A 40,931-nucleotide genomic window follows, 5' to 3' on the forward strand; every position below is an offset into this window, starting at 1 on the left:
CCCCGCCGGTGCGTCGCGGCACGCGACGACACCTCTCGGTCGTCCGGTCCGGCAGGTCGCGGCCGAGGCCGGTCCCACGCCTCGCGCCGCGTCATGTCGGACGGGGGCCGGTACGGGATCCCGCCCGCGGAATGTGACAGCGTGGGGCCCGCCCCGCAGGAAGATCGAGAAGGAGAACCCATGTCCAAGCCGCCGCTCCCCGAGGCCGCGGTAGCCATGCTGAAGAAGCCCAACCCGGCGGTCGTCGCCACGGTACGGTCCGACGGGCACCCGGTGTCGACGGCCACCTGGTACCTCTGGGACGACGGCCGGGTGCTGCTCAACATGGACGAGGGCCGCAAGCGCCTGGACCATCTGCGCAAGGACCCGCGCATCACGCTGACCGTGCTCGACGACGGCGACTGGTACACCCATGTGACCCTCATGGGACGGGTCGCCGAGATGCACGAGGACCGGGACCTGACCGACATCGACCGGCTGTCGCAGCACTACCTCGGCCAGCCCTATTCCCAGCGCGACCGCGGCCGGGTCAGCGCCTGGATCGAGATCGAGCGCTGGCACGGCTGGGGCAGCTTCCGGGACAGCGACCAGGCGTCCGGCTGATCCCCCGTCGGCTCCGCCCGACCGCGTCTCCCCGGCAGGGCCGGGCCGTGCAGCCGACGGCCCGGCCCTGCCGCGTGTCCGGCGGCGGTACCGGCACCGGCGTTCGTACGGCCTCCTGTGTGAGGCAGGCGGCGGCCCGCGGCACGGATGCGCATTTCCCTACCGGAATTGCGCATTTTGTCTGCTTAGCATGCAGGGGCCGTCGTCGGCGGGCACCGCCCAGCCGGCCCTGTACGAGAGGACATCAGATGGCGCCCTTGGGCCGTCGCGGACCCCTGTCGGAGCACGCCTTCTCCCCGCACGACGCCGTGTTGCGCGACGCGTCCCGGCACGTCGGGCGCCGCCGGTTCCTCAGCGTCTCCGCCGCGGCCGCCGTGCTCGCCTTCGGCACCAACGTGCCGGCCCGGGGCGCGTCGGCCGCCCGGGAACTCCCGCCCGCCCGCATCCCGGAGAACCCCTTCACCCTGGGTGTCGCCTCCGGCGACCCCCTGCCCGACTCGGTGGTGCTGTGGACGCGGCTCGCCCCTGAGCCCTTCGCGGAGGACGGCGGACTGGGCCAGCAGCGCGTCGCCGTCCACTGGGAGATGGCCCTCGACGAATGGTTCATCCTCGTCGTGCGGCGGGGCGTCGCCCAGGCCCACCCGGAGTACGGCCACAGTGTGCACATCGATGCGCAGGGGCTCGATCCGGGCGCCGAGTACTACTACCGGTTCCGGGCCGGCACCTGGTTCAGCCCGGTCGGGCGCACCCGCACCGCGCCCGCCGCGGACAGCGCCCCGTCCGGTCTGCGGCTCGCCGCCGTCTCCTGCCAGGCCTATCACGACGGGTACTACACGGCGTACCGGCATCTCGCCGAGGACGACGTGGACCTGGTCCTGCACCTGGGCGACTACCTGTACGAGTACGCCGTGGACTCGGCGGGCGGGGCCCGGCGCTACACCGATGTGAAGCTGCCGGACGTCTTCGACCGCGAGACCCAGACCCTTGCGGACTACCGGCTGCGGTACGCCCTGTACCAGAGCGACCCCGACCTCCAGGCGGCCCACGCGAGGCATCCCTTCGTCGTCACCTGGGACGACCACGAGACCGAGAACAACTACGCGGGCGCCGTCGACGAGAAGGGCGGCCCCGCGGACGCCTTCCTGGCCCGGCGGGCCGCCGCCTACCGGGCGTACTGGGAGCATCTGCCGCTGCGCACGGCCCAGCAGCCGGCCGGTCACGACGCCCGGCTGTACCGCCGGCTCCACTGGGGAACGCTCGCCCAGTTCGACATCCTCGACACCCGTCAGTACCGCTCCGACCAGGCCTACGGCGACGGCCCGCACGCCCCGGGCCCGGAGTCGGACGACGCCGCCCGCACCATCATCGGGGACGCGCAGGAGCGCTGGCTGGCCGACGGGTGGCGGTCCTCCACCGCCACGTGGAACGTGATGCCGCAGCAGGTGTGCTTCTCCCAGCGCAGGTTCGACTCGGCGGCGGACGCGAGCGTCTCCATGGACGCCTGGGACGGCTACCGCGCCTCCCGCAGGCGGGTGGTGGACGCGGCCAGGTCCGCCGGCCTCGACAACTGGCTGGTCCTCACGGGTGACGTCCACGTGGGGTACGCCTTCGACATCAAGGAGGACTTCGACGACCCGGCGTCCCGGACGCTGGGTACGGAGATCACGACCACGTCGGTCACGAGCGGACGGGACGGCACGGAGCGGCCGCCCAACTGGGAGACGTACATGACGGCGAACCCGCACCTGAAGTGGTGCGACGGACGCCGCGGCTACGCACGCGTCCAACTGGACGCCCAGCAGGCCCGGACCGACTTCCAGGTGGTGTCCGCGGTGACGAAGCCGGGCGCGCCCATCGCGACGGCCGCGTCGTTCGTGACCGAGGCGGGCGCCCCGGGCCTGAAGCCCGCGTGACCCCCGGCCCTCCCTCCGGCCCGTCCGGCCCCTCCCTCCCTCCCTCCCTCCCTCCCGGCCGACTCCCCGGGCCGCCGTCCCCCGTGCGGCGGTACTGCACTCGGTGACCTTTTCGTCTCCCAAGTCGCGGAAGCGCTGGCTGATTGACATGTTTTAAGAGCATTCACAGCTTTCGGAGCTTTATGGCGACAGTTACAGATTCGCGGCCTTCCCACCGCAACCGAAGGAGACGACTCGCATGGTCCACAGACACGCCGTGGCCGGGCACCGTGCCGCCCTCATCGCACTCGGCGCCCTGGTTCTCTCCGCGATGCCCTCGTCCGTCGCGGCCGACCCGCCGCCGACTCCCGCGCTCGTGCCCTCCGCCGCCCAGACGCTCGGCGCCGACAAGCCGTCGGCGGAGGTGCTGCGCGCCCTGCAGCGGGACCTCGGCCTGACCCCGGCTCAGGCGGCGACACGGCTGGTCAACGAGGCGGAGGCGGGCACCCGGGCGGGCCGTCTCCGCAACACGCTGGGCCCGCGCTTCGCCGGCGCCTGGGTGAGCGGTACGACGTCCGCCGAGCTGACCGTCGCGACGACCGATGCCGCCGACGCCCCCGCCATCGAGGCACAGGGCGCGAAGGCCGCGGTCGTCACGACGCCGCTGAGCGAGCTCCAGGCGGTCAAGGAACGGCTGGACGCGGCGGCCGCCCGCGTCGCCACCCTGGACACCCCCGTCTGGTACGTCGACGTGCCGGCTAACCGGGTCATGGTGCAGGCGACGAGCCGTCAGGCCGCGGACGCCTTCGTCCGGACCGCCGGCGTCACGGACCGCAACGTGGGCGTCCGGGTGTCGGAGACACGCCCACGCGCGCTGGAGGACGTCCGCGGCGGCGACGGCTACTACATCGACGGCTCCGTACGCTGCTCCGTCGGCTTCGCCGTCACCGTGACCCAGCAGGAGTCGCCGCCCTCCGACCAGCCTCAGCCACCGCCCGCGGACGAACAGCAGCCTCCGCCCGCGGACCAGCAACAGCCTCCGCCCCCGGACCAACAGCAGCCTCCACCCGCCGACCAGCCTCAGCCTCCGCCCGCCGACCAGCAACAGGACCCCGTCAACGCCCGGCAGCAGCAGAGCCCCGTCGCCGAGGACCAGATGCAGGGCTTCGTCACCGCGGGGCACTGCGGCAAGACGGGTGCGAAGGCCACCGGGTACAACAAGACCGACATGGGGTCGTTCATGGCGTCCACCTTCCCCGGCAAGGACATGTCGTGGGTGGGCGTCAACAGCGCCTGGACGCCGAAGCCCGAGGTCAAGGGGCTGGGCAATGAGATGGTGCAGGTAGCCGGCTCGGCGCAGTCGATCGTCGGGGCGGCGGTCTGCCGCTCGGGCTCCACCACGGGCTGGCACTGCGGCACGATCGAGCAGCACGACATCAGCGTCAGCTACGGCGAGGGCACCGTCGACGGTCTGACCCAGACCAATGTGTGCGCCGAACCCGGCGACTCCGGCGGCTCCTTCATCTCGGGGGCCCAGGCCCAGGGGGTCACCTCCGGCGGCTCGGGCGACTGCACGTCCGGTGGGACCACCTACTTCCAGCCGGTCAACGCGATCCTCCAGGACTTCGGCCTCACCCTGATGACGGCCACCGGATCCGGCGAGACGCCGGGCCCCCAGGAGAACAGCGGGAACGGCGCGGCGGACGCCGACAGCTGGGCCACGAGCCGCGTCTACGCGGTCGGGGAGACGGTGACGTACGGCGGGGTGCGCTACCAGTGCCTGCAGAACCATCAGGCGCAGGGCGCCTGGACGCCCGCCGGCACTCCCGGTCTCTGGCAGCGCGTGTGAGCGGTGCGCGGACGGTGCCTCTCGCGGGGCCGCGGCGACGGACGCGGCCCCGCGGCCTTTTCCCGCTCCCCCGCTGCTCGGTTCCCCCGCCGCTCCGCTACTCCTCCGCGAGCAGCGCGTACGCGGTGGTCACGAACGGGTCGCGGACGCGGAAGCGGCGGGTGCACACCGCGGCCACGGCCGTGCCGGTGTCCGGCCGGAAGCCGAGGAACGCCTGCTGGCCGAGGGTCGCCCCACCGTGGAAGTACATCGGCCCGCCGTCGGCGGGGTGCTGGAACCACGTCATCGTGTGGACCTCCCTGCGCCCCCGGCCGCACCGGAGGACGGGGAGCCGCACCGCCGACAGGGCGCCGGCCAGCGGCGAGCCGGCCGGATCCAGGTGGGCTTCGAGGAAGGTGAGCAGGTCGTGCGGGGTGGCCCGCACGGCGCCGGCCGCCTGGAAGCCCCCGGCGTCCAGGGCGGGTGTGGGAGTGCGCCCGTCCTTGCGGTGCCCGGTGGCGTCGACGCCCGGGCCCGCGGGGTGCGGCGCCGTACCGCTCAGCCCGAGCGGACCCAGGACACGGCCGGTGAGCAGGTCCTCCCACGGGGTGCCGGTCACGGCGGCGAGCGCGTGACCGAGCACGGCGACGCCGAAGTTGGAGTAGCACCACCGGGTGCCGGGCCGGTGCCGCGGCCGGTGGCGGAGGAAGGCGTCGATCACCCGGTCGTCCGGACAGCGCGCGTAGGGGTTGGTGCGCCAGACCGGCAGGGCCCGGACGAGGAAGCCCGCCGGCAGGGCGGGCAGTCCGGACGTGTGGGTGATCAGGTGCGCGAGGGTGATGGGGGGATCCGCGAGCATGACGGGCTGAGGCGCGGGCGTGGCGGGGGCCGCGACGGTCCGGCGTGCCGGGTCCAGGCAGGCGGCGGCCGGTTCGTTCCCGGTCAGCGGGCCCTCGTGGGTCAGCTGCGCCAGCAGCAGTCCGGTGTACGTCTTCGAGGCCGACCCGAGCTCGTAGCGCAGTTCCTCGCGGGGAGCGGGCGGAGGCGGGGCCGTGCCACCGCAGTGGACGGTGCGGCGGCCGTGCCGGGAGACGGCGACGACCACGTCGGGTGCGTCGACGGCGGCCACGGCGGCGGCGAGCCGCTGCCGCAGCCGGGAGCCGCCGGGGCCCGGGGCCGCCGCCGGCGAGCGGACCGATGACGGTGTCGTCGGGTCCGTGCCGCCGGGGTCGAGCCGCTCGACCGGCCAGGGGGCGGTCCTCCCGGTGCCGTTGCCGGTGCCCGTGCCGGTCCCCGTGCCGGTGTCCGTCATGACGCGGTGGGCGCCAGCTGGGACAGGGCGCGCGAGGTGGCCAGTACGGAGGCGAAGGCGGCGACCAGAGTGGAGTGGTAGACCACGTCGAACACCTCCTCGGCGTCGCCCTCGGGCATCGTCCGGACGGCGGGCATGGCCCCGTCGGGCTGCTGGGCGGCGGCGAACCCCTCCCAGGCCCGTTCGTCGAGGGTGGGGCGGGGCAGGCAGGCGTCGACCACGAGCAGTTCACCGAGGAGGTCCCAGCGCTGCAGGTCCAGCCAGTCGTCGAGCCAGACCGGCAGCCAGGCGTCGAGGTAGTCGGCGATCGTCGGCGGCAGGCCGTCCGGGTTCTCACCCCAGTCGGTGAGATGGAAGACGCAGTGGGTGATGTCGTAGCCGATGTGTCCCTCGACCGTCCACGGTTCGGGCCTGCGGCCCAGCCAGGTCGTGCCCACGACGTCCGCCTCCGGCGGCCGGGGCACGAGGCCGAAGCGGCGCTCGAACGCGGACAGCCCGAGGCGCCGGGTCGGTGACAGCTCATGGGCCGCCCAGCTGTCCAGGCGGTGGTTCAGCACGGTGGCCCGTTCCAGCTCGGGCTGGCTGTAGCCCAGTTCCCTGAACGGCAGGTAGACCTCGAACGGGACGGGTGAGAGGGGTTCCGTGCGCTGGCCGCGCACCAGCATGCTGCCGCCGTCCAGGACGTCCCGCCAGGCGTGGTCGAGCAGTTGGCGGGCCAGCTGGGCCTGCTGTGACCCGGCGACTCCCTCGCGGAACAGCACCTTGCAGATCAGGGCCAGTTCACCGACCGGCTTGAAGCGCTCCAGGAAGCCCGTCTCCGGGTCCACGTCGGGCTCCAGCCGGAATCCGTCACGGTGGGTCCACAGCCACTCGATGGCGCCGACGCCGACGCCGTGGATCAGCCCGGTCCGGGTCATACCGGTACTCCTTGTCCGCCGTGCCGCTCCGCGCGGCCGAGGGTGAGTGCGGCGGCGAAGGCCGCCATCAGCGTGGAGTGGTAGGCGCCGGCGAAGTGCTGTTCCGGCCCTTCCGCTCCCGCTCGCTCGGGGAGCGCGCCGGACGTGTGCTGGGCCGCCGCTATCCCGGTCCAGGCGTCCCGGAGCGTCACCGGGTCGAGCGGCCGCGGCAGCGTGGCCGCGACGGCCAGCAGCTCGCAGGTCAGGTCCCAGTCGCGGGCCTCGAGACAGGTGTCGAGCCAGGGCGGCAGCCAGTCCGCCAGATAGGCCGCCACATCGGACGGCAGGCCTTCGGAGGTGCGGCCCCAGTCGGTGAGGTGGAAGACCACGTGGGTGAGCTGGTAACCGGAGGAGCGCTCGAAGGTCCACGGCTCGGAGAGCCCGCCCAGCCAGGTGCGCCGCACCGCCTCCGGCCCCGGCTCGGGCCGGTGGATGCCGCTGCGCCGCTCGGCCTTGCGCACCCCGAGGCGGCGGGTCGGCTGCTGCTCGGTGAGCTGCCAGCCGCGGGTACGGGCCACGGTGGCGGCGGCCGCCTCGTAGCCGAGGTGCCGCAGCCCCGCCGAGGCGAAGGTGGCGTAGACCTCCAGCGGATAGGTCGCGAACGGCTCCAGCCGCTGGAGCTGGAGGAAGAGCGCGCCGTGCCGGGTCTGCCGCCACGCGAAGTCCAGCAGGTCGGACACACACGCGTGGACCGGATCCGTGCGCGCGGTGTGCCGGCGCACGCTCACACACACCTGGGCCAGTTCCCCGAGGGGCTTCCAGGTGCTGTTCACGCGGCCGTCGGGGGCCAGCGCGTCCTCCGGCAGCACGAAGTCGTCCCGGTGCGCGGACAGCCAGGTCACCGCGGCCTCCTCCACCGCCCGGACCTCCCTGGCCTCCCGGACGCCTGCGGCCCTCACACCGGCTCTCCGGTCCGCATCAGCTGTGCCGCCCGCACCTGGAGAGCCACACGGGGGTCGTCGCCGCCCATGAGCGCGACGAAGTCGAGCCCGCTCTCCAGGCCGAGCGTGTCCGGCACGCCCTCCAGCAGGGTGAGCCAGCGTCCCGCTCCCGCGGCCTGCAGCCAGTCCCTGCGGCGCACGGCCCGTACGAAGCCCCGGGCGACGTCGACGGGACGGCGCCGGGCGGCGCGGGCCACCGCGCTGTCCTCCCCGGGCACCGCCAGCGGGGCCAGCACCGCGAGCTGGTGGGTCAGGACCTGCCAGCTCACGTCCTCCAGCCAGCCGGCGTCGGGTTCTGACTCCGGGTGTTCGCGTTCGTGGCGCTCATCGCGCTCGTGGTGCTCGTGGTGCTCGTGGTCCTCCGCGCCCGTTGGCCGGTCGGCCGGGGGCGCGTCGAGTCTTCGCAGCGCACGCAGTGCGCGGGTCATGCCCCAGTGGCTCCACAGCAGGGTCGGCGCGGCGCCGGTGGCGGGCGGGTAGGCCGCCATGGCCTTGCTGAACAGGGCGAGTTGGTCCGCGCCGGGCGGCATGCGCAGCAGGACGTGCGGCAGTACCGCGTCGGCGCCCAGCACCCGCACGGCCGCGAGGGCCAGGTCTCCCGTCCCGTCGTTCGCGGAGACCGAGAACCAGGTGCCGGACTCGCGGGTGTGGTCCCCGCCCCGAAGGGCGGAGACCACACCGGAAGCGAGATCCTGCACCGCGCCCTGCAAAAGGGTCGTAGTGCCTGACTGCTTCATTCAGCTGCTCCCCATTTCGACGTCGATTTCAGGTGGTCAACCCTTCTTCGGACGCGGGGTCGGGGGCGACAGCAGCAGCTTGGTGTCCGCGCTGAGCAGCGCCAGGGCAGCGCATTCACGGCTGTCACGGAAGACGCCGTCCGTTTCCACGGGGTCGAGCGCTGCTTCTATGTCGGCATCCTGGATGCCGGTGACGTTGGTGATCACGTTCTCGGTGGCAGTCATACCATCGCCTCCTTCGGGGGCTTCGCCGAGTACCCTCATGCACCAGTTTGAACGCATACCCGAGGAAGACGCAAAAGCAGCCGGTATGCCCCTTTCATCACGCCTGTCCGGACGCCCGCCCGGACGCCTGCCCGGACGCCTGTCCGACGGCACATGACCTTCACATCCCGCCGCCTTCCGGGCGGTGTGCCCGCAAGTGCCCGGGGCACCCGCAGATGCGGACGTAATGAGGGGTGGGATGACGTGATCATCATCGTTGCCGTCCTGCTGCTGCCCGCGGTGTGGGGACTGCTGCTCGGCATGGCCTGGTGGGAAGAGCACCTCTTCGACGAGGCGGACCGGCCGCGCCACGCCCGTGCCCGCCGTCATCTGCGGCTGATACGCGGCGGACGCGACACACGAGACGCCGTCGCCCCCGTCACAGGACGGGAACGCGACGCGGCCTGAGCGGTCAGCGGCGGCCCGCCGTTTCCGGTGGGCCGCCGCTGAGCCGACGGGGACGAACGCCGAGTGCCGGGCGTGCTGATCGCCTATGCGGGCGGCAGGGGCAGCGCTGCCCTGACCGCCGCGGTCACGGCCCCTCCACCCGGCGCCGGTCCTGTTCGTCCCACGCCCGGGTGTCGCGCGGCTCGGCGTACGGCTCCTCGTCCGCCGGGTGGCCGCCCGCGATCGCCCGCTGCCTGACGGTCTCCGCGTCGAACTCCAGGCCGAGCAGGATCGCCAGATTGCTGATCCAGAGCCAGATCAGGAAGACGATCACGCCGGCCATCGTGCCGTACGTCTTGTTGTACGAGCCGAAGTTGGCGACGTAGAACGCGAATCCGGCCGAGGCGATCAGCCAGATCACCAGGGCCAGGAAGCTGCCCGGCGAGATCCACCGAAAGCCCTTCACCTTGGCGTTCGGGGCGGCCCAGTACAGGATCGCGATCATGAAGGTGACCAGGAGCACGAGGACGGGCCACTTGACGATCGACCACACCGTCAGGGCCGTGTCCCCGACACCCAGCAGAGCCCCCGCCTGCCGGGCGAACCCGCCCGTGAACACCACGATCAGCGCGCTGATCACGGCCATCACCATCAGCAGCACGGTCACTCCGAGGCGCACGGGGAGGATCTTCCACACCGGGCGGCCCTCGGGCATGTCGTAGACGGCGTTCGCGCTGCGGATGAAGGCGGCGACATAACCGGACGCCGACCACACCGCCAGCACGATACCGACGACCGCCATGACGGAACCGATGCCGCCGTTGCCCCGCAACTGCTCGACGGCGTCCGTGATGATGTCCCGCGCCGATCCCGGGGCGAGCTGCTTCATGTTGTCCAGCACCTCGTCGGTGGCGGACTCACCGGCGATCCCCAGCAGGGACACCAGCACGAGCAGCGCCGGGAAGAGCGACAGCACGCCGTAGTAGGTGAGTGCGGCGGCGCGGTCGGTCAGCTCGTCGTCCTGGAACTCCTTCAGCGTTCCCTTCAGCACCGCCAGCCACGACCGTTTCGGCAGGTCGACGGGTGTGTCGGGAGCCCGTTCCTCCACCTCGGGGTCCGGTCCGACGCGTTCCTCGGCGCCGCCGTCCGCCGCGGTGGTGCGCGCTTCCGGATCGGGGTCCGGACGCGCCTGCGGACCGGGCTCCGGTTCCGGTTCCGGTCCGCGTTCGTCCTGCTGCCGCCTGTGTCCTTGTTTCGTCAGCCGAGCCATAGGCGGGCGAGTATCCCCCGATCCCGGGTTCACGCGGTGCGAACAGGACACCGGCGTCCCCCGGCGCGGCACCGGCCGCCGGGGGACGCCCACCCGGTCACGGCAGGATGGAGTCGACGTACCCGCCGTCCACGCGCAGCGCGCCGCCGGTCGTGGCCGAGGCCTGGTCGGAGGCGAGGTAGACGACCATGTTGGCGATCTCCTCCGGCTCGATCAGGCGCTGGAGCAGGGACTGCGGCCGGTGCTCGCGCATGAAGGCACGCTGGGCCTCCTCCCAGGACAGGTCACGGTCGACGAGTTCGTACACGAAGTCCTCGACCCCGCCGGTGTGCGTGGGGCCCGCGATGACGGAGTTGACCGTGACACCGGTACCGGCGGCCTGCTTGGCGAAGCCCCGGCTCACCGCGAGCAGCGCCGTCTTGGACATTCCGTAGTGGATCATCTCGGCGGGGATGACCACCGCCGAGTCGCTGGCGATGTACTGGACGCGGCCCCAGCCCCGCTCCGTCATCCCGGGGAGGAAGAGGCGGGTGAGGCGCACGGCCGCCAGGACGTTGACCTCGAAGTAGCGCCGCCACTCGTCGTCGCTGATCTCCAGGGGGTCCTTCGCGCCGAAGACACCCAGGTTGTTGACGAGGACGTCCACCTCGGGCAGCGCCCGCGCCACCCGGTCCGCGCCCTCCTCCGTGCTCACGTCAGCGGCGACCGGCACGAACTCGCCCCCGGGTACGTCCCGGGCCAGCCCGACGACGGCCTCCTCCACCCGCTCGGGAGTACGGCCGTTGACGGCCACCCGCGCGCCCGAGCGGGCGAGGCCCGCGGCGATCGCGGCGCCGATGCCCTGGGTGGAGCCGGTGACCAGCGCGGTACGGCCCTTCAGATCGATGTGCATGGCGGTGTCACAGCCCTTCCGCGTGTGTGCGTGGTTCTGTCTGCATTCTGTGGGGTGAGGTGGGGTGAGGCGGCGTCGGAGCCGGCCGCGGGCTCAGGCGCGCAGCGCGCCGGCGGCGGCCTCGGCGAAGGAGTGGTCCTGCTCCGGCGCGCCGCCGCCCACACCGACGGCACCGATGAGCCGGCCGTCGCGGTGGACGGGCACTCCCCCCGCGATGAACAGCAGCGGACGGTCGAGCGCGGTCGGCAGGGTGTGGAACGGGCCGCCGGGCCGGACGGCGTCGACCAGGTCGGCGGTGGCCGCGTTCAGCTGGAGGGCGGTGTACGCCTTGCGGGTGCTGGTCTCGCCGGCGATCAGGACCGCCCGGTCGTCCCGCCGGAAGGCCAGCGGATGACCGCCCGCGTCCAGCACGGTGACCGCGACGGCCACACCGGCCGCCTCGGCGGCCCTGCGGGCGGTGTCGACGAGCTGCTCGGCGTCGGTGACGGTGAGCGGGGCGACGGCGGTGGGGGTGGTGGTGCTCATGCGTGAAGCTCCTGGCATGGGTGTGATGCGGAGGCGATCCGGCGGGCGTCGGCCCGCCGATCGGGTGAGCGCGCGGCCGGAGGGCGGGGCCGTCCGGCGTGCCGTTCACCGATCACCACGTTAGTTGCAGGCGCGGGATAAATGCAAGCGCCATCAGTGAGCGCCAGCATGCAATGTCACGGCAGTGAATCCTGCGTCAAGCGATGGGACGGTGAGAGATCTGTGTAAGCTCCAGCTGTTTTCACAGCACTACTGAGGGGGGATTCCTCATGCGCACGTCGCGAAAGTCCTGTGTCATAGCCGCGGTCGCCGCCGTCGGCGCGCTGGGCGCTCTGGCCACGCCCGCGCAGGCCGCCGAGTACTCGTCGGCCCTGAAGGTCCGCGGCGTCCAGTACGACGCGCCCGGCAAGGACTCCAACAAGTGCTCCGGCGGGAACACCGCCCAGGAGTACCTGACGATCAAGAACTACTCGTCCAGGACGAAGGTCAACCTCAAGGGTTACGTCGTGAAGGACGCGGCGGGAAACCGCTTCAAGTTCACCGCCAACCACTACCTCGAGCCGGGTGACTACATCAAGCTCCGCGGCGGCCGCGGTACCGACTCCGACAAGAAGAACGTCGTCTACCGCGACAACTGCAACTTCCTGTGGAACAACGACAAGGACACCATCTACCTGTACAAGCCCTCGGGCAGCCGGGCGGACGTGCACTCCTACACCAAGGCGAAGAACGACCGCGACGGCAACGGGTACATCGGTTACCACAACTGATCGAGCATGACGGAACGACGGTCGGATCTGCGCGGCGGATCCGACCGCCGTTGACGCGGCGGCACCCTGATGTGTTCAGCCGACGGACGATTGCGGGGCACGGACGGGCCGCCTCACCCGCCCGCCGGGGCCTGGTGAGAAGATGGCTGCCGAGGTGAGGCCACTGCCCCGCCGACGAAGCGAGGCACCGACCCGAGGAGCACCCCGACCCGTGCACGAAGCACCGATCTACGCCCAACTGATACGGGAGCGTGGCGACATACCGCTGCAGGCCCGCGAAGAAGCCCGCCGCATCCAGCGGGAGCTCGACCGGGTCCTCAACATGGACGTCGGGTCGGCCGGCCTCGCCCCGAGACCCGCCGCCCCCTCCGCCCCGGCCCTCCCGCCCTCGGGATCCGGCTCCGCCGGCGGCTGGTTCTCCTGACCGGACACGCCGCGCCACGAACACGCTGTGGGCCCCTCACCCCGCCCGGGGATGAGGGGCCCACAGCCACCGTCCGTCAGCCGCCGACGCGGGCGCGCCGACAGCCGTGACGGCGTGTCAGCCGGCAGTCGGAGCCGGTCGCGTACCGACGGCCGGTGTCAGTGCCGGAAGGCGTCCTTCGTCTTCTCCTTGGCCTGACGCGCGTCACCCTTCGTCTGGTCGGCCCGGCCCTCCGCTTCCATCCGCTCGTTGCCCACGGCCCGGCCGACCGCCTCCTTGGCCTTGCCCTTGGCCTGCTCCATCTTGCCCTTGGCCTTCTGGTCACCAGCCACGGTTCTTCACTCCAGCGTGGTCGACTATGCGTTGCCACCGCATCGGGTGACCGTCCTCGCCACGCCCAAACCCGACGGATCACGGAGTGCGCCGCGTCCGGGCCCGTACGGCCCGGCCGTACCCGCCCGTGGCCCGTGCGCCGGCCTCGCGGGCATCGCCTGTCACGCTCATGCCGCCTCTCGCCTACCGCTGCCGGGCAGTGTAGACATGAGCACATGGTCCGACTCCTGGGTCGATCTCGGACTCAGCCGCCCCGCCGGCCCACGGGGCAGCACGCGCAGTCCCCGAAGCGCCCCGCGGCGGGGCTGCGGGCGGCACTGGGCCGGCGCAGCGTGGCCGGGCAGGTGTTCCTGCTGCAACTGGCGATCATGCTGGTGCTGGTCGCGTCGGCCGTCGTGGCGCTGGTCCTCCAGGTGCGCAACGACAGCGACCAGGAGGCCCGTAATCGTTCCCTCGCCGTGGCCGAGGCGTTCGCCAACGCCCCGGGCACCCTGGAGGCGCTGCGCGCCCCCGATCCCACGGCCGTGCTCCAGCCGCGCGCCGAAGCCGCCCGCGAGCGGTCCGGGGTCGACTTCGTCGTCGTGATGAACACCGACGCCGTCCGCTACACCCATCCCGAACGGGACCGCATCGGGAAGAAGTTCGTCGGCACGGTCGGACCGGCGCTGGCGGGCCGCCCTGTCGTCGAGGAGCTCACGGGGACGCTCGGGCCGATGGTGCAGGCGGTGGTGCCGGTGAAGGCGCCCGACGGCACCGTCGAGGGCCTGGTGTCGGCCGGTGTCACCACCGAGAACGCGGGCGGTGCCGCGGACCGCCAGCTGCCGCTGCTGCTGGCCGCCGCGGGGCTGGCGCTCGTCCTCGCCACGGCCGGGACGGCCCTCGTCAGCAAGCGGCTGCTGCGCCAGACCCATGGCCTGGGCCCGTCCGAGATGGCCCGCATGTACGAACACCACGACGCCGTCCTGCACTCCGTCCGCGAAGGCGTGATCATCATCGACGGCGGGGGGCGGCTGCTCCTCGCCAACGACGAGGCGCACCGGCTGCTCGGCCTGCCCGCCGACGCCGAGGGACGGCACGTCCCGGCGCTCGGACTCGGCTCCGGCATGGCCGGACTGCTGACGTCGGGGCGGGTCGCCACGGACGAGGTGCACCGGGTCGGCGACCGTCTGCTGGCGGTCAACCAGCGGCCCACGGACCTGCGCGGCGGACCCTCCGGCAGTGTCGCCACCCTCCGCGACACGACCGAACTGCGGGCGCTGTCCGGCCGGGCCGAGGTGGCGCGCGAACGCCTCGCGCTGCTCTACGACGCCGGGGTCGGCATCGGTACGAGCCTGGACGTGACCCGTACCGCCGAGGAACTGACCGAGGTGACCGTCCCCCGGTTCGCGGACTTCGTGACCGTGGACCTGACCCCCTCCGCGCTCAGCGGTGAGGAGCCCGAGGCCGCCACCACACTGTGCCGTACGGCCTCCGGCGGGATCCGCAAGGACGCCCCGCTGTACCCGGTGGGCGAGGACATCACGTTCGTCGCCTCCTCACCGCAGGCCCGCAGCCTCGTCACCGGCCGGTCCCTGCTGGAACCCGACCTCGCCCGGGCGTCCGGCTGGCTGGCGCAGGACCCCGAACGCACCTCTCGGGTCGTGGAGTACGGCATCCACTCGCTGATCACGGTGCCGCTGCGGGTGGGCCCCGTGAAGCTCGGCGTGGTCAACTTCTGGCGCTCCGACCAGCCCGAGCCGTTCGACCAGGAGGACCTCGCCCTCGCCGAGGAGCTGGTCACGCGGGCCGCGGTCTCCATCGACAACGCCCGCCGCTATGCGCGCGAGCACCTGATGGCGGAGACGCTGCAGCGCAGTCTGCTGCCGCGCAGCCTGCCCGAGCAGGACGCCCTGGACATCGCCTACCGGTATCTGCCCGCCCAGGCGGGCGTGGGCGGGGACTGGTTCGACGTCCTGCCGCTGTCCGGCGCCCGCGTCGCCGTCGTGGTCGGCGACGTGGTCGGCCACGGGCTGCACGCCGCGGCCACGATGGGCCGGCTGCGGACCGCGGTGCACAACTTCTCGGCGCTGGACCTACCGCCCGACGAGATCCTCGCGCTGCTCGACGAACTGGTCGGCCGGATCGACCAGGACGAGGCGGCCGCGGACAGCGGTGCCGCGATCACCGGCGCCACCTGCTTGTACGCGATCCACGACCCGGTCTCGCGGCGCTGCACCGTCGCGCGGGCCGGCCATCCGCCGCCGGCCGTGGTCCGTCCCGACGGCCGCGTCGAGTTCCCCGAGGTGCCGGCCGGCCCGCCGCTCGGACTGGGCGGACTCCCGTACGAGACGGCCGATCTCACGCTGGAGGAGGGCAGCCGGCTGGTGCTCTACACGGACGGGCTCGTCGAGGACCGGGAACGGGACATCGACGCCGGTCTCGAACTGCTGCGGGCCGCGCTCGCCGGGGCCGACCCCGCGCCGGAGGCGACCTGCCGGACCGTACTGGAGGCGCTGCTGCCCGCCCGGCCCGCCGACGACATCGCGCTGATCGTGGCCCGGGCCCGCGCGCTGCCCGCCGACCGGGTCGCCGAGTGGCCGGTGCCGTCCGATCCGGCGGCCGTCGGACAGGTCCGCGCCGCGGTCACCCGGCAGCTGGCCGCGTGGGGGCTCGAGGATCTGGAGTTCGCGACGGAGCTGATCCTCAGCGAGCTGGTCACCAACGCGGTCCGCTACGGCAGTGGCCCGATCGGGGTCCGGCTGCTGTACGACCGCAGCCTGATCTGCGAGGTCTCCGACACCAGCAGCACCTCGCCCCGGATGCGCCACGCCACCGCCACGGACGAGGGCGGACGGGGTCTCTTCCTCGTCGCGCAGCTCGCCGACCGCTGGGGCACCCGCTACACGCGCGGCGGCAAGGTCATCTGGGCGGAGCAGTCCCTGCCCTGAGGCGGCACGGGCCGGCGCGTGTCGGCGCGGGCCGGACGGGAACTCGACCGGCCCGTACACGTCGGCGGCGCACAAGGAGGCCGTGGTGTCCGAGTTCGAGATGGCGAAGGCGGTGGCGGCACCGGCGCAGACGGTGTTCGCGGAGGTCAGCGACCTGGGCGAGATCAGCCGGTGGATGTCGCCGTCGTTCCGCTTCCGGGTGGAGGAACCGCCGGCCGTCACGGTGGTCGAGCCGCCGGAGCACCGGGGTGAACCGGCCCTCGTCCGGGTCGCCCAGGACCAGATGCGTGTCGAGTGGGGGACCCGGGAGACCGGTGACTACGCCGGGTGGCTCCAGGTGGCGGGGACGGGGGAGGCGCCCAGCGAGGTGACCATCCACCTCTCGTTCTTCGGCGAGGAGCCGCCGCGGCAGCAGGTGGAGGACGCCCTGCGGCACAGCCTGGACCGGCTGGGCGAGCTCGTCGAACAGGGAGCACGCGAGGCCTGAGGCACATGAACGCACACGGCCGGCACCGTCGTCCCGACCCCCCGGCGGACCGCCGGGTCGTCGAACGTCTGGTCCCCTCCTGGCTGCGGGAGACCGAGCGGTACGACGCCGAGGCCGCGCGGGAGGCCCGCAGCGGGTGGGAACGCGGAGCGCTGCCGCCGGACGCGGCGCAGGACCTCGCGAACTGGGTCACCGCCCGGGTCACGGACACCGGCTTCAACGAGGACGAGGGACCCTTCGTAGACGGACCCGTCCGTATCACCCCGGCCGACAAGGAGTCCGTCCATCGCTGGCTCGCCGCGCAGGGGCATCCCGTGTGACCGATGACCGTCCGCCCGCGGCGGCCGTCCGCGGCGGCCGTCAGCCGTCCGACGCGGCCTCGGGGTCCCGGTCGGAAGCGGGCCAGAAGTACGGCAGGTCGTCCGGTACGTCGGAGAATGCGGGCCGGTAGAAATCCGGATCCTTGCGCACGAGCGCCGACCGGTGGCTCACATGCAGCGCGGGGTCGCCCAGCCAGGGCGGCAGCTCGCCCGCGGCGGCCAGTTTCTCCTGTGTGCGCACCTGCTGCACTCCCGGCCGGTGCGTCGCGAGGTCGGCCACCAGTTTGGCCGCGCAGCTGTCCTGGTGCCCCTGGTCGCGCCAGACCCGGCACATCTCCAGGCCGTAGCGGACCAGGGCCTCCTCGTAGCCCTTCCACATCCGTACGGCCGGATGACGGCGCCAGCCGTAGCCCGGCACCGTCAGTCCGCGGAGCACCTGGAGGGTCTCCACCCGCTGTTTGCCCAGCCGGCGCCGGTCGAGAGCCCGGGCCGACTCCGTGAAGTCGGCATGGGTGAGGAATGTCTGCATGGTGTTGTCCGTACCGCGCCGTCCGGATCGTGAAGCGTCATCAGGGTGCCGTGTCGCCCTGGTCCGCGCCACGGTCCCCCTTGCGGTCGCGGTGGGTCAGCAGGGACTGCAGACCGGCCAGACGGGGCGCCGTGTGCCTGCGGAGCGCGGCCCGGGCGGCGTTGGCGCCGGGCGCCCCGTGCACACCGCCGCCGGGGTGGGCGCTCGCGGAGGCCAGGTAGAGGTTCTTCACGGGTGTCTCCGGTCGTCCCGTGCCCGGGAGGGGCCGGAAGAAGAGCTGCTGGTGCAGGGCGGTGGTGCCGCCGTTGATGGCGCCACCGTGCAGGTTGGCGTCCATGGCCTGGAGCGTCGGCGGGGCGAGGACGCGGCGGGCGCGGATCCGGGAGCGGAACCCCGGGGCGAACCGCTCGACCTGCTGCTCGACCCGGTCGGCGAACACCTCCTGCTCCTTGTGGTCCCACACCCCCGTAAGCCCCTCCTCGCCGGCGTCGCCCACGACCTCGTGGGGCACATGGGTGTACGCCCACGCGGATTCGGTGCCCTCGGGCGAGCGGGTGGGGTCGGCGGTGGTCATCTGCCCGAACAGCGCGAAGGGCCGGTCCGGTACCTGGCGCATGGCGACCTGGGCGGCGAACCGGGTCAGCTCGTCGACCCCGTCCGCCAGGTGCACCGTGCCCGCCGCCGCGGCCCCGGCGGCCTGCCAGGGGACGGGGCCGTCGAGCGCCCAGTCGACCTTGAAGGTGGCGAAGTCCCACTGGAAGCGCCGCACATCGTCCAGGACCTGGGCGGGCAGCCGGTCGCGGTCCACCAGCCCGCCGTACAGGGCGGGGGCGGAGACGTCCGCGAGGACGGCGCGGCGGGCGGGCACCGGCTCACCGTCGGCGGTCCAGACCCCGAGGGCCCTGCCCTGCCGGACCTCGACGCGTACGACCCGCGTCCCGCACCGCAGGACGCCGCCGCGTTCCCGCAGCCGCCCGACCAGCGCGGCGGTGAGGGCGCCCGAGCCGCCCTCGGGCACCGGGAAGCCGTACGTCTGGCCCAGCATGGACATCAGCCAGCCGAACCCTCCGCTGCCCGCGGCCTCGGGCGCGAGGTCGGCGTGCAGGGCGTTGCCCGCCAGCAGCAGCCGGCCGCCCTCGCCGCGGAACTCCTCCTCGCCCAGCCGGCGCACCGGCAGCACCAGCGACCGGGCCAGCCGCAGGCCACCGGCGGCGCGGAGCCGGGCGGCGAGTCTCGCCGTCGCCCTGACCGGCGGGAACGGCGTGAACAGCGCGTTCAGCAGGTCGGGGCGCAGCCGCTCCCAGATGTCGTGCAGATCGCGCCATGCGGCGCCGTCACCGGCGGCGAAGGCGTCGAGTGAGGCGGCCGTGTCGTCGACGTCGCGCCCGAGCACGGCGCAGCGGCCGTCGGACAGGGGGTGGGCGAGGACGCGCGGCGCATGGCTCCAGCGCAGGCCGTGGCGGTCCAGGCGGAGCCGGGAGAGCACCGGGGACGCGGCGGCCAGCGGGTAGAAGGCGCTGAAGAGGTCGCTGGTGAAGCCGGGGTGCACGCCGTCGTCGTGGCGGACGGCACCTCCGGGTTCGTCCTGTTCTTCCAGTACCTCGACGCTCCAGCCCTCGTCGGCCAGGAGATTGGCCGCGACGAGACCGTTCGGGCCGGCCCCGATCACCACGGCATCCGGCATGGTCGCCTCCTGTTCAGCTGTCCGGACGGCAGATGCACGGGGGTCATGGGGCCGGTCACGAGGTCCGTTCCCGTTCCGGTGCGGCCGCCGCCGCACCGCCGGTCGTGCGGGGCGCGCTCTCGCAGACGTCGGCCAGGCGCTTCAGCATGGCGCGGTGCCGGATCTGGATGACCGCCTCCATCGCGACGTTGTGCAGCATCCCGCCGACGCCGCTCAGCGGGTGCTCGTCGATGAGGACGAGGGTGTCCTCGCCCCACGGGCGCACCTCGATGACGATCCGCGCCGTGCCGAGGGGCCCCGCATGGGCCTCCAGCCCCAGCTCCCGCCCCTCCTCGCAGTACCGCACGACCGTCCGGTTCTCCAGGGTGAGGGGACCGATCCGGATCTCGTAGTGGATCGCGGAGCCCACCTCGGGCCACTGTCCGTGCTCCGGACGGGAGACGGAGGTTCCCACGACCCATTCCGCGTAGCGGGTGCCATCGGCCAGCACGGACCAGACGTGGTGCGGACTGCACTTGATCAGTCGGTGGCGAACTGCCACGGTGCCTCCTCGGGCGCGCCCTGCGGGTAAGGGAATCGGCGGGCCGGGTTCCCCGCGGTCCGGGTTCTCAACCGGCCGGCCGCCCGGCTGCCGTCCGTCCGGCGTCCGTCCGGCTACCGTCCGTCAGCGGTGCCCGCCCCGTGGTCCGCGTCGCCGCCGGGGCCGAGCAGGCCGGTGGGCCGGAGCGGATCCCGGGCGGCCAGCCGGGGCAGTTCCCGGCGGGCCACGCGCAGGACGAGGGGCGGCACCGCGGCGCGCAACGCCTGTACGGCGACGAGCCACCCCGGCACGTACACCGAGGTGCGCCGCCGCTCCACGGCGCGCACCAGCCGGGCGGCGACCGTCCCCACCGGGAGCACGCGGTCGGCGGGCGGCGGCATGAGCCCGCGCAGCGTGCGCATGACCGGGTAGCGGTCGGCGTCGCGGATCATGTCGGTGTCGGTCCAGCCGGGGTAGGCGATGCCCACGGCGACCCCCTCGTGGGCCAGTTCGGCCCGCAGCGCGTGGGCGAAGGCCTCCACGCCCGCCTTGGCCGCGCAGTAGGCGCTCATCATCGGCGCCGCGCCCAGGGACGCCAGGGAGGCGACCTGGAGGAAGTAGCCCGCCGTGGCCCGCAGATCGGGCAGGAACGTGCGGGCGGTGACCGCGCTGCCCACCAGATCGACCTCGACCGCCCGGCGCCAGGACGCCATGTCCACGTCCGCGAAGAGACCGCCCTCGGCGACCCCGGCGTTGGCGACGACGACCGACGGCGCGCCCAGGCGTGCGCGCACCTGCCGGCCGACGTGCTCCATGGCCGTCCCGTCGGTGACGTCGACCTCGAAGGCGGCCGCCCGGGTCGGCAGGACGGCCGCCAGGCTCTCCAGCCGGTCCTTCTCGTGTCCCAGGAGGGCGACCTTGACGCCACGGCGGGCCAGCTCGCCCGCCAGTGCGGCGCCCAGTCCCCGTGCGGCGCCGGTCACCACCGCGGTGCGGTCCGGCAGCGGGCCGTACTTCATGGGCGCTCCCTTCCGGTCCGGTCACCTCCATGGGTTCCGCGTCCGGCCCTGTCCGAACACGCCCCGTCCGAACACGCCCCGTCGGCCCGCGCGCGTGTGGCGGCGGCCCGGCCCGGGCACTCGGGCCGCACCGGGCCACGGCCCGTGAGCCCGTACTGCCGCGAACGACGCGTTCCGACCCCCGACGGAGGTTCTCCATGACGGCCAGCGACCGGCCCTACGACGACCAGGACGAGGTGCCCCTCAAGGGGTACGCCGTGCTCGCGGCGACCTTCGCGACGGGTGTCACCCTGTTCGCCGTGACCGCGCGCCGCCGTGGCGTAAGGCTGCCCGAACGCGTTCCGCCGTGGGACCTGGCGCTGCTGGGCACCGCGACCTTCAAGGCGTCGCGGCTGCTCACCAAGGACAAGATCACCAGCTTTCTGCGGGCGCCCTTCACCCGCCGGGAGACCGACGGCACGGCGGGCGAGGTGCAGGACCAGCCGCGCGGCGTCGGTCTGCGGCGGGCCGTCGGCGACCTGGTCGCCTGCCCGTTCTGCACCTCCGCGTGGGTGGCCGGCACGCTGGTCGGCGGGTACGCCGTCGCGCCGAGGGCGGCCCGGCTGGTCTGCGCGGGTCTCAGTGCGGTGACGATGGCCGACTTCCTCCAGTACGCGTGGACCTGGACGGAGCAGACGGAGAACCACGAGGACGAGGAGTGAGGGAGCCGTCCGCCACTCAGCCCTTCGCCCTCACGCCCCCGCGGCCGGTCCTGTCTCGACAGGAGCGTTGTGGGTACCCGGCGCCGTACGGGGCTGTGGTCGCTCCCCGCAATCCGTCACCCGCCCCGTCAGACCTGTCAGCCCCATCAGCATCCACCACCATCCGTCTCGGCGATCGGAGTCTCGTCATGACGCAGAACGCGGATGATGCAGCTCTGAACACGGGGGCCGGTCCGCGTGATCGTGATCTGCCTCCGCTCGGTCTGCACACCGCCCCCATGAACGGACGCGGCCTGCACGAGCAGGAGCTGCCCCGCGACCGTAACCAGGCGATCCTCGAAGCGGCCAAACAGGTCGGATCGCTGCTGAAACGCAGGGAGCACCCGTTCGCGCTGGCGGGCAGCGTCGCCGTGTACGCGCACGGCGGCAGCGGGAACCTCCAGCACGACGTGGACTTCTGCGTCCTGCCCGAGGACGCGGAAGCGGTGGCCGCCACCCTGCACGAGGCCGGCCTGCTGGTCTACACACCGCCCGAGGACTGGCTGCTGAAGGCCAAGTGCCTCGGCCAGGACGTGGACGTCATCTTCGAACTGGCGCACCAGCCGGTCACCACGGAGATGCTCGACCGGGCCCATGAACTGCCCGTCGACTCGGTCCGTATGCCGGTCCTGGCGCCCACCGATCTGATGAAGAGCCTGCTCGGCGCATTCTCCGAGCACTACTGCGACTTCGGCGCGGTCCTGCCGATCGCGCGGGCCCTGCGCGAGAAGATCGACTGGTCGGAGGTCCGGCGCGACTGCGGCGCGGCGCCCATGCCCGCCGCCTTCCTGTTCCTCCTGGAGCGTCTGGACGTCATCGCCCCGCACGAGGAGCACTGATGAACGAGCACAGCACACATCCGGCGGACGACGCGTCCCCGGCCCAGAACATCGAGTACCGCGTCGCCCACCTGCAGGACCGTCTGACCAAGGGAGAGGCCGCCGAGCAGGGGGTGCGGGTGGAGGCCCGCGGCCCGGCCGTGCTCCTCACCGGCACCGTGCCCTCGGCGCAGTGCCGGGACCAGGTCCTGCGGGCTGCCGAGGAGGAGCTCGCCGGGTTCCCGTTCCACAGCGACATCGTGATCGCGGGTACGGACTCGCCCGACCACGCGGAGGAGCTCGCATGATCAGGGTGGCAGCCGTGGGGGACATCCACATGGGGCCCGAGAGCCAGGGAGTGCTCAGGCCCGCGTTCGACACCCTGCCCGAGTGTGCCGACGTCCTGCTGCTGGCGGGCGATCTCACCCGGCACGGCACGGTGGAGGAGGCGCGCGTCGTGGCGGACGAGATCCGGGGCCTGGCGGTGCCCGTCGTCGCCGTCCTCGGCAACCACGACCACCACGACGACCGGCCCGACGAGGTCGCCGCGCTCCTCGAGGACGCGGGCGCCCAGGTTCTGGAGGGGCGGGGAACCGTCGTCGACACCGCCGGAGGGCGGATCGGCGTGGCCGGCACCAAGGGGTTCGGGGGCGGCTTCGTGGGCCGCAGCGCCGGGGAGTTCGGCGAGCCGGTCATGAAGGAGTTCGTCCGGTACTCGCGCCACTGCGCCGACGGGCTGCGCCGGTCCCTGGAGGAACTGGGCGGGCAGGACTGCGACGTACGCGTCGCCCTCACCCACTTCTCCCCCGTGGCCGAGACCCTGGCCGGCGAACCGCTGGAGATCTATCCGTTCCTCGGCACCTATCTGCTGGCGGAGGCGATCGACACCGCGGGCGCGGACCTCGCCGTCCACGGGCACGCCCACGCCGGTTCGGAGCACGGGATCACGAGCGGCGGCGTCCGGGTGCGCAACGTGGCCCAGCCCGTCATCAAGCGCGCCTTCAACGTGTACCACGTGCAGGGCCGGGAGCCCGCCGGGGCCGGAGCCGGTGCCGGGGACGAGCGGCGGCCCGCCGACGTGCCGTCACCGGGGTACATGACGTAAGGGCGGAACGGCTCCTCGTACGCCTCGCCCGTCGAGCCCGGTCCGTCCTCGCGTCCTCGCGTCCTCGCGTCCGCGCGGCGCGCGGGCGGAGGACGGAGGACGGACCGGCGAATGCGAGACTGGCGGGATGGAAGAACGTGAATTCGTCAGATCGGGTCAGTGGGCGTCCGTCGTCGGACTCGGCACCTGGCAACTGGGCGCCGACTGGGGCGACGTGGACGACAGGGAAGCCCAGTCGGTGCTGGAGGCGGCGGCCGAGTCCGGGGTGACCTTCTTCGACACGGCCGACGTGTACGGCGACGGGCGCAGCGAGCAGACCATCGCCGGGTTCCTGCGGAGCCGGCAGGACCTGCATGTGCTGGTCGCCACGAAGATGGGCCGCCGGGTCGAGCAGATCCCGCAGAACTATGTCCTGGAGAACTTTCGCGCCTGGAACGACCGTTCCCGGCGCAACCTCGGTGTCGACTGCATCGACTTGGTGCAGCTGCACTGCCCGCCGACGCCCGTCTACTCCTCGGACGAGGTGTTCGACGCCCTGGACACGCTGGTCGAGGGCGAGTGCGTCGGCGCGTACGGCGTCAGCGTGGAGACCTGCGCGGAGGCGCTGGCCGCGATCGAGCGGCCGAACGTGGCGAGTGTGCAGATCATCCTCAACCCGTTCCGCATGAAGCCGCTGCTGGAGGTGCTCCCGGCGGCCCGCGAGGCGGGCGTGGGCATCATCGCGCGCGTGCCGCTGGCCTCCGGTCTGCTGTCGGGCAAGTACACGAAGGCGACGGTCTTCCCCGAGAACGACCACCGGTCGTTCAACCGGCACGGTGAGGCCTTCGACCAGGGCGAGACCTTCTCCGGCGTCGACTACGCGACGGGCGTCGAGGCGGCCGCCGAGTTCTCCGCGCTCGTCCCGGAGGGGTACACCCCGGCCCAGCTGGCGCTCCGCTGGATCGTCCAGCAGCCGGGCGTCACCACCGTCATCCCCGGCGCCCGCTCGCCCGAGCAGGCCCGGGCCAACGCGGCCGCCGCCAAGCTGCCGCCGCTGTCCGACGAGACGCTCACCGCGATCCGCGACCTGTACGACCGGCGGATCAAGGACCAGGTCGAGGGCCGCTGGTAGGCGTAGGCGCACCACCGGTCGTACCACCGTGACGACACAGCTCAGGAGCAGCCCGAGTGGCTGCTCCTGAGCTGTCTCCGGCCGCTCCCGGAGGTCACATCCGTCCGCCGATCCACCGCGCGACGGGACCGTACGTGTGGCGCTCCGCGCGGCGGCCCGCCGCGTAGGACGCGGCGGTCAGCGCGGTGAGGCCCGCGCCGACGCCCGCGGCGACGAGCTTGCGGTGCATGACCACCGTCCAGGCCGTCCTCGCGGTGGCCGCCACCTGGCCCGAGGCGGTGACGATCGCCTGACGTCCCGTCTCGACGCCCTTGACCGCCGCCTGGACGGCCCCGGACGTCACGTCGGCCGTCCGTCCGGCGGCGGCCGACGTGGCGGACCCGGCCGCTGACGTCGCGTCATCCGCCGTCCGCCCGGCGGTCTTCGCGGACTGCGCGGCGGGAGCCGTCGCCTTCTCCGCGGCCCGCTGGCCCCTGGCTGCGGCCGCGCGCGGGGACGCGGTCTTCCGGCTCGTGTTCTCGTTCGTTCCACTCATGGGAACCGCTTTGCCGTTCGAGTGAACGGCAAACGCCATGTGCTCGTTCACCCGTTCGCCTCACGGTGTGCGACGAACGCCGCGCCTCGCCCTCACTCCCCGTACACATCCGGCGTCTCCCGCGTGCCGGTCCGTGTCGGCTGCCGCAGCCTGGATACGCGACCCGACAGCATCCTGTCCCCCCGCGGAAGGCCATCGAACTCCATGGGCAGCCAACCTCACGACGCCACCCCGGGCGGCGCCGGCGCCTCCGTCCCGGCGGAAACGACGGAAAGCGCGGAAAGTCATCACTCCGACGTGACGCTCCGCGTCAACGGCACCTCCCGGACCCTGACCCTCGACCACCGGCGCGCGCTGCTGGACGTCCTGCGCGAGGACCTGGACCTCACGGGCGCCAAGAAGGGCTGCGACCACGGCCAGTGCGGTGCCTGCACGGTGCTGGTCGACGGCCGCCGGGTCAACAGCTGTCTCCTGCTCGCGGTCTCGCTCGACGGCCGCGAGGTCGTCACCGTGGAGGGGCTGGGCGACGGCGACGGGGAGGTGCACCCCCTCCAGCAGGCCTTCCTCGACCGCGACGCCTTCCAGTGCGGTTACTGCACCCCGGGACAGATCTGTTCCGCACTGGGCGCGGTCGACGAGGCGGCGATGGGCCACCCGTCGCACGTCACGGACCCCGGCAGGCCGTCGGGCCGGCCGATGCCGCTCGACCGGGACGAGATCCGTGAGCGGCTGAGCGGCAACCTGTGCCGCTGCGGCGCCTATCCGCACATCGTCGACGCCGTGGAGGACGTGATCCGGTGAAACCCTTCGCCTATGTACGCGCCGGGAGTGTCGAGGAGGCGGCCGAGGCGTACGCGACCCGCCCCGGCGCCCGTTACCTCGGCGGCGGCACCAACCTCGTCGACCTGATGAAACTGGGCGTGGAGGAACCCCGCGCCCTCATCGACGTCAGCCGGCTGCCCCTGGACACGGTGACGGAGCTGCCCGACGGTTCGCTGCGCATCGGGGCCACGGTCCGCAACAGCGACGCCGCCGCCCACCCGGCCGTCCGCGACCGCTGGCCCGCCCTGTCCCAGGCACTGCTCGCGGGCGCCTCCGGGCAGCTGCGCAACACGGCGACGACGGGCGGCAACCTGCTCCAGCGCACGCGCTGCCCGTACTTCCAGGACGTCACCAAGCCCTGCAACAAGCGGCAGCCCGGCAGCGGCTGCGGCGCCCTCGACGGGGTCCACCGCGACCACGCGGTCCTCGGGCACTCCGAGACCTGCGTCGCCACCCACCCGTCCGACATGGCGGTGGCCCTCGCGGCCCTCGACGCCCGGATCGAGCTGTACGGGGCCGACGGGGTCCGCAGTGTGCCCGCGGACCGCTTCCACCGGCTGCCCGGCGACCGCCCGGAGCGGGACACCGAGATCCGCCCCGGCGAACTCGTCACGGGCGTGGTGCTGCCGGCGGCCACGGCCGGTCTGCCGTCCCTGTATCGCAAGGCCCGCGACCGCGCCTCGTACGCGTTCGCCCTCGCCTCCGTCGCCGCCGTCCTGCGCGTCGAGGGAGGGGTGGTCCAGCAGGTGGGGATCGCCTTCGGCGCGCTGGCGCACCGGCCGTGGCGGGCCGAGCGGGCCGAGGCGGCGCTCCTGGGCGCGGCCCCCACGAGGGCCGCCTTCGAGCACGCCCTCGACCTGGAGCTGGAGGCCGCCCGGCCGCTGCGGGACAACGCCTACAAGGTGCCCCTGGCCCGCAACATCGGTGTGGACGTCCTGACCCGCCTGGCCCCGCCCGCCGCGACCGACCTGACCTGACCCCGACGCCGGCACGCCTCAAGGGCGAAGGAGAACCACATGACCGACTCCCCGGCCGACCCCATGGCCGAGCCTCACACCGCCACCGGTGCCCCCGCCGAGCGCCGGGAAGGGCGGCAGAAAGTGACCGGCGCCGCCCGCTACGCCGCCGAGCACCCGCTGCCCGGACGGGCCCACGGATGGCCGTTGCAGGCGGCGGTCGCCCGCGGCCGGGTCCGCCGCGTCGACGCCTCGGGCGCCCTGGAGATGCCGGGCGTCCTCACCGTGCTCACCCACGAGAACGCGCCCCGGCTGAACGAGCCGGACGACCCCATGCTCGCCGTCCTGCAGGACGCCCGGGTGCCGCACCGCGGCTGGCAGGTGGCCCTGGTCGTCGCCGAGACCCTGGAGCAGGCACGCGCCGGTGCCGCGGCGGTCCGCGTCGACTACGAGACCGAGGCCCACGACGTCACCCTCACCGAGGACCATCCCGCCGCGTACGTCCCCGACGAGGCCAACGGCGGGCAGCCCGGCACGCGGGAACGCGGCAACCCGGAGGCCGACTTCGACTCCGCGCCCGTCAAGGTCGACGCCGTCTACCGGGTGCCGCCCCTCCACAACCACCCGATGGAGCCCCACGCGTCCACCGCCCGCTTCGACGGCGACCGGCTCATCGTGCACACCTCCAGCCAGGGCGGCACGACCGTCCGGCAGACCCTCGCCGCGCTGTTCGGGCTGCCCGAGGAGCGGATCACCGTCTCCGCCGAGCACGTGGGCGGCGGGTTCGGGTCGAAGGGGACACCGCGCCCGGACGTGGTGCTGGCCGTGATGGCCGCCCGGGAGACCGGCCGGCCCGTCACCGTCGCCCTGCCTCGCGCCCAGCTCGCCACCGTCGTCGGGCATCGGGCCCCCACCCTGCAGCGGCTGCGCCTCGGCGCCGGGCGGGACGGCCGTCTCACCTCCCTCATCCACGAGGTCACGACCCACACCTCGCACGTCAAGGAGTTCGTGGAGCAGGCCGCCGTCCCCTCGCGCGTCATGTACGCCTCACCCCACAGCCGGACCCTGCACCGGGTGACCCCGCTGGACGTACCGAGCCCGTCCTGGATGCGGGCGCCCGGCGAGGCCCCGGGGATGTACGCCCTGGAGTCGGCCATGGACGAGCTGGCCGACGCGCTCGGCATGGACCCGGTCGAGCTGCGGATCGTCAACGACACGGACCACGAGCCGGACAGCGGCGATCCGTTCAGCAGCAGGCACCTGGTGGAGTGCCTGCGGGAGGGCGCCCGCCGCTTCGACTGGGCCGGCCGCGCCACCCGGGCGCGGGCCGCCACGGGGAACGTGCTGGTGGGGTCGGGCGTGGCCGCGGCCACCTATCCCGTGATGGTGTCGCCGTCCACCGCGTCCGCGCACGCCCTGCCCGACGGCACCTTCGTCGTACGGGTCAACGCCGCCGACATCGGTACGGGCGCCCGCACCGTGCTCGCCCAGGTCGCCGCCGACGCCCTCGGCGTCCCGCTGGCGGACGTCCGCACGGAGGTGGGCAACAGCGATCTGCCCGCCGCTCCCCTGGCCGGCGGGTCGTCCGGCACGGCGTCCTGGGGCTGGGCCGTGCACGAGGCGTGCACGGAGCTGAAGGACCGGCTGGCCGCCCACGCCGGGCCCCTCCCGGCGGACGGACTGGACGCCCACGCCGACACCAGCGGCACGGCCGACGCGGACAGCCCCTACGCCCGGCACTCCTTCGGCGCCCATTTCGCCGAGGTCGCCGTCGACACGGTCACCGGCGAGGTGCGGGTCCGCCGGCTGCTGAGCGTGTTCGCCGCCGGCCGCATCCTGAACGCCCGCACCGCGCGCTCCCAGTTCATCGGCGGCATGACCATGGGGCTGGGCATGGCGCTGACCGAGAGCAGCACGATGGACGCCGCCTTCGGGGACTTCGCCGAGCGCGACCTGGCCTCGTACCACGTGCCCGTCCACGCCGACGTGCCCGCGATCGAGGCGCACTGGATCGAGGAGGACGATCCGCACCTCAACCCCATGGGGAGCAAGGGGATCGGCGAGATCGGCATCGTCGGCACGGCCGCGGCCATCGGCAACGCCGTCCATCACGCCACCGGGATCCGCTTCCGCGAGCTGCCGCTCACACCCGACAAGGTGCTGACCGCCCTCGGCGAGCGGCATCCCGTACGGCCCACTATGACCGCCTGACACACCCGTGTGGGGGGTTACGGGAACCCTCCCTTCGGGCTCTTGACGTGAGCGGACCATACTGGGAGGTGCACCCCGACTCCCATCTGCGCAGGTAGAACCATGGCGAAGTCCCCCGCTGCCCGTGCCACGGCTCCCGACAGCGTCTGGCTGGCGCGCGGGCGTCACACGGGCACCACCCCCGCCGAGGAGCTGATCCGCCACCGTCTGGCGGAGCTGAAGAGCACCGAGGCGATCCAGGACCATCTGGAGTTCGACGGCCCCGACGACGACTCCGACTCCGGCCGGCGCGCCTTCGAGGCGCGCTGGCTGGTCGCCGGCGACGTCGTGGTCCGTGCACGCATGACCGTCGGCCCGCCGGACGGCAGGGACGGCGCACAGGAGTGGGTGCTCGCGGCGGAGGCGGAGCGTCCCTGGGAGCTCGGCTGGCCGTCTCCCGCCACCGTCTTCTGGCCCGAGGACGAGTACGTCGCCTGGGACCAGGACGTGGTCCCGGGTCTCCGCTTCCGTACGACGAATCCGCTGCCCACGGACGACAAGGAGCTGCGGCGCCTGCTCAGGGACTGTGTCCGGCGCAGCGGGAGCATCCATGTCGTCGTCCACGAGGCCATGACCCCGGACGAGCGCGGACGACGCCCCCTGACGCCGCTGCTGCCGCCGAGTCTGCGCCACCGCGTGGTGGAGCACCGGGCCGCGCCGGACCAGTTCCAGATCGTCAACTGGGTGCTCGACGACCTGGGCGCGCGGGTGCCGCGCGGCGGCGCCGTCGTGCTGCCGAGCACGCCCCCGCGCCCCGGCTACGACGCCGGCGACTTCGCGGTCCGCACGGTGTTCCTCGACGGTTCGGAGCCGGCCGAGCTCATCGACACGGTGCTGCGGTACGCCGCGCTGCCCCGGCCGCTGCCGGAGTGGGCCGAGGAGGCCGTCACCGGGCTGCGCGAGCAGTGGCACCTGATGACCCTCGAGGAGGAACTGGCCCAGGCCCGCGCCCTGGTGGCCACGTACGCGGAGGCCCTGGAGGCCATGACGAAGTCCCGGGACCTCTACCGCGAGGCCGCCGAACGCGCGCACGAGGCGCTGAGCGCCTACCGGGAGGGCAACGGCACGCTGCCCGCGCCGCGCGAGGAACCCCGTCCGCGTGAACGTTTCTCTCTGCGCGCGCTGACGAAGCCGCTGGAGCGCGCACGGGCCGGGCTGCTCGCCGCTTCCTCCGAGTCGAGATCCGAGACCGAGCCCGAGACCGTCCCCGCACCCGCGTCCGCACCCAAGCCGGAGGCCGAGACCGAACCCGATCGCGAGGGCGTCAAGGAGAGCACGTAACATGGGCCGTCTGGGTTCCCTGGCCATAAAAGTGGTTTATGAGGTCATAGGGCCGACCCTCGTACCAGCTTAGGGTTACCTTAGTTTAGGGTTGCCTACGAGTCGTTCATCACCGCTCGAAGGGAACCTGATCATGCCCCGCCCCCTGCGGGTAGCCATTGTCGGAGCCGGCCCCGCCGGGATCTATGCCGCCGACGCGCTGCTGAAGTCCGACGTGGCCGCCGAGCCCGGCGTGTCCATCGACCTCTTCGAGCGGATGCCCGCGCCGTTCGGACTGATCCGCTACGGCGTGGCCCCGGACCACCCGCGCATCAAGGGCATCATCACCGCCCTGCACCAGGTGCTCGACAAGCCGCAGATCCGTCTCTTCGGCAATGTGGACTACCCGCGCGACATCAACCTCGACGATCTGCGCGCCTTCTACGACGCGGTGATCTTCTCCACCGGCGCCACGGCCGACCGCGCGCTGGACATCCCCGGCATCGACCTGGACGGCTCCTACGGCGCCGCCGACTTCGTCTCCTGGTACGACGGCCACCCCGACGTCCCGCGGACCTGGCCGCTCGAGGCCGAGAAGGTCGCCGTCCTCGGCGTCGGCAACGTCGCGCTCGACGTGGCCCGCGTCCTCGCCAAGACGGCGGACGAGCTGCTGCCGACCGAGATCCCGCCGAACGTGTACGAGGGCCTGAAGGCGAACAAGGCCCTCGAGATCCACGTCTTCGGCCGCCGCGGGCCGGCGCAGGCGAAGTTCAGCCCGATGGAGCTGCGGGAGCTGGACCACTCCCCCAACATCGAGGTCATCGTCGACCCCGAGGACATCGACTACGACGAGGGCTCGATCGAGACCCGGCGCGGCAACAAGCAGGCCGACATGGTCGCCAAGACCCTGGAGAACTGGGCGATCCGCGACGTCGGCGACCGGCCGCACAAGCTGTTCCTGCACTTCTTCGAGTCGCCCGCCGAGATCCTCGGCGAGGACGGCAAGGTCGTCGGCCTGCGCACCGAGCGCACCGAGCTGGACGGCACCGGCAACGTCAAGGGCACCGGCACCTTCAAGGACTGGGACGTCACCGCGGTCTACCGGGCCGTCGGCTACCTCTCCGACAAGCTGTCCAAGCTGCCCTGGGACGTCGCGTCGGGCACGGTGCCGGACGAGGGCGGCCGGGTGATCGAGGAGAGCGGCGCCCACCTCCAGTCGACGTACGTCACCGGCTGGATCCGCCGCGGTCCGGTGGGCCTCATCGGCCACACCAAGGGCGACGCCAACGAGACGGTCTCCAACCTGCTGGACGACTACGCGAACGGCCGTCTGCACACGCCCGCCTCGCCCGCCGAGGAGGCCGTGGACGCCTTCCTCGCCGAGCGGAACGTCCGCTTCACCACCTGGGAGGGCTGGTACAGGCTGGACGCCGCGGAGAAGGCGCTGGGCGAGCCCCAGGGCCGCGAGCGCGTGAAGCTCGTCGAGCGTGAGGACATGCTCCGGGAGAGCGGCGCGTAAGTCCTCCGGACGGACGCACACCCGGACACATTTCGTACGGCGGAAGGCGGGCCCCCTGACGAGGGGCCCGCCTTCCGCCGTACGGGTCGGGTGACGCCTTAGGCTGGCCGGATGGCCAAGTACTTCGACGTGCACCCGGACAACCCCCAGCAGCGCACCATCGGTCAGGTGGCCGACAGCATCCGTGAGGGGGCGCTCGTCGCGTACCCCACGGACTCCTGTTACGCCCTGGGGTGCCGGCTCGGCAGCCGTGACGGCATCGAGCGGATCCGGGCGATCCGCCACCTCGACGACCGGCACCACTTCACGCTCGTGTGCCAGAACTTCGCGCAGCTCGGGCACTTCGTACGCGTCGACAAGGACGTGTACCGGAGCGTCAAGGCCGCCACGCCCGGCAGTTACACCTTCATCCTGCCCGCGACGAAGGAGGTGCCGCGCCGGCTCCTGCACCCGAGGAAGAAGACCGTCGGCGTGCGCATCCCCGACCACACCGTGACCCAGGCTTTGCTCGCCGAACTCGGCGAACCACTGCTGTCCAGCACGCTGCTGCTGCCCGACGAGAAGGAGCCGCTGACCCAGGGCTGGGAGATCAAGGAGCGCCTCGACCACGTGGTGGACGCGGTGGTCGACTCCGGCGACTGCGGCACGGAGCCGACGACGGTCATCGACTTCTCCGAGGGCGAGCCCGAGATCGTACGCCGGGGGGCGGGCGACACCTCACGGTTCGAGTGAGGCCGGCGCCCGGCCTGCCGTAGGCCGCTCGTCTCAGGTCTGCCGCAGCGGCGCGTACGCGTCGGCGTCCAGACCGAACGTCCAGGCCACTCCCTCGCGGGCCGTGCGGGTGGCGGGCGGCACCCGGAGCCAGTACGTACGGCTCGTGCCGTCCGGCTCGGGCGTGGAGTTCACGACCTCGACCATCACCACGTCCTCGTCGCCGAGCAGGGGTATCCGCCAGAGCACGCCCGTCTCGTCGCGGTGCACCGGCTCCGCCCCGGACTCCTTCAGATACCGGTCGTAGCCGTAGTGCTCGAGCATCACACGGCGCAGTTCCGCGTTCTCCTCCTCCCGGACGCGCTCCGGTGTCAGCGTGCCCAGCTGGTCGAGGAACTCACCGGGCACGGGCATCCCGCGCCAGGCGTACAGGGCGAATCCGTCGCCGTAGGCGAGCGCGGGGCCGTCGCCGCGGTCCAGGCGGCCCGCCTCGTCACGGTGGAGCGAGACCGGCCGCTCGCTGACGACCGCCACCTTCTCGTACGGCCACCACCAGCCGGCCGTGCGGGCCACCTCGGCCAGTCCGTGCAGTCCGGACTCCGGGCCGGTACCGAAGGCGGACAGCCAGGCCGCGTCGTGCTGGCCGAGGACCGCGTCCAGCAGGAGCAGGCGGATCCCGGGCTCCTCCGCCCGACCGGAGGCCAGCGTCTCGACGACGCCCCTGCGGACGCGGTCGACGAGCGGGTGCGTGGCCTCCCACAGGTCGGCGCCCGTGGCGCGCCAGTGGCCGGCCCAGCCCACCGGCCCCAGCTCCTGGTGCAGGCGGTCGCGTTCGGCGGCGATCGGTGCGTTGCGGAGCGCGTCCCGTACGCTCGCTCCCGTGTCCGGCAGCGGTTCACCGGCCTCCGTCCGCTCCCCCGACAGCAGCCGTACCGCCTCCAGCGGTGAGCGGGCCCAGACGATGTGCCCGGGTTCCGCGAGTCCCGCCCGCCGGTAGGCGAGCCTGACGCCGGCCTCCGCCACCGCCCGCTCACCCGGTCCCGTGGCCGCCGCCACCGTCCGCCAGTCCGCCCGCTCCGACATACCGCTCTCCTCCTCGATCCCGATGTGCATGACCCTGTCTCCGCTGACGGGGCGTCAGTCCGCGACGATCCGCACCGAGCCCGGCACGTACTCGCGCTGCCGTACGACCCGGTACCAGCCCTTCGGCAGGGAGATCGCCGCGTGCTCCTCGTGCACCACCCGCGCGCCCTCGGGGACATGCAGCAGCATCGGCCCGAAGGCGCTCGCCTCGCGGATCAGCCGGCCCGGGCCCACCACGGCGTGCGCGTGCCCGGTGACCTCGCCGAGGGCGAGGACGAGCCGGCCGCGCGGGTCGCGCGGCTCCGACGGCGCGTCAGCGGCCTGCTCGGGCACGGCACTCTCCGCCAGCGGAACGATCAGGACGTCTCCTTGCCGGTACATGGGTCTCCCTCCGGTCGGGGCACGTGGTGTGCCATGTCGAGGACCGTAGAGGCAGGCACTGACAATCGCCCGGTGCGCGGGCCCGGCGCCCGTGTTGTCAGTGGGGCTTGGTACAACTCCCGTACTCGACGACACAGGACCACGGGACGAAGGAGCGGGCGCACATGACCACCGGGAACGACCTGCAGGAGTTGCACGACCTGCCCATCTTCCGCTTCCCCGCACGGGAGGACGGCCCCGTGGACGCCACCGGCCTGCCGGCGCCCGAGTCGGTGGCCTGGAAGATAGAGGTGGGGTCGCGCGACGGCCATGAGGAGTGGGAGGACGCCTTCGATCGGTTCCTCGCCGCCGTCGACACGACGCGGGTGCGCGCACTGATCGTGGGTTCCTGGGGCTCTCCGTCCCAGGTGGGCCCGCTGGACGCGATCGAGGCGCTGGTGGCCGCTCGTGACCGGCTGCCCGCCCTGCGGCGGTTGTTCCTCGGTGAGTTCGGCTTCGAGGAGAGCGAGATCTCCTGGATCGAGCAGGGCGATGTCACTCCGCTGCTGGAGGCCTTCGGGGAACTGGAGGACTTCGGTGTGCGCGGCGGCAACGGGCTGCGTATCGGCCCCCTGCGGCACGAGCGGCTGCGCAGGCTGAAGGCGGAGACCGGCGGCATGTCCGCCGAGACGGTCCGCGGGGTGGCCGCCTGCGACCTGCCCGCCCTGGAACACCTGGACCTCTGGCTGGGCACTCCGGACTACGGCGGTGACGCCGAGGTGACCGACCTGGCGCCGTTCCTGGCGGGCAGCCGGCTGCCCTCCCTGAAGTACCTCGCGCTGCGCAACAGCGAGATGCAGGACGACATCTGCGCGGCCCTCGCCTCCGCGCCGGTGGTGGCCCGTCTCGACGTCCTCGACGTGTCGATGGGGGTGCTGACGGACGACGGCGCCACCGCGCTGCTGACCGGCCAGCCGCTCACCCACCTGAAGTCGCTGGACATGCACCACAACTACCTCAGCGACGCGATGCGCACCCGGCTGCGGGACTCCCTGGAGCCGGCGGGCGTGGCGGTCGACACCGACCCCGGCCACGCGGAGGAGGACGAGGACGAGGAGGACGGCGAGGTCTGGCGCTACGTGGCGGTGGGTGAGTGACAGGACGGTCGCGCAGCTGGGCGGTCGTCGGGAACGGGGAGAACCGGCGGGTGGGGATGTTCGTCGAGGCGGCGCGGGCCGCCGGCCTCGGCACGCCCCGCGTCGTCGAGTGGCGCGACGTCCTGCGCGACGGCGGTCACACCTTCGCGGACGACGAGATCGTACGGCTGGACTCACCGGGCGAGAACGCGGAGGTGGACCGGCGCCTGCGCGGGGCCGTCGAGCCGACGCGCGTGGAGGGTTCCGCCCGCTGGTACGCCGGCTTCCTGGACGCCGTCCGCTCGCTGCGGGGCGGGATACGGCTCGACGACCCGGACGAGCTGGCCGTGCTGTTCGACAAGCGGCTGTGCCATGCCCGGATGGAGGCGGCGGACGTGCCGGTGCCGCCGTCGCCCACCTCGGGCGGGGCGCTGCCGGTGCGCGGCTGGGACGACGTACGGGCGGCGATGCGGGAGCACGGCATGCCGCGCGTCTTCGTGAAGCCGGCCCACGGCTCCTCCGCCTCCGGCGTGCTGGCCGTGGAGACGGCGGGCGGCGGGCGGATCAGGGCGACCACGTCGGTGGAGGTGACGCCGGGCGGGCTGCACAACTCGCTGCGGCTGCGCCGCTACACCGGCGAGCGCGAGATCGCCGCCATCGTGGACGCGCTGGCGCCCGACGGCCTGCACATCGAGCACTGGCTGCCGAAGGCCTCCACCGCCGACGGCAGGGTCGCCGACCTGCGGGTCGTGGTCGTGGCGGGCCGGGCCACCCACGCCGTCGTACGCACCAGCCGTTCCCCGCTGACCAACCTTCACCTGGGCGGGGCCCGGGGCGATCTGGCGGCGGCCGTCGCGGCCGCGGGCGAGCGGTGGACGCGGGCGCTGACCATCTGCGAGGAGGCCGCCGCCTGCTTCCCGCGCACGCTGTGCGTGGGCGTGGACCTGCTCCCGGCGACCGGCTGGCGGCAGTTCGCCGTCGGCGAGGTCAACGCCTTCGGCGACCTGCTGCCCCGGCTGACCGGCCTGCCGGGCGGGCCCGCGGAGGGCCTCACCACCTACGCGGCGCAGATCGCCGCCGCGCGAACGGCCGTGCCCCTGCCGTCACCGGCCTCACCGCCCGCGCGCCCGCACCACACCGAACCGAGGAACGACCATGCAAGCCTCTGAACCGCCGGCTCCCGACATGAACGAGGTGGTGGGCCGCGACGACCTGCTCCTGCTCACCCTCGACACCCTCCGCCACGACGTGGCGGTGGAGCTCGCCGCGGCCGGCCGCCTGCCGAACCTGACCGCCCATCTGCCGGGCGGCACCTGGGAAAAGCGGCACGCTCCCGGGAACTTCACCTACGCCTCGCACCAGGCGATGTTCGCGGGCTTCCTGCCGACTCCCGCGGCACCCGGACCGCACCCCCGGCTGTTCGCGGGACGGTTCGCCGGCAGCGAGACCACCGCCGGGCGCACCTTCGTCTTCGACACTCCCGACCTCGTGACGGCGCTCGCCGGACACGGCTACCGCACGGTGTGCGTCGGCGGTGTCGGCTTCTTCAACAAGCAGGGAGCGCTCGGCAACGTCCTGCCGGGCCTGTTCCAGGAGAGCCACTGGGCACCGGAGTTCTCCGTCGCGTCCCCGACCTCCTTCGAGGCACAGGTGGCGTGCGCCGAGCGGATCGTGGCCGGACTGCCCGCCGAACAGCGGCTGTTCCTGTTCCTCAACGCCTCCGCGCTGCACCAGCCCAACTGGTTCCACCTGCCGGGCGCCACCCGCGAGGCGGGCGACGGCCCGGAGACCCACGCGGCGGCACTGGAGTACATCGACCGGCACATCGGGCGGCTCTTCGCCGCGATGCGCTCGCGCCGCCGCTGCTTCGCCATCGTCTGCTCCGACCACGGGACCGCGTACGGAGACGACGGATACACGGGGCACCGCCTCGGCCACGAGTCCGTGTGGACCGTCCCCTACGCCCACTTCTTCCTGGAGCCGTCCGCATGACCGCCCCCGTCGTCAGCGCCCCTTCCGCCGGAACGCGGCCGCCCCGCCCGTACCAGCACTACGTCTACGCCTACCCCCACAAGACGGCCTACCGGCCCCTGGTCCCCACGCCCCGGCTCGCGGACCTCTGGTCCGGGGAGCCGAAGCAGGCCCTCTCGCTCTACGCGCACATACCCTTCTGCGAGGTGCGCTGCGGCTTCTGCAACCTGTTCACCCGGATCGGCGCCCCCGGCGACCTGACCCGCCGTTACCTGGACGCCCTGGAGCGGCAGGCGATCGCCGTCCGCGAGGCGCTCGGTGACACGGAGCCGGTGCGCTTCGCGAACGCCGCGTTCGGCGGCGGCACGCCGACCTTCCTGGAGGCCGCCGAGCTGGACCGGCTGTGCGACATCGCGGAGCGGCACATGGGCGCGGACCTGCGGGCGATCCCGCTGTCCGTGGAGGCCTCGCCCGCCACGGCGACGGCCGACCGGCTGGCCGTCCTGGCCGGACGGGGCACCACGCGGCTCAGCCTCGGGGTGCAGAGCTTCGTCGAGGAGGAGGCGCGGGCGGCCGTACGGCCCCAGCGGCGCGCCGACGTGGAGGCGGCCCTCGCGCGCGTCCGCGAGGCCGGCATCCCGGTGCTCAACATCGACCTGATCTACGGCATCGACGGGCAGACGGCGGCCAGTTGGCGGCTGTCCCTGGACGCGGCCCTCGCCTGGCGGCCGGAGGAGATCTACCTCTACCCGCTGTACGTCCGGCCGCTCACGGGCCTGGGCCGCCGCCGCACCGATCCGGAACCGGAGGCCGCCGACCGGGAGTGGGACGAGGAGCGGCTGCGCCGGTACCGCGAGGGCCGCGACCATCTGCTCGCCCACGGCTACGAACAGGTCTCGATGCGCATGTTCCGCCGCGCGGACGCCCCGCCGCAGGGACCGGACGACTACGCCTGCCAGACCGACGGCATGATCGGCCTGGGCTGCGGCGCCCGCTCGTACACGTCGCAGCTGCACTACTCGTTCGACTACGCGGTGGGCATGCCCGAGATCCGCTCCCTCATCGACGCGTACACCGCCACCGAGGACTTCGGCCGGGCCGTGCACGGCCGGGAGGTCGACGGCGACGAAGCGAGGCGCCGCCATCTGCTGCAGTCCCTGCTCCAGGCGGAGGGGCTGCCGGTCGACGACTACCGGCGGCGCTTCGGCTCCGGCCCCTACGACGACTTCCCGGCGGAGCTCGCGGCGCTGGACTCGCGCGGCTGGCTGGCGGAGCCGGAGGGACCGGGCTCCGGGCGGCTGCGGCTCTCCGCCGAGGGGCTGGCGCACTCGGACGCCATCGGCCCGGAGTTCTTCTCCCCCGCCGTACGGGCCGCGATGGCCGCGTACGAGCCGAAGTGACGGCGGCCGGGATGGACACGACGACGGACCTGACGATCCTGTACCGGGGGCCGCTCGCCTCCTGCGACTACGACTGCCCGTACTGCCCCTTCGCGAAGCGCCGCGACTCCCCGGAGCGGCTGCGCGCCGACCGCGCGGCCCTGGACCGGTTCACGGCCTGGGCCCGCACCGCCGGCACGGACCACCGGCTGTCGGTGCTCTTCACGCCCTGGGGCGAGGGACTGGTGCGCTCCTGGTACCGCCGGGCGCTGGTGGAGCTCTCGCACGAGCCGCACATCGACCGGGTGGCGATCCAGACCAATCTGAGCTGTCGCACCGAGTGGCTGACCGGGGCGGACCTGGACACGCTGGCACTGTGGTGCACGTACCACCCGGGGCAGACCCCGTACGACCGCTTCCTCGGCAAGACCCACCGGCTGGCGGAGCTCGGCGTCCGCTTCAGCGTCGGTATCGTCGGCCTGCCCGGGCACCTGGAGCACGCCCGGCGGCTGCGCGCGGACCTGCCCGGGCACGTGTACCTCTGGGTCAACGCCGCCGAGGGACACACGTACACCGACGAACAGGCCGCCCGGTGGACGGAGCTGGACCCGCTCTTCCCCTACAGCCGCCATCCGCACCGCTCCGCCGGTCTGCCCTGCCGGACGGGCGCGTCCGTCGTCTCCGTGGACGGCGAGGGAACCGTCCGGCGCTGCCACTTCGTGCCCGCCGAACTGGGGAACCTGTACGACGGCTCCTACCGCGCGGCCCTCGCCCCGCGCCCGTGCCCGCTGGCCGTCTGCGACTGCCACATCGGGTACGTGCACCTGGAGACGCTGCCGCTGTACGACGTCTTCGCGGGGGGCGTCCTGGAGCGCGTCCCGCGCGCGGTCACGTCACCGGTTCTCCTGCCTTCTCCCAGACCGAGACATGGCGGCGGCTCTCGCCGGTGAACGGCTCCCGTGTCCAGGTCTCCCACCGGTCACGCAGCCGCAGCCCGGCCAGCCGTGCCATCAGGTCCAGCTCCGCCGGCCACACGTACCGGAAGGGGACGGACCAGTGCTCGGCGCGCCCGTCGACGATCGTGACGTAGTTCGAGCTCATCGCCTGGGTGACGACGTCGTACGTGTCGAACGCCCACCCGGTGGGACTGATCCGGAACGGTACGGCCGTCTGCCCGGGCGGCAGGAGGCGCAGCTCGGGCACCCCCACCTCGACGACGAAGCAGCCGCCGGGCCGCAGGTGGGCGGCGGCGTTGCGGAAGCAGTCCACCTGGGCGTCCTGCGTCGTCAGATTGTTGATGGTGTTGAACACGAGGTAGACGACGCCGAACTCGCCCTCCACCTGTGTCGTAGCGATGTCACCGATCGTCACTCCGACGGCGTCACCGCCCGGCTTGGCCCGCAGCCTCGCCACCATGGCCCGCGACATGTCGATGCCGTGCACCGGGACCCCGCGGCTCGCCAGCGGCAGCGCGATCCTGCCAGTGCCGACGGCGAACTCGAGGGCCCGGCCGTCACCGGCGAGGCCGGCCAGCAGGTCGACCGCGGGGTCCACCGCCTCGGGCCGGAACATGTCCGCCGACGACTCGTCGTAACGGGCCGCGATGTTCTCTCCGAAATAGCCGTCCTCATCGAGCATGCCGGGACCGTATCCTTCGGCACCCGGCCGTCGCGCCCCATTTTTCCTGCCGCTGTGCGGGGTAGTCGAACACAGAGGGACGAACACCCCTCGGATGTTCCCGACAGGTGTCACAAGTACCAGAGGTCCCGGGAGGGAAGTCGTGGCCGGAGTGCTGCAACGCATCAAGATGTTCGCCAGGAGCCCGCAGGGCCGGCGCACCATGGACCAGGTCCGGCGCGCCGCCGCCGATCCCCGCCGCCGCGCGCAGGCGCAGCGGCTGCTGGGGAGGCTGCGCACCCGCCGCTGAGCCGCACGGGAGCACGGCGGCACGGGCTGCCGGCGGCTCACATCACCTCGATGCTGATGATGCACGTGTCGTCGTCCGTGTCGGACCTGCTGTACGTCAGCAGGTGGTCGAGCCGCTGTTCGAGGCTGGTCCGCGACGTGGCCGCCGTCGTCACCAGGTGGTGCAGGGACTCCTCCATGGAGCGGTCCCTGCGCTCCACCAGGCCGTCCGTGTACATCAGCAGGGTGTCGCCGATGTCCAGCCGCACCTCCGCCTCCTGGTAGGCCACGTCGGAGACGGCGCCCAGCAGCAGTCCCTTGAGCATGGGCAGGGTCGCCGCCTGCCCCTCCCGGACCAGGACCGGCGGCAGATGGCCCGCCCGGGCCCAGCGCAGCACCCGGGTGGACGGGTCGTACAGGGCGCATATGGCGGTGGCCGTCACCGAGTTGGTCAGGTGGTGGGCGACGTTGTTCAGCCAGGACAGCAGCTGGGCCGGGCCTGCCCCGGTGACGGCGAGGCCGCGCAGGGCGTTGCGCAGGACGACCATGCTGGTGGCCGCCTCGATGCCGTGCCCGGCGACGTCCCCGACGCTCAGCAGGACCTGCTTGGACGGCAGCACGACCGCGTCGTACCAGTCGCCGCCCACCAG

44 protein-coding genes are annotated in these 40,931 nt (G+C 73.0%); 26 read left to right on the forward strand and 18 right to left on the reverse strand.

The genetic code is table 11. The annotated features are described in order from the left end of the window. Positions 1-180: 180 nt before the first annotated feature. The 3 genes from IE242_RS08765 (at position 181) to IE242_RS37480 (ending at position 4,344) form a co-directional block, all read left to right on the forward strand. Positions 181-603, forward strand: coding sequence for a PPOX class F420-dependent oxidoreductase (locus IE242_RS08765; protein ID WP_189857054.1), 423 nt, complete (start codon positions 181-183; stop codon positions 601-603). A 248-nt stretch (positions 604-851) separates the two neighbouring features. After that, on the forward strand, positions 852-2,516 hold the full coding sequence (locus tag IE242_RS08770; protein ID WP_189857056.1) for an alkaline phosphatase D family protein: 1,665 nt from the start codon (positions 852-854) through the stop codon (positions 2,514-2,516). 238 nt (positions 2,517-2,754) lie between these two features. Next, the gene (locus IE242_RS37480) at positions 2,755-4,344 is read left to right on the forward strand and encodes an alpha-lytic protease prodomain-containing protein (protein ID WP_229858514.1); all 1,590 of its coding nucleotides are present in this window, start codon (positions 2,755-2,757) and stop codon (positions 4,342-4,344) included. 97 nt (positions 4,345-4,441) lie between these two features. Here IE242_RS37480 and IE242_RS08780 read toward each other — a convergent pair whose 3' ends face one another. Genes IE242_RS08780 through IE242_RS08800 form a run of 5 tightly spaced genes read right to left on the reverse strand, consistent with a single transcriptional unit; the run spans position 4,442 to position 8,494 of the window. Beyond that, positions 4,442-5,635, reverse strand: coding sequence for a serine hydrolase domain-containing protein (locus IE242_RS08780; RefSeq protein ID WP_189857058.1), 1,194 nt, complete (start codon positions 5,633-5,635; stop codon positions 4,442-4,444). Further along, positions 5,632-6,552, reverse strand: coding sequence for a DUF6895 family protein (locus IE242_RS08785; protein ID WP_189857060.1), 921 nt, complete (start codon positions 6,550-6,552; stop codon positions 5,632-5,634). Before IE242_RS08785 ends, IE242_RS08780 begins: the two co-directional genes overlap by 4 nt. Next, positions 6,549-7,490, reverse strand: coding sequence for a DUF6895 family protein (locus tag IE242_RS08790; RefSeq protein ID WP_189857062.1), 942 nt, complete (start codon positions 7,488-7,490; stop codon positions 6,549-6,551). The genes IE242_RS08785 and IE242_RS08790 overlap by 4 nt, the downstream gene beginning before the upstream one ends. Continuing rightward, a complete protein-coding gene (locus IE242_RS08795; RefSeq protein ID WP_189857064.1) occupies positions 7,487-8,269 on the reverse strand; it encodes a hypothetical protein in 783 nt (260 codons plus the stop codon). Before IE242_RS08795 ends, IE242_RS08790 begins: the two co-directional genes overlap by 4 nt. Positions 8,270-8,305: 36 nt before the next feature. After that, positions 8,306-8,494, reverse strand: coding sequence for a hypothetical protein (locus IE242_RS08800; protein WP_189857066.1), 189 nt, complete (start codon positions 8,492-8,494; stop codon positions 8,306-8,308). Between the two features lie 243 nt (positions 8,495-8,737). Here IE242_RS08800 and IE242_RS08805 point away from each other — a divergent pair, with 243 nt between their 5' ends. Beyond that, positions 8,738-8,941: a hypothetical protein gene (locus IE242_RS08805; protein ID WP_229858517.1), complete on the forward strand. Its 204-nt coding sequence runs from the start codon at positions 8,738-8,740 to the stop codon at positions 8,939-8,941. Between the two features lie 124 nt (positions 8,942-9,065). Here IE242_RS08805 and IE242_RS08810 read toward each other — a convergent pair whose 3' ends face one another. From IE242_RS08810 to IE242_RS08820, 3 genes are all read right to left on the reverse strand, one after another. Next, on the reverse strand, positions 9,066-10,190 hold the full coding sequence (locus IE242_RS08810; RefSeq protein ID WP_189857068.1) for a YihY/virulence factor BrkB family protein: 1,125 nt from the start codon (positions 10,188-10,190) through the stop codon (positions 9,066-9,068). Positions 10,191-10,287: 97 nt separating this feature from the next. Continuing rightward, the gene (locus IE242_RS08815; RefSeq protein ID WP_189857070.1) at positions 10,288-11,082 is read right to left on the reverse strand and encodes an SDR family NAD(P)-dependent oxidoreductase; all 795 of its coding nucleotides are present in this window, start codon (positions 11,080-11,082) and stop codon (positions 10,288-10,290) included. Between the two features lie 93 nt (positions 11,083-11,175). Beyond that, complete coding sequence (locus IE242_RS08820; RefSeq protein ID WP_189857072.1) at positions 11,176-11,607, reverse strand: GlcG/HbpS family heme-binding protein; 432 nt, start codon at positions 11,605-11,607, stop codon at positions 11,176-11,178. A 269-nt stretch (positions 11,608-11,876) separates the two neighbouring features. On the opposite strand from IE242_RS08820, the gene IE242_RS08825 reads away from it, so the two are divergent. Together IE242_RS08825 and IE242_RS08830 are read left to right on the forward strand one after the other, a co-directional pair. Beyond that, the gene (locus IE242_RS08825; protein WP_189857074.1) at positions 11,877-12,377 is read left to right on the forward strand and encodes a lamin tail domain-containing protein; all 501 of its coding nucleotides are present in this window, start codon (positions 11,877-11,879) and stop codon (positions 12,375-12,377) included. A gap of 211 nt (positions 12,378-12,588) precedes the next feature. Next, positions 12,589-12,801 carry a hypothetical protein gene (locus tag IE242_RS08830; RefSeq protein ID WP_189857076.1) on the forward strand — a complete coding sequence of 71 codons (213 nt, stop codon included), beginning with the start codon at positions 12,589-12,591 and terminating at the stop codon, positions 12,799-12,801. Positions 12,802-12,959: 158 nt separating this feature from the next. Here IE242_RS08830 and IE242_RS08835 read toward each other — a convergent pair whose 3' ends face one another. Next, on the reverse strand, positions 12,960-13,133 hold the full coding sequence (locus tag IE242_RS08835; protein WP_189857078.1) for a CsbD family protein: 174 nt from the start codon (positions 13,131-13,133) through the stop codon (positions 12,960-12,962). 216 nt (positions 13,134-13,349) lie between these two features. Here IE242_RS08835 and IE242_RS08840 point away from each other — a divergent pair, with 216 nt between their 5' ends. The 3 genes from IE242_RS08840 to IE242_RS08850 all read left to right on the forward strand — a co-directional run bounded on the left by IE242_RS08840 (position 13,350) and on the right by IE242_RS08850 (position 16,868). Further along, positions 13,350-16,061 (forward strand): SpoIIE family protein phosphatase, encoded by a 2,712-nt coding sequence (locus IE242_RS08840; protein WP_189857080.1) that lies wholly within the window; start codon positions 13,350-13,352, stop codon positions 16,059-16,061. Positions 16,062-16,146: 85 nt separating this feature from the next. After that, positions 16,147-16,548: an SRPBCC family protein gene (locus IE242_RS08845; protein WP_189857083.1), complete on the forward strand. Its 402-nt coding sequence runs from the start codon at positions 16,147-16,149 to the stop codon at positions 16,546-16,548. 5 nt (positions 16,549-16,553) lie between these two features. Then, the gene (locus tag IE242_RS08850) at positions 16,554-16,868 is read left to right on the forward strand and encodes a hypothetical protein (protein ID WP_189857085.1); all 315 of its coding nucleotides are present in this window, start codon (positions 16,554-16,556) and stop codon (positions 16,866-16,868) included. A 40-nt stretch (positions 16,869-16,908) separates the two neighbouring features. Here IE242_RS08850 and IE242_RS08855 read toward each other — a convergent pair whose 3' ends face one another. From IE242_RS08855 to IE242_RS08870, 4 genes are all read right to left on the reverse strand, one after another. Beyond that, positions 16,909-17,397 (reverse strand): MSMEG_6728 family protein, encoded by a 489-nt coding sequence (locus IE242_RS08855; protein ID WP_189857087.1) that lies wholly within the window; start codon positions 17,395-17,397, stop codon positions 16,909-16,911. A gap of 40 nt (positions 17,398-17,437) precedes the next feature. Beyond that, on the reverse strand, positions 17,438-19,081 hold the full coding sequence (locus tag IE242_RS08860; protein ID WP_189857089.1) for a phytoene desaturase family protein: 1,644 nt from the start codon (positions 19,079-19,081) through the stop codon (positions 17,438-17,440). A 55-nt stretch (positions 19,082-19,136) separates the two neighbouring features. Beyond that, positions 19,137-19,622, reverse strand: coding sequence for an SRPBCC family protein (locus tag IE242_RS08865; protein WP_189857092.1), 486 nt, complete (start codon positions 19,620-19,622; stop codon positions 19,137-19,139). Positions 19,623-19,735: 113 nt separating this feature from the next. Continuing rightward, entirely contained in the window at positions 19,736-20,620 is an 885-nt protein-coding gene (locus IE242_RS08870; protein WP_189857094.1) for an SDR family oxidoreductase, read from the reverse strand. A gap of 197 nt (positions 20,621-20,817) precedes the next feature. On the opposite strand from IE242_RS08870, the gene IE242_RS08875 reads away from it, so the two are divergent. From IE242_RS08875 to IE242_RS08895, 5 genes are all read left to right on the forward strand, one after another. Beyond that, entirely contained in the window at positions 20,818-21,321 is a 504-nt protein-coding gene (locus IE242_RS08875) for a DUF1360 domain-containing protein (RefSeq protein ID WP_189857096.1), read from the forward strand. 188 nt (positions 21,322-21,509) lie between these two features. Continuing rightward, entirely contained in the window at positions 21,510-22,199 is a 690-nt protein-coding gene (locus tag IE242_RS08880) for a nucleotidyltransferase family protein (protein WP_189857097.1), read from the forward strand. Then, positions 22,199-22,486, forward strand: coding sequence for a BON domain-containing protein (locus IE242_RS08885; protein ID WP_189857099.1), 288 nt, complete (start codon positions 22,199-22,201; stop codon positions 22,484-22,486). Before IE242_RS08880 ends, IE242_RS08885 begins: the two co-directional genes overlap by 1 nt. Continuing rightward, positions 22,483-23,283, forward strand: a complete 801-nt coding sequence (locus tag IE242_RS08890; protein ID WP_189857101.1) for a metallophosphoesterase family protein — start codon at positions 22,483-22,485, stop codon at positions 23,281-23,283. Before IE242_RS08885 ends, IE242_RS08890 begins: the two co-directional genes overlap by 4 nt. A 127-nt stretch (positions 23,284-23,410) precedes the next feature. Beyond that, positions 23,411-24,394, forward strand: a complete 984-nt coding sequence (locus IE242_RS08895; RefSeq protein ID WP_189857103.1) for an aldo/keto reductase — start codon at positions 23,411-23,413, stop codon at positions 24,392-24,394. A 94-nt stretch (positions 24,395-24,488) separates the two neighbouring features. Here the strand turns inward: IE242_RS08895 and IE242_RS08900 are convergent, their stop codons facing one another. Continuing rightward, positions 24,489-24,929, reverse strand: coding sequence for a hypothetical protein (locus tag IE242_RS08900; protein ID WP_229858524.1), 441 nt, complete (start codon positions 24,927-24,929; stop codon positions 24,489-24,491). Between the two features lie 204 nt (positions 24,930-25,133). Between IE242_RS08900 and IE242_RS08905 the strand changes: the two genes are divergently transcribed. The 6 genes from IE242_RS08905 (at position 25,134) to IE242_RS08930 (ending at position 32,468) form a co-directional block, all read left to right on the forward strand. Then, positions 25,134-25,730 carry a (2Fe-2S)-binding protein gene (locus IE242_RS08905; protein ID WP_189857107.1) on the forward strand — a complete coding sequence of 199 codons (597 nt, stop codon included), beginning with the start codon at positions 25,134-25,136 and terminating at the stop codon, positions 25,728-25,730. Continuing rightward, on the forward strand, positions 25,727-26,728 hold the full coding sequence (locus IE242_RS08910; RefSeq protein ID WP_189857109.1) for an FAD binding domain-containing protein: 1,002 nt from the start codon (positions 25,727-25,729) through the stop codon (positions 26,726-26,728). The genes IE242_RS08905 and IE242_RS08910 overlap by 4 nt, the downstream gene beginning before the upstream one ends. Positions 26,729-26,767: 39 nt before the next feature. After that, positions 26,768-28,918 carry a xanthine dehydrogenase family protein molybdopterin-binding subunit gene (locus IE242_RS08915; protein WP_373299483.1) on the forward strand — a complete coding sequence of 717 codons (2,151 nt, stop codon included), beginning with the start codon at positions 26,768-26,770 and terminating at the stop codon, positions 28,916-28,918. 102 nt (positions 28,919-29,020) lie between these two features. Continuing rightward, entirely contained in the window at positions 29,021-30,238 is a 1,218-nt protein-coding gene (locus tag IE242_RS08920) for a hypothetical protein (RefSeq protein WP_189857111.1), read from the forward strand. Between the two features lie 133 nt (positions 30,239-30,371). Next, positions 30,372-31,736 (forward strand): FAD-dependent oxidoreductase, encoded by a 1,365-nt coding sequence (locus tag IE242_RS08925; RefSeq protein ID WP_189857113.1) that lies wholly within the window; start codon positions 30,372-30,374, stop codon positions 31,734-31,736. A 111-nt stretch (positions 31,737-31,847) separates the two neighbouring features. Beyond that, positions 31,848-32,468, forward strand: a complete 621-nt coding sequence (locus IE242_RS08930) for an L-threonylcarbamoyladenylate synthase (protein ID WP_189857115.1) — start codon at positions 31,848-31,850, stop codon at positions 32,466-32,468. Positions 32,469-32,501: 33 nt separating this feature from the next. On the opposite strand, the gene IE242_RS08935 is transcribed toward IE242_RS08930, so the two are convergent. Both IE242_RS08935 and IE242_RS08940 read right to left on the reverse strand, forming a co-directional pair. After that, positions 32,502-33,530: a DUF6745 domain-containing protein gene (locus IE242_RS08935; RefSeq protein ID WP_189857576.1), complete on the reverse strand. Its 1,029-nt coding sequence runs from the start codon at positions 33,528-33,530 to the stop codon at positions 32,502-32,504. 54 nt (positions 33,531-33,584) lie between these two features. Beyond that, positions 33,585-33,911 carry a DUF8820 family protein gene (locus IE242_RS08940; RefSeq protein ID WP_189857117.1) on the reverse strand — a complete coding sequence of 109 codons (327 nt, stop codon included), beginning with the start codon at positions 33,909-33,911 and terminating at the stop codon, positions 33,585-33,587. A gap of 164 nt (positions 33,912-34,075) precedes the next feature. On the opposite strand from IE242_RS08940, the gene IE242_RS08945 reads away from it, so the two are divergent. Genes IE242_RS08945 through IE242_RS08965 form a run of 5 tightly spaced genes read left to right on the forward strand, consistent with a single transcriptional unit; the run spans position 34,076 to position 39,326 of the window. Next, the gene (locus tag IE242_RS08945) at positions 34,076-35,047 is read left to right on the forward strand and encodes an STM4015 family protein (RefSeq protein WP_189857119.1); all 972 of its coding nucleotides are present in this window, start codon (positions 34,076-34,078) and stop codon (positions 35,045-35,047) included. Beyond that, positions 35,044-36,195 (forward strand): STM4014 family protein, encoded by a 1,152-nt coding sequence (locus IE242_RS08950; RefSeq protein WP_268249435.1) that lies wholly within the window; start codon positions 35,044-35,046, stop codon positions 36,193-36,195. Before IE242_RS08945 ends, IE242_RS08950 begins: the two co-directional genes overlap by 4 nt. 16 nt (positions 36,196-36,211) lie before the next feature. Further along, positions 36,212-37,018 (forward strand): STM4013/SEN3800 family hydrolase, encoded by an 807-nt coding sequence (locus tag IE242_RS08955; RefSeq protein WP_189857581.1) that lies wholly within the window; start codon positions 36,212-36,214, stop codon positions 37,016-37,018. Next, positions 37,015-38,397, forward strand: coding sequence for an STM4012 family radical SAM protein (locus IE242_RS08960; RefSeq protein ID WP_189857121.1), 1,383 nt, complete (start codon positions 37,015-37,017; stop codon positions 38,395-38,397). The genes IE242_RS08955 and IE242_RS08960 overlap by 4 nt, the downstream gene beginning before the upstream one ends. Before the next feature lie 11 nt (positions 38,398-38,408). Further along, positions 38,409-39,326, forward strand: coding sequence for an STM4011 family radical SAM protein (locus IE242_RS08965; RefSeq protein WP_189857123.1), 918 nt, complete (start codon positions 38,409-38,411; stop codon positions 39,324-39,326). On the opposite strand, the gene IE242_RS08970 is transcribed toward IE242_RS08965, so the two are convergent. Next, positions 39,265-40,014, reverse strand: a complete 750-nt coding sequence (locus IE242_RS08970; RefSeq protein WP_189857125.1) for a class I SAM-dependent DNA methyltransferase — start codon at positions 40,012-40,014, stop codon at positions 39,265-39,267. The two genes, IE242_RS08965 and IE242_RS08970, sit on opposite strands and share 62 nt — an antisense overlap. 142 nt (positions 40,015-40,156) lie before the next feature. Between IE242_RS08970 and IE242_RS08975 the strand changes: the two genes are divergently transcribed. Beyond that, positions 40,157-40,303 carry a hypothetical protein gene (locus tag IE242_RS08975; RefSeq protein WP_189857127.1) on the forward strand — a complete coding sequence of 49 codons (147 nt, stop codon included), beginning with the start codon at positions 40,157-40,159 and terminating at the stop codon, positions 40,301-40,303. Positions 40,304-40,340: 37 nt separating this feature from the next. Here IE242_RS08975 and IE242_RS37485 read toward each other — a convergent pair. After that, a partial coding sequence (locus IE242_RS37485; protein ID WP_229858527.1) for a PP2C family protein-serine/threonine phosphatase occupies positions 40,341-40,931 on the reverse strand: 591 nt, incomplete at its 5' end.

The sequence above is a fragment of the Streptomyces poonensis genome, from assembly GCF_014650915.1.
Taxonomy (GTDB): Bacteria; Actinomycetota; Actinomycetes; order Streptomycetales; family Streptomycetaceae; genus Streptomyces; species Streptomyces poonensis.

Coding starts and splice junctions, on each gene's coding strand:
- IE242_RS08930 (WP_189857115.1), top strand. CDS start 31,848: ATGGCCAAGTACTTCGACGTGCACCCGGACAACCCCCAGCAGCGCACC.
- IE242_RS08875 (WP_189857096.1), top strand. CDS start 20,818: ATGACGGCCAGCGACCGGCCCTACGACGACCAGGACGAGGTGCCCCTC.
- IE242_RS08900 (WP_229858524.1), bottom strand. CDS start 24,929: ATGAGTGGAACGAACGAGAACACGAGCCGGAAGACCGCGTCCCCGCGC.
- IE242_RS08895 (WP_189857103.1), top strand. CDS start 23,411: ATGGAAGAACGTGAATTCGTCAGATCGGGTCAGTGGGCGTCCGTCGTC.
- IE242_RS08970 (WP_189857125.1), bottom strand. CDS start 40,014: ATGCTCGATGAGGACGGCTATTTCGGAGAGAACATCGCGGCCCGTTAC.
- IE242_RS08935 (WP_189857576.1), bottom strand. CDS start 33,530: ATGTCGGAGCGGGCGGACTGGCGGACGGTGGCGGCGGCCACGGGACCG.
- IE242_RS08915 (WP_373299483.1), top strand. CDS start 26,768: ATGACCGACTCCCCGGCCGACCCCATGGCCGAGCCTCACACCGCCACC.
- IE242_RS08795 (WP_189857064.1), bottom strand. CDS start 8,269: ATGAAGCAGTCAGGCACTACGACCCTTTTGCAGGGCGCGGTGCAGGAT.
- IE242_RS37480 (WP_229858514.1), top strand. CDS start 2,755: ATGGTCCACAGACACGCCGTGGCCGGGCACCGTGCCGCCCTCATCGCA.
- IE242_RS08965 (WP_189857123.1), top strand. CDS start 38,409: ATGGACACGACGACGGACCTGACGATCCTGTACCGGGGGCCGCTCGCC.
- IE242_RS08800 (WP_189857066.1), bottom strand. CDS start 8,494: ATGACTGCCACCGAGAACGTGATCACCAACGTCACCGGCATCCAGGAT.
- IE242_RS08925 (WP_189857113.1), top strand. CDS start 30,372: ATGCCCCGCCCCCTGCGGGTAGCCATTGTCGGAGCCGGCCCCGCCGGG.
- IE242_RS08855 (WP_189857087.1), bottom strand. CDS start 17,397: ATGCAGACATTCCTCACCCATGCCGACTTCACGGAGTCGGCCCGGGCT.
- IE242_RS08905 (WP_189857107.1), top strand. CDS start 25,134: ATGGGCAGCCAACCTCACGACGCCACCCCGGGCGGCGCCGGCGCCTCC.
- IE242_RS08850 (WP_189857085.1), top strand. CDS start 16,554: ATGAACGCACACGGCCGGCACCGTCGTCCCGACCCCCCGGCGGACCGC.
- IE242_RS08780 (WP_189857058.1), bottom strand. CDS start 5,635: ATGACGGACACCGGCACGGGGACCGGCACGGGCACCGGCAACGGCACC.
- IE242_RS08960 (WP_189857121.1), top strand. CDS start 37,015: ATGACCGCCCCCGTCGTCAGCGCCCCTTCCGCCGGAACGCGGCCGCCC.
- IE242_RS08920 (WP_189857111.1), top strand. CDS start 29,021: ATGGCGAAGTCCCCCGCTGCCCGTGCCACGGCTCCCGACAGCGTCTGG.
- IE242_RS08880 (WP_189857097.1), top strand. CDS start 21,510: ATGACGCAGAACGCGGATGATGCAGCTCTGAACACGGGGGCCGGTCCG.
- IE242_RS08785 (WP_189857060.1), bottom strand. CDS start 6,552: ATGACCCGGACCGGGCTGATCCACGGCGTCGGCGTCGGCGCCATCGAG.
- IE242_RS08825 (WP_189857074.1), top strand. CDS start 11,877: ATGCGCACGTCGCGAAAGTCCTGTGTCATAGCCGCGGTCGCCGCCGTC.
- IE242_RS08955 (WP_189857581.1), top strand. CDS start 36,212: ATGAACGAGGTGGTGGGCCGCGACGACCTGCTCCTGCTCACCCTCGAC.
- IE242_RS08815 (WP_189857070.1), bottom strand. CDS start 11,082: ATGCACATCGATCTGAAGGGCCGTACCGCGCTGGTCACCGGCTCCACC.
- IE242_RS08945 (WP_189857119.1), top strand. CDS start 34,076: ATGACCACCGGGAACGACCTGCAGGAGTTGCACGACCTGCCCATCTTC.
- IE242_RS08810 (WP_189857068.1), bottom strand. CDS start 10,190: ATGGCTCGGCTGACGAAACAAGGACACAGGCGGCAGCAGGACGAACGC.
- IE242_RS08765 (WP_189857054.1), top strand. CDS start 181: ATGTCCAAGCCGCCGCTCCCCGAGGCCGCGGTAGCCATGCTGAAGAAG.
- IE242_RS08885 (WP_189857099.1), top strand. CDS start 22,199: ATGAACGAGCACAGCACACATCCGGCGGACGACGCGTCCCCGGCCCAG.
- IE242_RS08840 (WP_189857080.1), top strand. CDS start 13,350: ATGGTCCGACTCCTGGGTCGATCTCGGACTCAGCCGCCCCGCCGGCCC.
- IE242_RS08870 (WP_189857094.1), bottom strand. CDS start 20,620: ATGAAGTACGGCCCGCTGCCGGACCGCACCGCGGTGGTGACCGGCGCC.
- IE242_RS08770 (WP_189857056.1), top strand. CDS start 852: ATGGCGCCCTTGGGCCGTCGCGGACCCCTGTCGGAGCACGCCTTCTCC.
- IE242_RS08890 (WP_189857101.1), top strand. CDS start 22,483: ATGATCAGGGTGGCAGCCGTGGGGGACATCCACATGGGGCCCGAGAGC.
- IE242_RS08940 (WP_189857117.1), bottom strand. CDS start 33,911: ATGTACCGGCAAGGAGACGTCCTGATCGTTCCGCTGGCGGAGAGTGCC.
- IE242_RS08820 (WP_189857072.1), bottom strand. CDS start 11,607: ATGAGCACCACCACCCCCACCGCCGTCGCCCCGCTCACCGTCACCGAC.
- IE242_RS08860 (WP_189857089.1), bottom strand. CDS start 19,081: ATGCCGGATGCCGTGGTGATCGGGGCCGGCCCGAACGGTCTCGTCGCG.